Here is a 57,133-nt window from a genome sequence, read left to right as displayed (position 1 = left end):
TCGTGTCCGACAGCAAAGCGCGCTGCAAGTCCTTGTTCAGTGCTTCAGCACCCTCTAGGACGCGTGCCACGTGTTGGTTGTCGACCAAAGCATCGCAACCACCGAGTAGGGCTGCGGCCGCCGTAGCAGCAGAGCCGATGAGAAGGCGCCGACGTGTCGGGCTCACAATCATGGATGCTTCTCCACTTCAATCGCATAGCGGCCCGTAACCATCGAGCGCAGGTTATTCCACACGCCCGAAAGCAGGACCATCGCCACGTGCACAAAGACGAAACCGACGATCAGTGTCGCTGAGATGAAATGGATCGTGCGTGCAGACTGGCGGCCGCCGAACACATCAAGCAACCATGGCCACGCTGCATCCATTGCCGGCGACATTGTCAAACCTGTCGCCACCATGAGGGGCAGCAGAATGAAGATTACACTTAGATAGGCCAACTTTTGCAAAGTGTTGTAGTGGCGTGCTTTATCGCCTTTGGGAAAGCGCAGACGCGCGTGATCGGCGATCTCGTGAGCTAAATGCGAGGGGGCCAGCTCATTGGTGTTCGGCACCAACTTGCGCCGAAAATGGCCAGCGGCAATTCCGTAGATCACGTAGGCGAGCCCATTGAGGACGAACACCCACGCGAAGAAGAAATGCCAGCGCCGTCCCGTGGACAGATCCCGGTAACTCGGGATCGTCAGCCACGAGGGGAAAGCGCGCACGCTTAGTGCACCGTTATATTCAGAGGCGCCCAAAAATCCGGTGGTCGGAATTGCCAGAGAACCGATCCGGGTTTCGCCTCGGATGCTGTTACCGTCTCTATATGCGCGAATATCGATGAAGGCTGGATCCGCATCTGCTCCGTACTTCCCCCAATAAAGAGAAGGATGGGCATTAAATATTTGCAGCCCGCTCAGAAGCAGGATGAAGAGGCACAAGACGTTCATCCAGTGGGTCAGACGCACCAGGAGTGGATGACGAAAGACCAGTTTTTTTTGAGTTGCGCCAGCCACGTCGGATGACGATGGCTTCCCTACCGACCGGGATCTGGGATGAAACATGATTTTTGCTCAAGATTGTCACATGAAAATGGGCCCGGCTCCAGCCGGTTGAGCGCAAGAACCGGGCGCCTCAGTGCCTAGTTCTTCTTCATTGCGTCCGACTTCATGGAGTCTTTTTCCATGCCGTCGTGTTTCTCCATCGCATCCGATTTCATTGAATCAGACTTCATGGAATCCGTTTTCATGGCGTCGGATTTCATTGCATCGGACTTCATGGTGTCTGATGCCATTGCATCTGACTTCATAGAGTCCGTTTTCATCGCGTCTTCGGCCTGGGCGACACCCAGAGACGTCAGCGCTACGGTAGCGATCAAGAGTCCGGCACGTGCAAAAGGTTTAATAGGCGTCATAATAATCTTCCTTGAAAGCGTGCGCTACTTTTAAGCGCGTGGGTGAATGCTAGGCCGATAAGCCCAGCGCGATCCCGAACACCGGAGTTTTGCAAATCCGGCACTCTGGATTTCGGACATGGCGCGTCGTTTCCGCAGGTGGTGCGGACACCGTGCCAAAGTTCTTTTGCTCGGAGGCTGGACTAGAACGGCGATGCCCTGGGCATTGCAAATCTCCCGATCAAATCTTCTCTGTCGACGCGTTGCGCCGGTGTTGAAGGTGAATTCGGGAAGGAGAGCAGGTCGGTTACTATCGTCACGTCCTTGTGATCAGTAACCTGCTCGCTAATGGTGTGTGCGTCAGCTTCGCGCTGTAACTCTTGCGCCTATTGAAACGAATAAGGATTAGGTGGACGTGCAGCCGGTAGAAGAACGGCTACGCAGATTGATGATCGAGGCTTTGGCCGGTGACGAGAAGTCGTACCGCCAGTTGCTGAGTGATGTCGGCGACCGGCTACGTGCGTACTACTCGCGCAGGATGGGGCCCGGGCATGCCTCTACGGAGGATCTCGTGCAGGAGACACTGCTCGCGGTTCATACGCGCCGTTTTACCTACGATAGCGACCGCCCGTTTACTGCGTGGCTGCATGCCATTGCACGGTACAAGTTGATCGACCATTTGCGTGCGAGCCGTGCGCATTTATCGGTGCCGATCGATGACATGAACGACCTGATCTCTGCCGATGACTCCGAAGCGACGGGGGCTCGGCACGACGTGGAGAAACTGCTGGGAGACCTGCCGGAACAGACGCGCGGCTTTATTCGCGCCGTCAAAATCGACGGGCGTTCGATTGCTGAAGTCTCTGCGGCCTCCGGAGCTTCAGAATCCGCGGTCAAGGTCGCCATTCACAGAGGATTGAAACTGCTTGCTCGACGCATGAAAGGAAACGACGCGCCTTGACTACTACGCCAGACCTCATCGACTCCCTCGCGACCGGCCTAAAGCCGGCGCCGCGTGGATTTGTGTCGCGACGATTGGGGCTTGGAATCGGCGCGGGCGTCGTCCTCACGATCGCTGCCGCCACGCTTTTTGCTTTGGGCCTGCGCCCTGATTTGCCCACCGCGTTTACGTCTCCGCCCTTTTGGATCAAGTTCGCCTTCACGGGGCTCTTGATGTTAGCCGGCCTCGTGGCCGTTTGGCGCCTGGCGCGTCCTGAGGGAAAAGTGTCCCGCTCGATGTGGGCCGGAATTGTTGGTGTCCTGCTCGCGATGTCTGCGTTGGCCGCCGTGCAACTCGCAAATGCGCCAGTCGCCGACTATCGCGCGCTTATCATGGGCAAGACGGCGGCCATATGCCCCTGGCTGATTATGCTTTTGTCGCTCCCCATACTCGCCGGAGCGCTGTGGGCCATGCGGTCGATGGCGCCGACACACCCTACGCTCGCGGGCGCCTCTGTTGGGTTGGCCGCGGGGGCGTCTGCCGCGTTTATCTATGCGTTTTCCTGCGACGAGAGCGCGATGCCGTTCGTGCTGATCTGGTACGGGCTCGGTATGGCGGTGCCCACGCTCGTCGGCGCGCTGCTCGGCCGCTACTTGCTGCGCTGGTGACAGTTTCCGGACAGCTTCTTCGTCGCACGAAGGGGTAACCTTCGGCCGCCTAGCTTAATCTTTTTGAGCGTCCTATCTTCGGGACAATGTTAGACAACTGGAACGGAGCGCTGCCCTATGCCTCAACGACTTACCGCAGGTCTTTTGGCCGTTCTCTTAGCGGCCGCATTCCCAGCCGTCGCCCCCGCGACAGAGACAAACGATGCAGAGACACTTAACCGTGCACGCGCTGCCGCGAAGGATCTCGGAGAGCGTTTGAAGGGTGAGCTTGTCGCTGCCATTAAATCCGGTGGACCTGTTACCGCGCTCCAAGTCTGCAACACTGTCGCAGGCGACCTCGCAATTCAGACCTCGAAACAGCATGGTCTGACGGTGGGCCGTACAGCGCTCCGGGTGCGCAATCCGAAGAACGCACCTGATGCTTATGAGCACAAAGTCCTTGAAGAGTTTTTGGAAAAGGCTTCATCCGGAGCTGATCTTGCCAAGCTCGAACACATCGAGGTCGTCTCCGAGAATGGCGAAAAGACCTTTCGCTACATGAAGGCCATACCCATGGCCGCCGAACCCTGTCTCGCGTGTCACGGCACTGAGCTGAAGCCTGAGGTGAAAGCGGAGATTTCCCGGCTTTATCCCGAAGACCAAGCGACCGGATTCAAGCCGGACGAATTAAGGGGTGCGTTCACGATTTCGGGCAAGCTCGACTAGAAATCTGGTGCGTTTCTGCGCTCCCGGATCGGGGAGACATGGTCCCCGACCCAGCGAAGTCAGAAATTCGCGCTAAGCTTCCGCGAACGGATTGGTCAGGTTCTGCTCAACCCATTTGGCGGTTTGCAGAAGATGCTGATCCTCACCGAAGCCTCCTACCAGTTGAATGGCGAGCGGAAGGCCATTGGCCGAACGCGCGACCGGCATCGAAAGCGCCGGCACTCCGAGCAACGTCCACAACGCACAGAAGTGCGTGTCGCCGGTATACGTTAAGCCCTTCGGGGCTTCTCCGGTTGCCGGAACTGTGAGCGCCGCATCAAAGCCACTCAAGTATTTTGGAAGCTGCTCGCGCAGCTCCGTTTGCATACGAAGGGCCGCGATATATTTGGGAGCAGAGATCGCTGCGCCCTGTGCCACAAGGTCCTTCAATTGCGGGCTTGTTTTGTCAGCATAACGTTCAACGTTCTCGGCGTGAATGGCCGCCGCTTCCGCGGCAAGGATCATCTCGCACACCTTCACCCCTTCCCAATAGGACGCAGGAAGATCTATGGGCTCGACGTGTGCGCCTGCTGTGCGCAGTGCCTCTATTGCGTTCTCAAACGCAGCCTTTTGCTCGTCGCTCATATCTCCCGCGAAACTCGGAGTGAGCACGGCGATCTTAGGCCTCACGCCTGTGTCGATACCATTAGCTAAGTCGTCGATTTCCGATGCCTCGACACCCACGTCTGAGAGCAAACCAAATGCATAGGCAGCGTCGTCGATGGAGCGCGTGAAATACCCCACGTGATCCAAGGACTGGGCAAGCGGATGCACCCCACCCAGAGGAATAGAACCGAACGTGGGTTTGAAACCGACCACACCACAAAAGGCGCCTGGTCGAACGACAGATCCGAGCGTTTGCGTTCCCAGCGCCAAGGGGACAATGCCTGCGGCGACGGAGGCCGCCGACCCGCTCGACGAACCACCGGGCGTATGCTCCGGATTCCAAGGATTGACGGTAGGTCCTGGGCTGCGCCAAGCGAATTCGGTAGTCACCGTCTTGGCGAAAATCGTTCCGCCGAGCTTCTTGATCCGGCTGACAACCTCCGCGTCGGTATCAGGGACGTTGTCGGCATAGATTTTCGAGCCGTTGGTTGTCAGTATTCCCGCGGTCGCAATGATATCTTTTACACCAACGGGAATTCCGGCGAGAGGGCCTTCATCCGCGATGCTGAGTTTCTCGCTTGGCACGCGATACGTGAAGGCCTTCAGCCATGGGTCGACTTCGTCAGCGCGCTTTGTGCAAGCGTCGATATATTCTTTCCGGTCAAGCGTGCCGTTGCTGAAAGCACGGGCCGCTTCAAGCAAACCCATCGGTTTGGACATGATTGAAGAGTTCCTGGAAGATGAGAATGGGAACTGGCCCGGGAGTGTGTTCCGCTCCCGAGCCAGGGGAATGTCATTTCGGCAAGGCCATGGCCTTCTTTACGTAGTCGGGGAATACGAAGGTCGCGTAGTCTGGCGCGTCCTTTAGATTACCCAGCGCGATCTGCGTTTTCATTGCCGTTTCAAAGGCGTCGTTCGTTGTCTCGACGCTTGTTGGATAAACGTTTTCCTTCAGCATGCGTTTGACAGCTGCTTCCACGACCTTCTTGTCGAGCGAAGGAAATTCCTTCTGAGCGATGGCAATGGTCTCGTCCGGGTTTGCGTGCATGAACCGGAACGCCATTTCCATTGCATTGACGACGCTCTGTGCCGTTTCAGGATCGACACCCTTCTTTGCAGTCACGGACGAGAACGCATAGGGGCCGTACTCTTCCGGGAACCCTAGGACGACTTTCATGCCTTGGGCCGCGACCTGATCGAGGCCAGGCTCGTAAAGTACGGCAACCTTGGCCTGACCGCCGAGGAACGGACCGGGTTCAGAACCGATCTGGACCTGGAGAATATCGACGTCGGACTTCGGGTCCATACCGTTGTCTTGTAGGAGCTTCATGAACAGAGACGTGCTCGTTGTCGGCATCAGACCGGCAACAACTTTTTCGCCTTTTACATCCTGGATCTTTTCGTACTTGAAGTCCGGCGTGGTCGCGATCCAGACTGCCGCACCGTTGACGACGTTGCTGATGATGTTGACATCGGCGCCTTTGGAGGCCGCGATCGCTGTCCATTCGGGCCCGTGAATTGAGAACTCCGCGCTGTCGGAAAGCACGGCCGCCAAAGCGGCTGTCGGCGAGCCGGCCGTTTCCTTGCTTACGTCGAGGCCCTGATCTTTGAAGTAGCCCTTATTGATTGCGACGTAGAACGGCAGGTACAGCATGGACTGGAAGGCCTGCGAAATCGTGACCTTCTTATCCTGCGCGACGGACGGCACGGACGATATTACCAGCGATGCGATGATCGCAAATATTCCTGCGGCTTTACAGCTAAGTCGCATATCAACTCTCCTTAGATGACAAGTTGGGTAGTTCGCGAAGTGTCAGACTTGGACGTGCGCGCGTCCGGTATCCTGCTTCCAAGGAAGCAAGTTGCGCTCCAGAGCATCGATCCCGTGGTAGAGGACGTAGCCCATGAACATGAGGACGAAGAGGCCCACCCAAACGGTGTTGAGGTCGTAAAGGCTGGACGCGGTGTAGACGATGTGCCCCAAGCCATGCTTGGACGAGATGAATTCGCCGACCACCGCACCGACGAGGCCAAAGCCGATATTGATGCGGAACGTCGCAATGATCGCTGGCAGCGAAGAAGGGATGATGACCCGATAGAAAACCTGGTGTTTGCTGCCGCCCATGGACAGCATCAGCGCCTGCAGATCCTTGTCGGCATCCTTGGCGGCTTGATAAGCAGCGATCAGCGCCACCAATGCGGTCATCGAAATGACAAGCACCACCTTGGACGTGAGACCGGTCCCGAACCAAAGCAGAATGACAGGAGCGAGAGCGATCTTCGGCACACTGTTGAGCGCCACGATGAATGGCTCAACAAGGCGCGCGACAAAAACCGAGTACCACATGGCGAGACCGAGTATCGATCCCACGACCGTACCGATGACAAAGCCAAGAATAGCTTCAAACAGCGTGTAGCCGCTGTCGATCAGCAATGAGCCGTCCGCCATTCGAGTTGCGAAGTTTTCCCAGATACCGGATGGGCGCCCAAACAAGAATTCCGATATCCATCCCATCCAGCAGCCGAATTCCCACAGCAGGAAGAAGATTGCGACGCTGAGTATCTGCAGGGCCGACCGCCCGAGAACGGTGTCGAAGTAATTGCGCGACTTTTTGGTTTTGGCCTTGGGTTTTGCCTCTTTGACATGACCCTCGGCCTCAGCAGACGTCGTCGATACCGATACCATCAGTTCGCCCTCTTCTTGCTGGTTTGGATATCGAGTTCCCCGCAAAGCGTGTGGAAGTATTCCGAGAAGCGCCGGTCACTCCGTGCCTCGATAGGGGTGCTGCGTTCGATTTCGATGGTGTGCACGTTCTTCACGTGCGTCGGCCGGCCGCTCAATGCGACGACGCGCCGGGATAAGGCGACGGCCTCATCAATGTCGTGCGTGACGAGGATCACCGTCTTGTTGAAGGTTTCGACGGCCTCCATCAGGACTCCCTCCAGATAGAGACGTGTCTGATAGTCGAGCGCGGAAAAAGGCTCATCGAGCAGAAGGATGTCGGGGTCCATAATGAGCGTGCGGATCAAAGCCACGCGCTGGCGCATGCCTCCCGACAACGTCTTGGGATATGCTTTTTCAAACCCGGAAAGGCCGAACGTGGACAGATACTCACGCGCCGTATCGATTGCCTCATTGTCCGCGACGCCGCGCACTTTTAAGCCAAGCAGCACATTCTCAAGGACAGTCCGCCAAGGAAAGAGCAGATCCTTTTGCATCATGTAACCGATGCGGCCGCGCAGGCTGTCGACCTCATCTCCTCGATAGACGAGCGCTCCACTATCAGCGTCCAACAATCCAGCGATGACGTTGAAGACCGTCGTCTTACCGCACCCACTGGGGCCAATGATGCTGACGAAATCGCGTTCATAGATATCGAAGGTCAGCCCATCGAGAACGGGGATCGCACCTCCTTTGCCGGGGAAGCTTTTCTTGATGTTGCGGATGCTCAGCTGGACTTGTGGTTCTGCCATACCAGTCTCCTTTTGGTACGACATAGCAAGAGACATGCCAGCATTTTCAGATCACTAGCTGCGCGCCAAGCCGGCAGAAATAACGTAGGCATGCCAGACACTTGAGAGTAGCGCATGCAGAATTCCGCTTGCATCCTCCGCAAAATCCTGACATCTTTGCGCTGCACAATACATTGTGCATTGTGCACAAAAGACTGGCATTCATACGCGCAGCCCGCGACCAATTCAGACCATGAGCATTCCAGACGTCGATATTTTAATTGCACCCAGACGCCGCGAGGTTTCGACTGAGTTTTAAACAAGGAGGAGCCCGAAATGGTTGAAGGGCGGCCCAGGACTATCCGGCAACACGTGCTGAGCACACTAAGAACGGAAATACTCCAAGGCCGATACCCCATCGGGTCCCGATTGCGCCAAGAAGAAGTTGCCCGACGATTAGGCGTCAGCACGACGCCTGTGCGAGAAGCGTTTCGCGATTTGCTTGCGGAAGGCATGATCTCCCTCGACGCGCATCGCGGCGCCGTGGTTCGCGGCCTCACGCTCAGCGAAGTCCAAGAGATCTACCAGATGCGTATCCGGCTCGAGCCACTCCTCGCCGAACGCACGCTCGATGCAATCTCGGACGAAGACATTGCCCGCGCTGAAGCCTGTCATCGGGAAATGTGCAGAACGGAGAACCCTGAACTGTGGGCGAGCTTGAATCAGGAATTTCACGTCACGTTGACCGGAAATTCAAATGATCGGCGGCTTGGAAATATTGTCTACACTCTCGCCCACGCGGCGTCGCCGTACGTTGTCCTGTCGCTGTTTGCGCGCGCGGAGATCCGGGAGATGAACAACCGCGATCACGCAGAGCTCCTGACGTTCTATCAGGCGCGGGATCGCGCAGGCATTGCGCAAAAAACGGAAGATCACCTCGCGCAGACCCTGCGTGCCATAGAGTTGGAGGTCGAGAGCAAATCGGTGTCCGGCCTTCAGGCTGTATTGCTTTCGAAATAGCCCACTGCGCCTAGGTTTCCTTTGCAGCCGCTACCGTCGCGCGACGATATTCGGAATCACGCTCAGCGTTGATACGATCACGCACCGTTTCCCCCGCACATCCGAATTCCTCAAGCGCACGACCGGCGAGTTGCAGGCCAGCTTCCACGGCATCGGGGATGACGAAGTTCGCCCCCGCCTCAAAAAGTTTTCGGGCGTGTTCGGCATCACGGGCGCGCGCTAGCACCGGCGCGTCGGGCCGGACATTTCTCACTGCGCGCACCATCGCCTCCGCATCGTTCGGATCATCGACCGTTACGACGAACATCGCGGCTCCGCCTGCGCCGGCCTGATGCAATATCTCGGGGCGAGCGGCATCCCCAAGATACACTTTCCAGCCCTTCGTCCGTTCGCGTGACACCAGGCTCGCATTGCGATCAAGCGCAACAATATCCGCTCCCTCGACGTCTATAATTCGCGCGATCGTCCGGCCGACGCGCCCGAAGCCTGCGACGACAACATGCCCCGTGAGACTGGAAAAATCCGCAATCGAAAGCGCTTCCTGTGCCGACAATTCGGCAAGGGCCTCCCCGACCTTGCGGCCAACGCGTCCTGCCAGCGGGGTCACCAGCATCGACAAGCCCGCAATCGCCGCAACTACGGTTGCTGCTTGTGCGTCTAGCACGCCGCCCGTTGCTGCGGCGGCAATCACGACGAATGCGAACTCGCCCGCGGGAGCCAATAGGAAGGCCGTCTCCACGGCCACAGACCGCTCGCCTGAAAAAAGACGACAGGCGAACGCAGCGATAATGACTTTGACAATGAGCATTGCCACCAGCCCGCCCACTACGATCGGCAAGAGGCTCCAGACGCTGGCAAGATCGAGCCCCATTCCGACTGTCGTAAAGAATAAGCCGAGAAGAAGCCCCTTAAAGGGTTCCAAGTCGACCTCGGTCTGGTGCTTAAATTCGGTCTCCCCCAACAACAAACCCGCGAGAAACGCACCGAGCGCCAACGAGAGCCCAGCACCTGCCGTGAGTACCGCCGCCCCGACAACGATCAGGAGCGTCAAAGCCATGAGGAAATCTCGCCCGCCCATCTGCGCTGCCAGTCGGAAGGCGCGTCTCAGCACAATCCGGCCAATAACGAAAATGATGACAATGGCGAGCGCGCCCTGAAGCAAGGCATCGAAAATCAAGGTCGAGAGATTCGCTTCGCCACCGCGCGCAAGAAAGCCCAGCAAAATGAGGATGGGCGCGACCAACATGTCCTGGAACAGCAAGACAGCCAAAGCCGTTTGACCGACCGGCCCGGCGACACGGTGCTCTTCACTGAGCATCTGCATCACGATCGCTGTCGAGGACAACGCGAGAGCCAGTCCCACCGCTACGGCCGCCGGGGCTCCCTGCCCCAGCATGAAGGCGGCCCCACCGATCACGAGAGCACTCAATGCAGCCTGTACGCTACCTGCGCCGAAAACCGCACGCCGCAATGACCACAGCTTTTCAAACGATAGCTCAAGGCCCAGGAGGAACAGCAGGAACAAGATGCCCAGTTCGGCGAAAGGTGCTGCTGCCCGCGGATCGGAAATCGTCAGATACGAGAGTGCGGGCCAATCAGCGACGAAGGCCCCGATCCCGTGCGGTCCCAGCGCGACGCCCGCGAGCAGAAACCCCAAAACAGACGGAACGCGGAAAAGACGTAAAACGGGTACGACGATGCCCGCAGCAAAAAGGAATACCAGCGCATCCTTCAACTGGACTTCCTGGCCCTCATGGCCCATGCGCCCCTCCCGCCTAAGACCCCGATAAAATCTACAGCATACTATTATGCGCGCATCGTCACGGCTATGGACGCCTCATGGATGTCCAACCCTAAGCTTCACCGCAAATACGGGTGTTTTACCTATGGGGCAATCGCGGAGATTAACCGATGTACCCAGCTTCGATATGCTTCATGACCTCGGGAATCCCGGCTTTGGTCATATCCTTATCGATCTCGGCGATCACTTTCGCGCGCACATGGTTGCTCAGCGACTTGCGCAGATCACCCAGCATTGCAGGTGGAGCAACGACGATGAGCCGATCAAAGCCTCTCGCTTTCAAACTAGCGCTGAGCATATCAGCGATCTCAGTCGCAAATCTGGTGACCATTTTGCGGCTGGCATCCTGTTTCGGCTCCACCGCATGTCGCCCCGGCCCGAAGCGATCATGCACGCGTGTGGGGCGTTCGCGTGTCAATTCTCGACCGGGCGAACGTTCTTCTTCAAAATTATAAGGTTCTGAAATTGTTGTGTCGGCGCATGCCCCAAACCCTTCGACGACACGCGAAATGATGCGCGCTCTAGCGCCGTCAGCAACAAGGATCCACGTCGTACGCCGCATGGGACTGCCTCGCAATTAGGCCGGGACTTGAGTTTAAGGTATCTCTTTGGAAGGCAAGCGTGTTGATTTACCTCAATTAAGGATAATCGCCTCCTGCTTTAACGGCCCAACTTTGAGAAAGGAACTTACCTTTCAGCCCCCTCAAAAATGCTTTTCAGAAATCCCCGAACGCCACCGGGCTGACGCGCTGCCTCCCCAGTGCGGTCGACGCCAATCAAGAGTGAGGCGACGATCACATCAGGCTCTTCCTTGATAGCCAATACCGTACCGCCGCCTTCTCTCTGTCCGCCTTTGAAGATGCCATCTGTGCCGGATCGAAATAGTACGGACCTTCAACCGCTTGGGGTAGCAGCGTGCAGGCTCCGGGCGGTTGCGCGCTAGGGGCTGTGGAACCGGTTGGCCCAGTCGCCTCCTCAGCGGAGGCCGTCACGGCTAACATCCCCGAGCCTGCTGCCCCAACCGTCACCCCTCCGATAACCTGGCGGCGGAAAGCCGACTATCCATTCCTTACTCTCCTTTTGCGGGTCGCACGCCTTGTTAGGTCGGCTTCGAATAGGCATTTGAGTAAAACGTGGTGACTTTGGATATCCGTCGCCAGCGCATGCCTGCCCCGGCACGGAGGACAAACCATGCTACGCCCAGCGCTGCTGGTTACCGCTTTCGCACTCGTGATGCTGAACATCTCGCCGCCTATTGCGCGTTCGCAGGATTTCACCGGGCTCGATGTCACCTCGGAATCCTTTACCAAGGCAGACATGTCGCGGGACGACGTCATCCAATCCCTTGCCGAGCTTCCGGCTGGCGCTGAGCTTGATCTCACGGGAAAGAGTTTGAACGGTCTCGACCTGTCGGGGCTCGATCTCAGACGGATCAAACTACAAGCTGCGCGCATCAATAAGACGAACTTCAAAGATTCCAATCTCGACGGCGTCACTCTGGATCAAGCCTGGGCTCTCAAGTCTGACTTCTCGGGTGCGTCATTGAAGGGTGCCAGTCTGTTCGCAACTCAACTCTGGGATGCCCGTCTTGATGGTGCGGACTTGAGCAATGCGCGCGTCGCCGCAGATTTCACAAATGCGAGTTTGAAAGACGCCCAATTTGATGGAGCCAACCTATCGGCAGACGAGACAAACCAATCGATGGGTTTGATGCGGGGCGTCCTTAAAAGCGCGAATCTCGATGGAGCGTCATTTCGGAAAGCCAATTTGGCCCGGGTTATGATGGAATTTGCCTCTTTGCGAGATGCGGATCTTACAGACGCAAACCTGAAAAACAGCGAGCTCGCGGCAGCCGACTTCACTGGCGCCAATGTTGCCGGCGCCAACTTTGAAGGCGCCGACCTCAACTCAGCTCATATCGGCGAAATGAAAAATACGGCCAAGGCCAAGAACCTCGACAAAGCCAAAAATCTCGATAAGGCATTTCGGAACTAGGCGCGCAGTTCCTAGCTAGGGCAAAAACTTCAGAACCGTCGGCGGGTCTTCGGCGGGCCCAGGTGTTCAGTGAGATAGTCGAGGACAATCTTTTCATCTTCAGGCGGAAGCTTGGGCATCCCCTGCTTTTCGTTCATCCATACGAGCAAATCCTCCCAGCGATGACGGGGAAGCTTCTGCTGCGAAACCAGACCGAGAGAATGGCAAGCCCCGCAATAGGCCGCGACTTCCTCTCGCCCCTCACCTTCCGGCAGGCCCTGGTACTCATCTTCCTCTTGTTGCTGAGCGCCAACGGTGGGCACTCCCGCAAACACCACACAAATCCCGATAACCAAGGCGGAGAGCCACCTTGGTGCCAAAGCAATGATGCTCATGATGTTTTTCAACCGCATTTTTAATTTGAAATAGTGCGAGGAGCCCTTCGCGCTGGCTCCTCGCCGCCGGAGCGTCAGCTAACGGTAACCGCCACGCGATGCATGGCGTTGTTAAGATAGCCCTTGGGGTTCCAGACGATCATGTGCGGCTGGCTCACGCCCTGGTCGTTCGTCGCGCGGGCCCAGATTTCGTAGTAGCCGGCTTGTGGCAACGTTATCTTTGTCCGCCAGTTCTGCCATGCGAATGGATTGACGGGCTTATCGAGTTCCGCCTTCTGCCATGTCTGACCAAAGTCATAGGAGACCGCAACTTCGACAACCTCGTGTGCGCCGCTCCATGCGTGTCCCCGCACGTCGATCTCTCGACTTGAGGGCGAACTGCGGGTCATCGGCGAGGTGATCAGTGACTTAACGGGCATTTCCCCGATGATCACGTAATCCTTGTCCTCGACCTTTTCACCAGGCTCGACCGGTCGGTTTGGAACGCGGTAGGAGCTACCGGTCATCTTCGCACCGTCGTGGACTTTGTCGCGCACCCAAACGCGCGTCAGCCACTTCTGCGAGCACGATCCCGGATAACCAGAGGCCACCAACCGGACGGGAGCGCCATTATCGATGTGCAATGCCCCGCCATTCTGCTCGAAAGCGATAAGCGTATTTGGGTCCATCGCCTTTTCAATCGGCAGTCCCCGCGACAAGGTTTTCTTTTTCTCGTCGCCCGAAAGATGCGTATCGGCGCCCTCGTGTCCGGTGTAGATCGCGCTCTTTTTAACGCCTGCAGCTTTCAGTACGTCGGCAAGCCTGACGCCTGTCCATTTTGAACACCCAACCGCGCCATAGGTCCACTGCCCGCCGCTCACGGGAGGATCGAAGAAACTTCGGCCGTTCCCGGCGCATTCGATGACCATGGCCTGTTCGACAACGTCGAAGTCTTTCTTCAGGTCAGCAATGGACAGCTTGAGGGGCTTTTCCACCTCACCGTCGATCGTGATCGTCCAGTTCGCGGGATCGGTGTTTTCCGGCGGGTTGCCATTGTTACGGATGAAGTGCCGTGCCGTTGGCGTGATGGCATCGTCGAGCAGGTGCGGCGGCGTCTCTGCGTTCAAGGGTTTGTCATTGACGAGCTGGAGCCCGTCTTTGCCCTCAACCTTTGCGACATCGGCTAGGGCTACTGGAATGAAGCCGCTCGGCATATTGCGATGGAAGGGAATGGATGCCCCGAGCATGGCTCCCATGGACGCCAACCCCGCCCCCTTCAAAAAGCCGCGACGGTCCGCGCCCGTACGGCGGCCAAACACGAGCTCGTCAGCCATTTCTGCGTCCCGTTCGAATAGCTCGAACAGCCCGCGTTCCACGGTCTTCTTTCCCATACGTTTCCTCCCTATTGTTCTCGTCAGACGACGGCTTATTGAGAGAAGACGTTTCAGGGGTCGCGTTTATTCCATGCGCCTTGGAAAAAATTTATGGTGCGTGGGAGAGGGCCGTTCAAGCTTGGCACGGGCGGCTTGCGGCTCGGGCTTGTGCGAGCCGCTGGCGCGTTTTCGCATCAAAGGGCCGTTGGCTACGGATCGCACTTTCGATGACGGTCGCGAGTTCCCGGAAGCGTCGCGGCGCCATTCCCTGAGCCATAAGAAGGAAGCTGTTGCCGCCACTCGTCCAAACCCGCGCGTGCAGTGGTGGGGCAAATGCGTTGGCCGTAATCTCTACTCCCTGTGGAATCTTGAACAAACTCAGGCGGCAACCGCGCGTACCCTCGTAACCAAGCCGATCAAGTATCCTGCCGTCGTACACAAAGCTCTCACGACCCGCGAACGCGAGTTGAGCAGCCGTCAGGTCCAGCATCTCAGGCTGTGACCCAGCATAATCCACGCGCGCTAGCCCCCCTGCCGACGCCGAGCGATCGAAGGTCCAGTCACGATGGTGCGTTTCGAACAGGGCTGTCAATGGCGTTCCCGGCTTCGGATCGAAGTGGCCGGATAGTACGACAGCCAAGATCAACACAGCAGCCAAAGACGCTGCCGCAGCCATCGCTGGCAGGGCAAATGGCCAACGTTTCGGCTTTTCCGGCATCCGCAGCGTAACGGTCGGTGCCAAGTCCGCGATCGCGGCTTTCATCTCGCGCAGGGAGGCGATTTGTGCGGCTATAGCCCGATCCCGCGCCGCTGCGCGCGCAACGTCAGCAGCTTCCGCCGGCGTTAGTTCACCGTCGACGTAAGCACTCAGCGTTTCGATACCGATACGCTGGCTTGTCATTAACTGCTGCCCTTTCTGCCTGCCCTTTGCACGGGTAGAAACTCGATCGTCGTTTCCGCTCTGGTTTTCGCCATTGCTTTGTATAGGGCTGCACGCGCTCGGGAAATGCGGCTCATGATCGTACCTACCGGAACCTGAAGTAGATCCGCCGCTTCGGCATAAGTCAGACCTGATATATCGATGGCACCGATAATCTCCCGGTGCGCGACTGGCAATTCGCCAAAGGCCATACGGACCGCCAATACATTGACTTGCTGGGTTTCGGACCCGAAATCCCACATACCGATGTCTTCCTCGCCAAGGTCCGCGGCCCACTCGATATCGCGCTGACGGCGATGCCGGTCGGTAAAGGCGTTGCGGAGAATGCGAAAAAGCCATGCCCTATACGCGGGCTCATCGCAGGGAACTTCCCTGGCCGCCAGAGCTTTGACTACAGCCTCATGTAAAAGCTCGCGCGCAATGTCAGCGTCGTGCGTGAGGCTGAACGCGTAACCGTATAAGCGACGCAAATAGGGCTCGATCCGCTGCCGCTTGCCTTTCACGACTGCCCTCTGCCCACTGGAATTATCCGTTTCCTACCTCGATGCATCTTAGGCAAAGCAATGGTTTTCTCGCAAGCGGCCCCGACAAAAGGAGGATAATTGCACGGTGCACACTGGCTTGAGCCACCCGCAGCTTGACCCAGATCAACGCGATTTTTCAAACCGCGGAGAGATGATACGATCTCAGTGACCTCGACCTCGGCCGTGGTCGTGCGAAAACGCTAGTTCGGAGTACGCAAAATGAAAGTCAAAGACGTCATGCACTCCGGTGCCCAATGGGTTGGCCCGGATACGCCGTTGTCAGAAATCGCCAAACGCATGAAGGATCTGGACGTTGGGTCCATTCCCGTCGGAGAAAACGATAGACTTATCGGTATGGTAACTGATCGCGATATCGCATGCCGTGCTGTTGCCGATGGCAAGGACTGTTCCCGGCTGACGGCCCGAGACGTGATGAGCGAAGGCATATTTTATTGCCGCGATACGGAAGATCTCGAAGATGCGTTGCGTATCATGGAGCAAAAGCAGGTTCGCCGTTTGCCGGTCATCAACGACGAGAAGCGGATGGTAGGCATCTTGAGCGTGGGAGATATCTCACATGCCGCGTCACATGAGCTGACCGGCGAAGCGATGACCGCCTTATCGGCACATCACGCCTGAACAGACAGAAGAACTAAATTTGGAGACGAGTCGTTCTTGCCGATATGGCGGGAATGAAGGAGGTCGTGAAAATATCGGGGGGCCGAACTCCGCTTACGCTTTCGGAGTATCAGCCATGACGCTACCCGCAACGGTCTCACATACCGTGCAGCAGACCCAAGAGTGGCTTAAAGAGCTGCGCGATAACGCCGACCTTGATGACGAGGCGGCCGCGTTGAGTGTCTTACGTGCGGTCTTGCATCAACTGCGTGACCGTCTGACCCTCGAAGAAGCCATCGAATTTGGCGCGCAATTACCAACACTCCTCCGTGGGATTTATTACGAGGGATGGCGTCCCTCGCGCACGCCGGAACGAATTCGCTCAAAGCAGAAATTTCTCGATGAAGTTTTGATGAAGCTTTTGCCGCGTCCCGTTCCGCCGGAACAAGCGGTCCGTGACGTCTTCGCGCTAATTGCCCATCACTGCGATCCAGGAGAAGTTTCGCAGGTAATTGGCCAACTGCCGGCTGACATAAAGCAACTATGGCCTGAGACAGCGCGTACATATCAGCAACGCATCTAGAACTCCCGCCGCACAGGAGGTGCATATGAGCGATCAACGCCATGCGCCAAGTCAAGACAAGCAGAGTAAGACACTGGATTTCTCGGCCCGCCGGCGAGCGATGGTTCACAATCAGATCGCGGCACGCGGCGTTGAGTCAGAGCACGTGCTCAAAGCGATGGAGCGTGTCCCACGCGAGCAATTCCTCCCTGAGCATATGCAGGAGTTCGCTTATGACGACACGCCGCTTCCCATTGAGGAAGGCCAGACGATTTCGCAGCCCTACATCGTTGCGTTTATGACGGAAGCGTTGAACCTCGAAGGTGGTGAGAAGGTTCTCGAAATCGGGACGGGGTCAGGATATGCCGCCGCTGTACTCTCGGAAATCGCCAGCGATGTCTACACGGTCGAGCGGCTTGGTGAACTCGCGGTGACAGCAGCTGCAAAGCTTTCTGACCTCGGATATCGCAACGTTCACGTACTTCATGCGGACGGGACGCGGGGCTGGCCCGAGCACGCTCCCTACGACGCGATCATCGTTGCAGCTGGCGGCCCGGAGGTCCCAGCTTCCCTGAAGCGCCAACTCAAAATCGGCGGCCGGCTTGTGATCCCCATAGGGACCGATCCCCGCGCTCAGGAACTCGTACGTGTCACCCGCGTGGGTGACGATGCCTTTGAGAGCGAAGACATTGCTGACGTACGGTTTGTTCCGCTCGTGGGGGAAGAAGGCTGGGCTTCGGGGAGGCCGCAATCCTCTCCGCGTCAACGCACTCGTAGATCCGCCGACCCTGACGATTCTGCTATCAGCACCGTACGCGAATTTTCGGAACCGTTTGACAGCATGGAAGATGCTGATCTTGATGCATTGATCGCGCGGATTGGCGATGCACGCGTTGTGCTTCTCGGTGAAGCGACGCATGGCACGTCCGAATTTTACAGAATGCGAGAGCGTCTCTCTCAGGAACTCATCTTAAAGAAGGGCTTTCGCTTCATCGCGATTGAAGGCGACTGGCCGGATGCTGCGCGAGTGGATCACTATGTCCGTCACTTTGAATATCCGGCTTCGGAATGGACGGCTTTCGCCCGCTTTCCCACGTGGATGTGGCGGAACCGAGAGGTGCAATCGTTCGTCGACTGGCTACGCGATTACAACGAAGCAAAGCAACCAGAGCAACGCGTCGCGTTTCATGGCCTTGATCTTTACAGTCTGTATACGTCAATCCGATCCGTTCTTACCTATCTCGACGACGTCGACCCTGAAGCGGCGGAGACAGCACGCGAACGCTACGGCTGCTTAACGCCGTGGCAAAGCGATCCCGCCACCTATGGTCGGGCCGCACTCACGGGTCGGTTTCGGAGTTGCGAAGACCCGGTGGCGCGTATGCTTTCGAGCTTGCTGGAACGGCGACACGCCTATGCGTTACGCAATGGAGATCGCTATTTCGATGCGGTGCAGAACGCCAAGCTCGTCGCCAATGCAGAACGCTATTATCGGATCATGTATTACGGCTCGCGCGCGTCATGGAATTTGCGCGATCGCCACATGTTCGAAACGCTGACGTCTCTTCTCGAATTTTATGGCGCGAACTCGAAGACGATCGTCTGGGCTCACAATTCTCACGTCGGAGACGCGCTCGCGACAGAGATGGCGCTGCGCGGCGAACATAACCTTGGACAACTTTGCCGTGCCGAATTCGGACGGGGTGTCTACACCATCGGGTTTGGAACTGACCATGGCCAGGTCGCCGCAGCATCGAACTGGGACGGGCCGATGGAGATCAAGACAGTTCGGCCCGCCGTCAGCAATAGCTATGAGCGGCTGTTTCACAAGGCCTCCCAAGCTGGCAACAGCTCACGTTTCCTTTTGAACGTTGCTCAGAACGGAAAATCGGACCTTTACAACGTCCTCGGAACGCCGCGGCTCGAGCGTGCGATCGGCGTCATCTACAGTCCAGAAACGGAACTCGCCAGCCACTATTTTCAAGCCATTCTGCCAAAGCAGTTCGACGACTACTTCTGGTTTGACGAGACGTCGGCGATCACTCCGTTAGATACGAAAGAACTGGAGGGCCTCCCTGACACTTACCCCTTCGGGGTCTAGTGTCACTCTAGTTGCATATCTCCCTAAAGCTCCGCGAATCACGGTCAAACTCAACTGTGTTGGATTGCCTGCTTTTGTTGCGGTGCCGTCGTGATGTGTTGTGGTCACACCCGCTTCTAAAACATGCATTCCATACATTCCAAATCCGGTTTCCATTATTGACCAATTTGTGTTCAACGGTTTTCAGTATTACCCGTTAAGTCTTGGAAAAATAAGTAAAATCGGGATTATTTCCCACCATTTTTGGGAATTTTTCCCTTTCGGTCGACCCGCATCAGAGTTGCTGACCGTATCTCGATATCCGGTGGCACGTGTGGTGAGAAAGAGCGTCTCGTGCTCCAGTCCTAGGGGGGGCTAATGATTTTTAATATTTTGAGGCATTGCGCATTCAGTACGGGAATAGCTTTGCTGTTGTGGCCAACCTTGGCTCTAGCCCAAGGCACCGAGCAACAGCCAGCGACAACAGATACACCCGCCACCACTCAGAACGGTCAGGCGCCCGTAAGTGGCGAGCCAACCGGTGCTGACTTGCCAGCGGTCGAGGTCATTCAGGATCAACCCAAGGCCAAAGCGGCGAAGGCGGCTCCGAAACAGAAGCAGAAAGCGACACCTGTAGCTCAACCTGTGGTTTCACCCGAGCCGCTTCCGCCAGAGGCCGTTTCGTCTCCTAGCGCACCCGTTTCTACAGCAGCTGGACGCGCCAACGGTGACCTTGTCCCCATGTCCCCGTCGGGAGGAGAGATTCCGGTTGGGAAATACCCGGGGGGCGTCAGCACGGTTTCGTCTACGATGATCTTGGACAACGGCCGTGTTGAGACGCAGGATGCCCTGCAAAAACATGTGCCTGGTGTCATTCTTATGGATGCCGGCGGCTCGACGTTCCGTACCCAGCTCGATTATCGCGGCTTTGGGGCGGGCTCCATCACCGGTTTCCCCCAGGGCGTCGCTGTCTATCAAAATGGTGTGCGCATCAATGAAGTCTTCGGGGATGTCGTCAATTGGGATCTCATTCCGTCAAATGCCATTAGCGATATAACGATCCTCAGCGGCAACCCGGTTTACGGACTCAATGCTATCGGTGGCGGTGCATCAATTCTTATGAAGGACGGCTTTAGCTTCCAGGGTGTCGAAATCGACGTTATGGGCGGTTCCTTTGGACGCAAGCAAGTATCGACTCAGGTCGGTATGCAGAGCGGTCCGGCAGCAATCTACTTTGCTGGCCAGAAAATCATGGATGATGGCTATCGCGATTTTTCCGATGCTGACCTTGAGCGCATGTATACGGATTTGGGTTTCCGCGGCTCTGCCGTTGAGATGCACTTTAATCTCACCTGGGCAGGCAGCTCGGCAGGTGTCGTTGCGGCGTCTCCAGAAGAGCTCCTGAATCTTGGGTGGGAGCGTACCTTCACCTCCCCGCAAACGACTGACCTTGAACTGCTGATGCCGTCGATCAACGCGTCGGTGAAGGCAACGGACACGCTAACCTTCTCCGGTCTCGCCTACTACCGCCGCTACAGGTCCAACCTCATCGACGGCAACGTTCTGGAGGGTGAAGAGTGCGGTGAAGTTCTCGCCGAAAACCCGGGCGCGACGACGGAAGCCGACTTCAACGCGGATAACGTTTGTTCGGAAGAACTTGAGAACAACGAAATTCAACAGCTTCGTGACCTCGACGGTAATCCGATAGACGGCGACGCTGCCGGTGGCGAACCCTTCGGCGTTATCGACCGGATCAACCAAAAGGCAGAAAGCTGGGGCGGTTCCGTCCAGGCTGTTGAGAAGTCAGATCTGTTTGGCTTCAAAAATCAGTTTTTGTTCGGTGCGAGTTATGATCGCGGCTCGGTTCGGTACGGCACCTCATCGGAGATCGGTACCATTGGCCCGCGTTTCGTTGTGGACGGGTCAGGTATCATCCTCGGCGGACCTGATGACTTTATCGGTCGCGATGTCGATGTTCAGACTGAATATGTCGGTGTCTACTTTACGAACACGCTCGACCTTACCGACCAGCTGGCTGTGACCGTCGGCGGCCGTTACAATTACGCTGCCATAGACATGGTCGACCTCACCGGTGAGTTCGATGGAATTACGCGAGATCACAGTTTCGAGCGTTTCAACCCAAGCGTCGGCGCGACCTACGAATTCATGCCCGGCATTTCACTCTACGCCGGCTATTCGGAAGCAAACCGTGCGCCCACTCCCGCCGAATTGGCCTGCGCAAACCCGGAAAATCCGTGCCCAATCGAGAGCTTCCTGACGGACGATCCTCCGCTGGAACAAGTGGTCTCGGACACGTGGGAAGCTGGTCTGCGGGGACGGATGAAGTCCTTTGACGGCTCGCAGCGTTTCGACTGGGGTGTTGGATTGTTCCGCACTCAGAACACGGACGACATTCTGTTTGTTTCGGCCGCACAGACGGGTCGCGGCTACTTCTTCAACGCAGGCGACACGCTTCGTCAGGGTGTTGAGGCTGGCATGCGCTATTCCAACAGTGTCTGGTCTCTTTATGCAGGCTACAGCTATGTAAGTGCTACATTTGAGACTGCGAATGAGTTCCAGTCACCCGCGCATCCCTTGGGCACACCATGCGTCGGCGATCCTGATACTTCCTGCATCAATGTCTCTCCCGGTGACAATATTCCGGGGATCCCCGCCCATCGCATCAAGGCGGGCTTCGATTACTGGGTGACGGATCGCTGGAAGGTTGGTGCTGACCTTGTTGCTGCTTCAGGACAGTACCACCTCGGCGACGAGGCTAATCTTCTGCAGCAAGTTGGCGGATACACGCGCGTCGACGTGTCGACGTCATATCAGCTGACTGACAACGTTCAGATTTACGGCTTCGTAAATAACATCTTCGACCAACGGTACGGACTGTTTGGTACGTTGTTTGAGGCAGATGAGGCCCCGACGGATCCCGTGGGCCCCGGCTTTGAGTTCACTAACCCCCGGTCGATCGTACCGGCGCCACCGGTTGCGGCGTATGGCGGTGTGAAGGTCACGTTCTGACAATTTACAGGGGAGGGAGACAGTGTCTCCCTCTGCCTCATAACCGACGAATATTCGTCGTGCTTCGATCTCCTCGGCATGTCGTTCTGTCTGGCGTGACGACGATTTCGTTCCACTGCTGGACTCGTGTTTGCGAGCAGAAACGGCATTGTCTCTTTCTTCGATCCAACGCTTTCGTTGAGCGCTTTTTGCCTCGTCAGCCCGGCGGCTGAACCATCGGCGCATTTCCTTTGACCTGTGCGTTCTGATCGCGACTCGCAACAGTTCCGCAGCGCTGGTGACGAGCTTCTTGAGCGCATTCTTGGTGCCCCCTCTCACCTCCGTCTCCCCCCTCCCACACGCAGATCACTGGAGACACCATAACATTAAACTTATTGCCCTTGACTCTAAAAGTTAGCTTAACCTAATTTCCTATTCATCACCTAACTGAATGGGACATTCCGAATGCGCATCAATTTTGTTGGCCTTCTCGTCGGCGCAGGCCTGCTCGTGTTGCCCGTAGGCGGTTCTTTAGAGGCTGTGGCTGGCGACAGCACAAAGCGGCGGTATTCGTTTTTTGCTCCAACACCAGATCACCTGATGCGGGACATGTCGACGGACCGGCCTGATGCAACAGAGAGCCCTTTCACTATCGATGCCGGGCATGCACAGGTTGAGACCAACATCTTTGGGTTTTCGCGATCCACGCGTGACAGTGATGGCTTCAGGACCGACACTTATGAGATCGGCACGACGAACATCCGCATTGGTGTCACGAGTTTTGCCGAGCTGAACCTTGTCTGGCAGCCCTACGGAGTGGTGCAGACGAGCTCACTTCTGTCGGGGCCTGCATCCAGGAGCTCGGGCATCGGCAGCGTCGACATACGCGGCAAGATCAATCTTTGGGGTAATGACTTGTTCGGCGACTTGGGCACGAGCGCGTTTGCTCTACTCCCGTTCGTCACTCTGCCTACAGACCGTAGTAACGATGTCAGTGCGGCAGGGTTTTCGGCAGGTCTTATCGTGCCTTTCGCACTACAGCTGTCGGACAAGATCGGCTTCGGGCTCAACGCCGGATTTGTCTCTACGAAGTCGGAGGAAACATCGAGCTACCGCACTGAATATCTGGTGACAGCAGCCGTGTCATACGAATGGACTGACCGTTTGGGAAGCTATTATGAAGTGGGCGTGGCATTCGAGACGGATGATCCGCGCGGCGATGCCGTCTTTCTTGGAACGGGGCTCACCTATGCCGTCAACAGCAATACACAACTCGATATTGGCCTCAACGTAGGTGTCTCGCCTGCCGCCGACAGGATCAACCCGTTCATCGGTATCTCCCGCCGTTTCTAAAAAATCGCTTTGCGCGGATTATCGAAGGGCGTCGACGTCCTGAGAGGACCGGCCCGGCGCCGCGGGACGTCCGGATTGCATGCCGGCGGCGCGCAACATGAAAAATTCTGCCATGTTTTCCCAGGTCACGTACCCCAGAAGCCGCTTGTCGGCATCTACTATTCCGACAGCTGGGGCAGCCTTTTCCTGGAGAAGTTTAACGACGGCTTCGAGGGGCGCATTGATGGGCCGCTCAGGAACGTCGCGCTTCATGACGTTGAGAACCGGCGTCTTCCCGCCGCTGGCTGCCAGCGCCTCTATGATTGATTGACGCGTCAACAGCCCCCGCAGTCGCCGTGCGCCATCCACCACCGGAAATTCCTGCTGCGTGGTCTTCAGCAGAAGATCTGCAGCGTGGTCGATGTCCGAGTTTGGCTCTAGGCTCTCGAATTCCGTGATCATGACATCTCCCGCATGGCGTCCACGCACGAAGTCGCGCATGTTGGCGCTATATGCTTCAGCGCCCGCCGCCAGGAAGATGAAGATTGCTATAAGCACCAGAAACGGATTGCCCAACAATCCGAGGAAACCGAATACGATCGCGAGAGCCTGCCCAACCCTGGCCGCCACACGGGTCGCCGCCTGGTAGCTCATGGCGAACCCCAACAAAGCTCGCAGAACGCGCCCGCCGTCCATCGGGAAGGCTGGAATAAGATTGAAGATCGCCAAGGCTAAATTAACCGTGACAAGTCGGCTCGCGAGATCCGCTCCAAATTGCGAGGAAATCTGCGGAACGGTCAGATCCACTTTTGCGCCAAAGAGAAGCATCAGAACGCCGGCTATCGCAACGTTAACGGCCGGTCCTGCGAGTGCGACGACGACTTCCTGACCCGGTTTTTCGGGCATACGGTCAAGCGCGGCGAGACCGCCGATGGGAAGCAGTGTGATATCTCGGGTTTTTATTCCGTAATGGCGCGCGGCTACGACATGGCCAAATTCGTGGAGCACGACGCAGGCAAACAGCAACGTTACGAAGACAATGCCATCCAAAGCGGCGACTGGGCCGGCCTGAAGCCAAAAGACTGTTCCCAACCACACAAGCAGCAAGAGAAACGTAAAATGCACCCGAACGCTTGTGCCGCCCACTTCAAACAGCTTGAATGACCACGCCATGGACTGCCTCATTTTCAACGATGCCGCTACGGTGCACCGGCGGCTGTTGCCACATTTGCCGCCACAATCGACATAGTATTTTTACCGGGTTCTCATTGCATCTTAGCAGACAGCCCCAAATCATTATAAATAAGCCATAGATTTTGTTTCTTTCGGTCGCATAACAACCCTGAAAGGACCCATTAATATAAACAAAATGTATGAATTTTGGGTCGATCATACCGAGTGTGGCGCGTTAAACTGGATTATGCAGAAGGTCCTTAGGATGGCCGCGGAATCCTGCAGGAGGGAGTCCTTAGTTACATGGGATTGGATATGAACAAATCCAAGTTGCTTTTCGTTACCGCCGTGCTGGCGCTGGCGGCGCCCGGGTCAGCTTCAGCAGCATCGCTAGATGGCACATGGAGCGGCGGCGGCTTCGTCAAACCCAGTTCTGGAGATAGCGAGAAGGTTCGCTGTCGCGTTAGCTACGATCGACAGACGGACAAAGTTTTCGGCGTGACGGCGACTTGCGCAACTCCTTCCAACAAGATTCATCAAACCGGCACGGTCTTGAAAGTGTCCGAAGATCGCTATGTCGGCGATTTTTATAATGGTCAGTTCGACATCTCCGGCCGCGTTCGGGTGGTCGTGCATGGATCTCGCCAGACCGTGACCTTTTCATCGCCAAAAGGAACCGGGAAGATGGAGTTGCGGCGCCGTTAGAATGGACAGGCTGAGATGATGTCCCCATCTGCATAAAAACGTTGAATTGCGGTCACTGCTCACCTGCCACGATGGTCTGTGCTTCGCTGACGAGCCTTCGCCGTGGCTGACCGCCTATTTTGACCCAAAGCAGATATCGCGACGAGAGAGCTCTCAAAAACTGGAACCCGTTTGTTACCGAACACAGTTCACGATAGATCTGGAAGAACGGGCTCAGAACATGTATGAAGAAGATTAAATTGCCCTAAGAATAGTCATTAATTTCTTGGATGGTGGGGTTTGTCTTCGGGGGATAACTGCAAGGAGTTTCCCATGACGACGAATTTGGTCTCCACTATCACCCAAGTCCTCAACTCTGATGTCGTGGCGCGCATCGCCTCAAGCCTTGGCTTAGACAAGGCAAAGGTCGGAAGAGCGATCCAGGCAGGTGTCCCGGGTCTGCTGGCTGCGCTCACTTCGCTCGTCTCCAAACCGGCAGGTGCCTCAGCATTGCTCAAGACGGTCTCCCAGCAAGATCCTAGTGTGCTTTCGAGCTTAGCCAGCACGCTCGGTGCCTCCGGGAAAACGGCTTTTATTGATCGCGGTGCGAACACCCTGTCATCGCTTCTTGGTAGTACGACGATGTCGGCGCTAACCAACTCGATCGGCCGATATGCCGGTGTCGGCGCAGAATCTTCAAAGAGTCTTATGGGATTGCTTGGGCCTGTCGTGTTGGGCGTTCTGGGACAACAGCAGCGCACACAAGGGCTAGACGCTGCGGCGCTCGGAGGCCTTCTTGCGTCGCAGAAGGACAATATCTCCCGCGCCCTTCCAGCTGGCTTCGCCGAACACCTCAAGGATACTGGTATTCTCGATGGCATCGGCGGCGTTAAAGCGTCAAGCTTCAAACCCGCCTACGCTAAGCCACAACCAACTTCGTCGAATCTCGGGTGGGTGTTGCCTGCGCTCGGTATTCTAGCCGTGGGCGCCCTTGCTTGGTATCTGCTTCGGAACCCGACCAAAGAAGTCGCAACCCTCCCACCGGCCAAAATAGAGTCCCGGACTACAGCTCCCAATCGCGTAACCTTTACTGTCACAGCAGATGAGGCGAAGAACTGGATTGCGAAACCGGTATACAGCAGCGACAACAGGAAGATCGGGGAGATTGTTGAGATCAATCGTGACCCCAACAACAACGTCACTGAAGTGTTCATGGACACGGGTAGTTTCCTAGGCATTGGCGCCACGCGCTACAGGATCACCTCAGACCAAATTCAAGAGGTCAAGCCCGATGCCCTTATGCTGACGATCAAGGAGTCGGAGGTTACGAAGGAGCTCCAAGGGACCAAGAACCAACCGCAATAGGGTATGGTTCATCCCCTCTGCAGGTGAGCAAAGTGGCCCTAGCCGTCGCAGTTCGCTGCGTTTCAGAATAGCGAAATTCAAGATACTAAGACGGCTGCTGCCACCGTTGCAGGCACCATAACGGTGCTTGATGTGGGGGAACGATGGGCGGCGCCAGCCCATGATTTTGCAGAGCGGGCGATCTCCACTCAGCCCGCGCTGCTCCCAGTTCATGGCTGGAGGCGGTCGCGCATCAATTCGTCCAATGGTCAAGCTCTCCGAACAAGCTCAATATGAGCGCGCTTACGAAATTACATGGGGAGCGACCGTGGGCCCTCACTGGACCCCCGGCCGGGTGCTGATTTGCAGAAATCTGTGCGTCCGCCGGAGCCGACGTTTGCCGAGCTCTTTACGCCGAAACTGATCACGGTGCTTCGCGAGGGCTATCACCTCGCGGATTTGCGCAATGATGCTATAGCTGGATTGACCGTCGCCATCGTCGCATTGCCGCTGTCGATGGCAATTGCGATTGCCTGCGGGCTAGATCCGGCTAAGGGGCTGTATACCGCTATCATCGGCGGTTTCATCATATCTGTCTTCGGTGGAAGCCGTTTTCAGATTGGCGGGCCCGCCGGCGCGTTCATTGTCCTTATTGCCACTGTTGTCGAGCGGCACGGCTACGACGGGCTGGTGCTCGCCACGTTGATGGCCGGCCTCCTGATGATGGCGATCGGGTTCCTGCGCCTGGGAACCTACATCAAGTATATTCCGTATCCTGTCACGATCGGCTTCACGGCAGGCATCGCCGTGATCATCCTTTCGAGCCAGCTCAAAGAGTTTCTTGGGCTGGCCGTTGAGAAGGAACCTGCCGCTCTTATTCCCAAACTCGAAGTTCTCGTTAGAGCGCTGCCAACGTGGAATTCGGCTGCCGCTGCCGTCGCCGTTTTATCCATCGCGTTGATCTGGTTTGTTCGAAGAGTGCGGCCAACGTGGCCGGCATTCCTGATCGCGGTCGTGGCTGGTTCTGTACTGGCCTACGTATTCCAGCTTGATATCGCCACGATTGGTACACGGTTCGGTGGGGTACCCTCCACGCTGCCCCAACCCGCGTTGCCCGCCTTTAGTTTTGAAAAGGTGCGCGCCGTCCTTCCTGACGCCATCGCAATTGCTTTGCTCGGCGCTATCGAGTCGCTTCTGTCCGCTGTCGTTGCCGACGGGATGACTGGGCGCCGCCATAGATCGAATTGCGAACTCGTGGCGCAAGGCGGGGCAAATATGGCATCGGTTGTCTTTAGCGGCATGCCCGCAACGGGGACGATTGCGCGTACGGCGACGAATGTGAGGTCTGGAGCCAAGGGCCCGCTCGCCGGGGTGTTCCACTCCGTCTATCTTCTTCTATTCATGGCCGTGGCCGCCCCATTGGCGTCATACATACCCCTCGCGACCTTGAGCGCGGTGCTCGTGGTCGTCGCCTGGAACATGGCCGAGCGAGAGGAGTTCATTGCCCTCATCAAATCCTCGACGGGGGATCGCCTGATCCTTCTTGCCACCTTCCTGTTGACGGTCTTTGAAGACCTCACCATGGCAATAGGTGTCGGCGTTGTCCTAGGAGCCTTCCAGTTCCTGCATCGCATGGCCGAGTCCACTCGGGTCGACAGCGAAATCCCCTTGGTCCCCGAGGATGTCGCCGACGATGTGGGATCCACCCGCACCTCTTACGAACCATCACAGATGGGACGCGACGTGATCGTCTATCGGGTTCGCGGAGCGCTGTTCTTCGGAGCAACAACCGCCGTCAGCAGCGTTCTCGACCGTATCGGATCGACGCCGAAGCTGTTCGTGCTCGATCTTACGGAGGTGCCGCTGGTGGACAGTACGGCAGCGAACGCACTTAAACGCTTTGCCAGCAAACTCCAGGCTGCGGGCGCCACGGTTTATCTGACAGGAGCTTCAAAAAGCGTGCGGCGTTCGCTCTTGCGCGACGGCTTGCGCCGGCCGTTGGTGCGGTACGCAAAGGATGTGGAGACAGCGTTGGCTTATACGCAAACAGAAAATGTGGAGTTGGGCTGACCGCTTCTCGCAATCTGGCGGGAACGAACTATGTCTCAAGACGTTGATTGCTGCCGCATAGCTCGGTTGGTCGTCGGCACGCGTTCCCGAGATCACCAAGCGTCATCGAGAGGCCCGCTGTTGCGTATCCCCATTCTCCTGTCAATATGTGCCACCATCGTTATGGGAACCGGCAACGCTCAAGCCGACGATGAGCCGGAGCTCATCTTCAAAAAGACAACCGTCTGGAAGTTCCTGTCGCCGGACCATAAGCTCGCGACGTATGCGATCGACGACCCAGATGTTCAGGGCGTGACATGCTATTTCACGGTGCCGGAAAAGGGTGGATGGACCGGATGGCTCGGCGTCGCCGAACAACTATCGGATGCCTCCCTTTCCTGCCGTCAGGTGGGCCCTGTCACATTCACCCGGCAACTGGAGCAAGGAGCCGAAGCGTTCCGCCAGCGGCGCTCCCTCTTCTTCAAAAAGATGCGCCTCGTTAGAGGCTGCGACGCGCGAAGAAACGTGTTGGTTTACGTAATTTATACGGACAAATTGATCGAGGGCAGCCCGAAGAACTCCACGTCCTCGGTGCCAATCATGCCCTGGGGCACGTCACAGCCGACGCGTTGCGCCGACTGGATCAAGGACTAAAATCGTCGGGAAGTGCACGACACGCATGAGGACACGGAACCAGTCCTGAAAAGCCGCGTTTCAGGTTAATACAGACCGTTTGTAACGCGTAGGGTTTGAAATGGTTGCGGTCCGCACATTTTGGAAAGGGCACATGCGCCTTGCGCTGGTGACCATCCCCATCAGGCTGGTCAGCGCGATATCGTCCGAAGAAAAGATATCATTCCATCAAGTGGACCGCAAAACGAAGCAGCGGATCCGATACAAAAAGGTAGCCGGAGAGGGTGGGCGCGAAGTCCCCTCACAGGACATCTCCTACGGTTATGAAGTCGAGCCCGGCAACTATGTGTTGTTTGACAACGACGAGCTTGACGCGCTGAAGCTTTCCTCGCGCCATACGATCGAGTTGACGGAGTTCGTGGACGCGTTCTCGATCAATCCGCTCTATTTCGACCGGCCTTATTATATCCTTCCGGACGGCGAGGTGGCGGAAGAGGGTTATTGCGTAATTCGCGACGCGCTTCAGAGCGCAAAAAAATGCGGAATTGGGCAGATCGCCATGCGCGGCAAGGAAAACCTTATCGCTCTCATGCCGGCCGGAAACGGGCTCATGCTCGAGACCCTTCGTTATGACAGCGATGTGCGCGACGCGGATGACATCTTTTCCGGACTCGGAACGCAGAAATTTCGGCCTGGCCTGATTGATATGGCGAAGCAGCTCATTGAAGAGCGGTCGACCGAGTTTGATCCCAGCGCCTACAAAGATCATTACGCCGAAACGGTTCGAGAGTTCGTCAAAGAAAAGCTCGCTGGCGGCGAAACGGTTGCGGTCAGTAGTGGCGAAGAAGCGGCCACCGGTGCGGGTACCGTCATCGACTTCATGGAGGCACTCAAGCGCTCGGTCGAGAAGGCTCCTGCCAAAAAGGGCGGTCGGTCAGAGCCGAAACGCGCGGCGGCAGCCTCGACAAAGCGCGATCCCGTAAAGCGATCCAAAGCACCTGAGAAATCAGCTGGCCGAGGCTCTTCCGGCTCAAAGGGCCGATCCGCAACGACGAAGAAAAAAGCGTGACCTCCCGCACCAAAACCCAAGCCCTGCGGCTCAATACGTATGCGGCCAAGCGCGACTTTAAAAGAACACCGGAGCCGCCTCCGACCCGGGGAACTGCACGAAACAAGTCCCAGTCTCATATCTTCGTTGTCCAGCACCACATCGCCCGCCGCGATCATTTCGATCTGCGCCTCGAGATCGATGGAACGCTCAAAAGCTGGGCGGTCACGCGGGGGCCGAGCGCACTCCCTGGAACACGCCGCCTTGCCGTACGGACGGAAGATCATCCTCTGGATTATGCGAGCTTTGAGGGCGTTATCCCGGAAAAATCCTATGGTGCGGGCACCGTCATGCTGTGGGATCACGGCACTTGGTCAGGTGCTTCCGACAAAGAAATGCTACACAACCTCACGCAAGGCCATCTCAAATTCACCCTGCACGGTGCACGCATCCGCGGACGGTGGGCACTCGTGCGCATGGGGCACGAAGGACAGCGCGAAAACTGGCTGCTCGTCAAAGACCGGGACGCTTATGCGGAAGATGACGACAGCCTTGCCGCGCGCTATTCAACCAGCGTTGTTTCGGGACGGTCGATGGACGAAATCGCGGAGGGGCGAGCCTCCTACCGTCAGGCTTCTTCGAGCAGGAAAACGACATCCCTTCTCAAGTTTATCCCGCCGATGTTGTGCACGTTGGCCGACAAGGTGCCCGAGGGTCGCGACTGGCTCTACGAGATGAAATACGACGGCTACCGTACGGAACTCATCACAGGAAACGGCGCGGCGCGACTGTTCACTCGCAACGGCCATGACTGGACAGATCGATTTCCCGACATCGCCGAAGCAGCCGCGACGATTCCTCCTGCAATCCTGGACGGGGAAGTCGTCGTATTCGACGCGCATGGGCTCTCTGATTTCGGCGCGCTTGCCGCCGCGCTTGGCTCTGGGCCTAAAGCTCCGATGACCTTTATCGCCTTCGACGTTCTGCGAACAGGCAAGCGTGACGTGAGGGGCCAATCTCTGAGTAAACGCAAAGCGCATTTGGACACGCTACTGGCCACCTTCGGAAAGCCGGAACTCATTCGGATCGCACCCACCTTGCAAGGAAGCGGCCCCAAGCTTCTGGAAAGGATCGCGAAATCGGGAGGCGAAGGCATCATCGCGAAACGCGCGGGATCGACCTACCGCTCTGGGCGCTCGAAGTCATGGCTTAAGATCAAAGCAATTGCTCGAGAGGATGCGGTCGTCATTGGCTTCACGCCGTCGAGCGCCGGCCGGCCCTTCGCTTCGCTTGCTGTCGCGCAGTCTGATGGCGACAGGCTGCGTTATTGGGGGCGCGTTGGCACCGGGTTTAGCGCGCGGACGGATAATGAGTTGGGCGCGAAGCTTTCCAGACTCGTACGCCCATCACCGCCAGAGGGCTTGGAAGGTTTGGATCTTGTTCCTAAAAAGGTGCGTTGGGTTGCCCCGGAACTCAGGATCGCTGTTCAGCATCGCGGAAAGACGGTCAACGGATTGTTGCGAGCTGCGCGTTATGTTGGCTTGCGCGAAGATCTTTCCAGCGGCAAATCCCATCGATCTAGCTTGCGAGGGTCGCCCGTGCCAAGTCCGTCACGCCAAACGGTTAGCAGGGATACCAAGGTGCCCTTGACGCATGGCTCTCGCGTCATATTCCCAAAGGTGGGCCTGACCAAACGTGACCTCGCCGACTACTATGCCGAGGCTGCGGATCTCATCCTCCCGCATCTGGAAAACCGACCCATCAGCGTTGTACGCGCGCCGGACGGTATCGATGGTGAAACTTTCTTCCAACGCCATCCCATGAAGGCCATGAAAGCCGGGATCATCAGAGTTCCGGACCCCGCTAAATCACATCCCGACTATATGGCCCTCGACGGCAGTCCCGGTCTTGCGACCGTCGTGCAATTTGGTGGCATCGAACTTCACGGATGGGGGGCGAGGCTTCCCGACCTTAATGCCCCCGACCGCATGGTCTTCGACCTCGATCCGGATGGTGAGGTCTCCTTTGCTACAGTGCGGGACAGCGCCTTTCTCGTGAAGGAGGTGTTGTCCAGCGCCGGGCTCAAGAGCTTTGCAATGGCCACCGGCGGCAAAGGCGTTCACGTCGTCGTCCCGCTCAATCGCACACAGACTTGGGACGATATATCCGGGTTCGCCTCTGGCTTAGCGCGGCGGCTTGCTAAGCTCGAGCCGGGTTCGTTTGTCGCCACGGCGAGCAAGTCGCGACGCAAGGGTCGCATCTTTATCGATTGGCTGCGTAACAAAGCGATGGCGACGGCAATTGTGCCTTATTCGGTTCGAGCGCGAGATGTGGCGTCAATCGCTTGTCCGGTTTCATGGTCAGCGCTGAAGGACCTGGAGAGCGCCAAACCGTACACCGTTGAGACTATCCGCCTTTCAAGCCGTCAGCCGTGGGCTGGATATTTCAATGTGGATCAGGCGATTGCGCCGCGCGCGCTGGAAATGATGACGTCTTGATCCTTTGTGAAGATATAGGCTCCAATACAGTTCATCGGGTCATACTGTTTCATCGCGTCTGTCGTCCTTCTGATCGGCAACGCCTTTCCATAGGGAGCTGCGGATCAATGGCACCAATACTGGAACACGGGCATACGCCTTCCGAAATTCGTCGGCGTCTCGCTTCCGGTGCGCAGGTTAGCTACACGCGTGACTGGGTCTATGGCGGCATTGATGGAACGGTCACGACCTTTGCTGTTGTTGCCGGTGTTTCAGGGGCGGAGCTGTCCAGCCAGATTATTCTGATCCTCGGCACGGCGAACCTTCTGGCCGATGGTTTTTCGATGGCGGCGGCCAACTATAGCGGCACCAAGACGGAGTTGGACGAATACGAGCGCTTCCAACGCATGGAAGAACGCCACATCAAACTTGCTCCAGATGGAGAACGAGAGGAAATTCGGCAAATATTCCAAGCAAAGGGGTTTGAGGGTGCGGATCTCGAACGAGCCGTTGAAATCACCACGGCGACGAAAGAGCGTTGGGTCCAAACTATGTTGACGGAAGAACACGGGCTGCCTCTGGCGAAGCGGTCTCCCCTACGCGCGGCCGTGTATACCTTCTCCGCATTCGTCGTCTGCGGCCTCCTACCTCTCATTCCCTTCATATTCGGTTTTCATGCCGGTCTGTTCATCGCCACGATTTTCAGCGGGCTGGCATTCATATTGATCGGGTCCCTCAAAAGCCTATGGTCCGCCCGCAGTTGGTGGCGCTCAGGGCTGGAAACATTGGTTATCGGCCTCGCCGCAGCGGCCCTATCTTATTTGGTTGGGCATCTCCTCAGAGGTTTGGCTTGACCATATCTGGAACCGAGGCATTGACGCCACCAAAACGCCTTGGCCATCATCCTGGCGTTTCTTTGGTCAGAGGGTGCGATGGAGTTTAAGGACTATTACAAGATCCTTGGGGTTGAGCGTGACGCGTCCCAAGACGAGGTCAAACGGGTTTATCGTAAGCTCGCACGCAAATATCATCCCGACATCAACAAAGAAGCTAACGCGGAAGCGAAGTTCAAAGAGGTCGGGGAAGCTTACGAGGTCCTTGGCGACGCTGAAAAACGCGCCGCCTATGACCAGCTTGGCTCCGGATATACTCCCGGCCAGGACTTCAGACCGCCACCGAACTGGGATACCGGTTTTGAGTATTCCGGACGCAAAGCGGACGGCGCTGACCACGACTTTAGCGACTTTTTCGAAAGCCTGTTTGGCGGCATGCGCGCTCGCCGCAGCGGTTTTTCAACGCGCACCCAATTTCACTCGCGCGGTGAGGACCACCATGCCCGGGTTGTTATCGACCTTCACGACGCGCTTGAGGGGGCAACGCGGACCCTGACACTAAGGGTGCCCCACGTCGACGAAACGGGACATGTTTCCGTTCAGGATCGAACACTCAACGTCAAGATTCCCAAGGGCGTGACGGAGGGCCAACAAATCCGTCTCAAAGGGCAAGGGACGCCTGGAATCGGAGGTGGAACGGCAGGCGATCTTTATCTGACGATCGAATTCGCGCCGGATCGGCTCTACCGCGTCGATGGTCGTGACATCTATCTTGATCTGCCGGTTGCGCCCTGGGAAGCTGCATTGGGCGCTACGGTCAAAACACCAACGCCGGGCGGTCCTGTTAACTTGAAGATTCCGGCGGGTTCCGCGCAGGGGCGTAAACTTCGCGTTAAGGGCCGCGGGATCCCGTCCCACCCGCCTGGGGACTTTTACGCCGTTTTGCGGATCGCCTTACCTCCAGCCGATACGGAGGAGGCCAAGGAAGCCTACCGGGATATGGAACGCCGCTTGAAGTTTGATCCGCGCGCAACATTTGGAGGCTTGTGAACCATGGCCGAAAAGCAAAGTTCCGTTCACACTGCCGAACTCGTCAGTTCGACGACACGCTTGACGATTACCGAGATCTGTCAGTCGTGTAATGTTGATCGGACGTGGATTTCAGAGCTTGTAAGTGAAGGCGTTCTCGAACCCGAAGGACGCTCCGAAGGTGAATGGCGATTTGCGGCCTTTACCGTGAGCCGCGTCGCGACGGCCCGACGCCTCGAACGCGATTTCAATCTCAACATCCCAGGCATCGCTCTGGCGCTCGAACTTCTCGACGAGATTGAGGGATTGCGCGCACGCCTGCGCGCTCTGGAGATACCTTCCGAGGAACCCGAGGACCAGTGATCGCGTCTTTCTCCCACTGTCACCGCAATAACATCGGTTCCCCATGGGCCTGAGCATATGACGATACTGGTGGTCGGCAACTGTGTCGTCGATCGTTCCTACAAAGTGGATCGATTGCCGCGGCCCGGGGAAACAATGATCGCGCGGGAGGCGCGCATTGATTTCGGTGGTAAGGGCCTCAATCAAGCTGTCAGCGCAGCGCGTACGGGCGCGCCTGTCGCGTTTGCAACAGCCGTGGGAGATGATGTTTACGGTCGGGAAATCGTAGACATGCTGCGGCGTGAAACGATCGATGTCGGACCGACACACATCAGACCCGGACCAACGGACGAAGCTGCGATTTTCGTGCTCCCAGATGGAGATAACTCGATCATCGCGTCGACACATTCGGCGCAGCACGCCGGGCCCGATATCGGCCTGAAAGCGATGGATCGGCTAAAGCCTGGCGATTGGCTGGTAATGCAGGGAAACATCGATCGGGCGACAACCGCGGCTACGCTCGAAGCAGCGCGGGCGAAGAATGCTCGCATCGCGGTCAATCCTTCGCCTATCCTTTTCGACTACGAAGGGCTTTGGCCGCTTATAGACTTGGCTTTCGTCAATGCCATTGAGCTGGCGGACCTATCCGGCCTCTCAGAGCCCAACGCAGCTGCAGCGCGATTGATTGAACTCGGATGCGACACGGTTGTCGCGACGCTTGGCTCCGCAGGTGCCCGGCTTTACGCGCGAGGCCGTTCAGAGCCGTGGACCGCGCAGCCACCTGCTGTGAAGGCTATTGATGCCACCGGTGCGGGCGACGCCTTCTGCGGTGTTTTCGTGGGTTCGCTTGCGCGCGGGTTATCCCCCGAAGCTGCCCTCTCCGTTGGGGTCCATTGCGCTTCTTTGAGCGTAACGCGGCAAGGCAGCCTGGCCGCCCTACCGACCCGCGAAGAAATTTCAGCGACGGCGCGCGAGTTCGCCACCACGCCGGGATGACAAACTCACGCTTGAACCCATTCCTCAGGTCAAGGGGGCAGGTGCACCGGGTAAGGGTGTAACGCTCACCTCTTTCGTCTTCGTGTCCGTTCTTGCTGGAGACTCGCAAAATCGTCTCCACCGAGCGGCCCGCGTTTCCACCCTACTCACGATATCCGGGACCTTTAAATCTTCGTCGGTGGCGAGCATCAGTGAAATTGACGGCAACGAACATCGGGATGTCAGCCACGTCACCCACGGGGCCAAGATCAGGCCGAGCACGACAGGCGCCATCCAAGCCAGAAGCCACCACGATACGCTTACCGAAATCGCAGCCAGCACTAAGCCGATCATGACGTGCCGCACGTGAAACCGGATTGCCTCCGCAAGGGTAACGCCATCAGCGTCGCGCCGTTGCGCCGCCCAACCGCTATCCCGACCACGTATGATTTCAACGATAGCTTGTAGATGCGTCATCAAAAGGATCGGTGCCAGCAGAACCGATAGGATGACCTCAACGACGGTTCCGGCAATGGTTTGCAACGCAGACGCCACTGATCTCCGCGTCGTAAGAAGCCAGTTCACAAGGCCCAGCGCCTTAGGAAGGAAGAGCGCGCTGACTGTCATAACAAGAACAGTCACGGCATCGCCTGTTACCAGTTCATCCACGTTGGCCATGTTGGCTTCGTCACCCGTGAGAAACGGGAGGGAGAGCGCCATGCCGACGAGCATCAAGGCAACCCAGAAAGCCGAAACGAGATAGCCATATGCGCCCATGAACAGGTGCACACGGCTGGTCAACGTCAGCCCGCGTACCGTGATCAGGCCCAGATGCTGCAAGTTGCCCTGGACCCAACGCCGGTCGCGGATCGCCATGTCGATCAGCGTGGGCGGACTGGATTCATAGCTGCCGGTGAGCTGAGGCGCCATGTACACGGCCCAGCCAGCCCGGCGCAGCAGAGCTGCTTCAACAAAGTCATGACTTTGGATGTGCCCGCCGAAAGGAGGCGCGCCATCGAGCTTCGGGAGGCCTGCGTATTTGGCGAACGGCCGCGTCCGAATGATAGCGTTGTGCCCCCAGTAGTTTGCCGACTGACCCGACCAAGCTGAAAGCCCCCGCGCCAAGATCGGCCCATAGGCCGCGTTCGCAAACTGCTGCAAACGCGCAAAGGTCGTCGTACTGGAAATGAGCTTGGGCACGGTCTGGATGAGCCCGGCGTGAGGGTTGTGTTCCATTGCTGCCGCGAGCCGAACCAGCGTTTCTGCTGACATGACGCTGTCGGCGTCAAAGATCACAAACTGCTCAAATTCGCCGCCATGCCGCACGATCCAGTCCTGGATGTTGCCGGCCTTCTTGCCGACATTCTCCTCGCGATAGCGATAGAAAACCTCCATCCGGCTGGCGACTATTCTCTTCAAAATCTCAAATGTTTCGACCTCAAGATCGCGATCTTGACCCGGCCGCGTGTCGCTCAGGACGAACACAGAAAACTTGTCGCCATGGCCCCGGTCCGCAAGGTCTTTGGCCAATTCTTCAATAGTCGCCGCGATCCGCGCAGGGCTTTCGTGGTAGATTGGAAAAAGTAGTGCTGTTTTTGTTGCGAGCGGCGTATCCGCAGATGGAATGACCGGTATGGCGGGCGCCGCACCGAAACGCATCAGGATGAAACCAAGCAATGCCGCAGACGTGCCGACACTCACCCACACAAAGCAAGATGTCGCAAGAAAGATGAAAACCCCTTCCCACACGTTGATACCGGACGGCGCCAAGGCGCCATAAAGCCAGTAGGCAAAAAAAGCGGTCATCATCAGCGTCGCGGCAGTCACGGTAAGCCGTGCCGCCCACGTCGTCGCCGGCGAAGTTCCTAGCTTGGGTTCGGTATCACGCTCCGCGCGATCCCAAAGCTCCTGCGGAGGCATGAAAACCCCGGCATCAGGAGGAACTTTTGGAGGCGGTAGAGGAAACAGCCTAGCTGTAATCATTGATGCATGCCTTTCGTCCAACGGTACAGCCAAGTTTCCGATCCGCCTTGCTGGGCTGATAAAGCCACGCGCAATTCGGCGGTCTCGCTTGCTTCGGGATAAAACTTGAACGCAACGCGCAACGTGCCGGCCTCTCGATTCACCTGAACCTGGGCTTTGCTGAGGCGGCCTTCGCTTGTTTGCATGGTTGGCAAAATTTCAACTTGGTCGCTCTCGCCTTCGATGCCGTCATACTCAATGACAAACTGCACAGCGCCTTCGCTGCGATCCGAACCGATGCTACGCCCGGCCATTGTGCGCATGATGCGGACTTTGGGACCAATGTCGCGGAAGGTATCTGGCCACGATAATCTGTAAGCCAGCCGATATGCTTTGCCCGGGGCAAGTGCGTCGTCAGGCCGCCAGAATGCGACGATGTTGTCGTTGGCTTCGGTTTCCGTTGGCAGCTCTACGAGTACGACGCTGCCGCGCCCCCAATCGCTCTTGGGCTCAACCCAAACGCTCGGCCGTAAATGGTATTTGGCTTCGAGATCCTGGTAGGCTGCGAATTTACGTTCGCGCTGCTCAAGACCGAACCCTTTGGGACCATCATCCTGAAACATGCTTACTTCGATTTGTCGCGGATTAGAAAGTGGGCGCCACAGATACTCGCCGCTGCCGTTGTGGATGGTCAGACCATCGGAGTCGTGCACGGATGGGCGAAAGTCACTGACGCGGGTACGATCGCTGCTGGAGACGAGATACATGCTCGTCAGCGGGGCCAATCCGATTTGTGAGATCTCTGTACGAGGAAAAAGTGTCGCCTCGATGTCGATGGCCGTTGTGTCGCCCGGATCAATCTTGAACAGGTAGGCACCCGCCACGGACCTACTCTCTAATAGCGCATGCACCACCAATTTATTGGCATGAGGCTCAGGCCGCTCGATCCAGAACTTTGTAAAACGCGGGAACTCTTCGCCGCCAATAGCGCCGGTACGCAAGGCAAGCCCACGCGCAGAAATGCCATAAACTTGTCCACGCGACAAAGCTCGGAAATAACTCGCGCCCTGGAAAACGATAATTTCATCGCTCACGTCAGGACTATTCAGCGGGCCGTTAATTCGAAACCCTGAAAGGGGAACTCCTTTTGAGAAAGCTGCGACTTTCTTCAATGTTCCCCAATCGAACATATCCGGATCGGCGCGCACGGGGGTTGAAACACCGTTGTCTACAAGAGCCAGCTCAACCTCTTCGTTGTGTATCCACGCGGTGGGCAAAAGTTGCAGCCGGTACTTGCCGACCTTGTCGAGCTGTATCGCTGCTTCAGGACGAAATCTCGCCATTCGATATTCGTCATACGTCCCCGCCAACTCCTTTGCCGGGTCGTGATCGCGCGGCGGGGGTGCGACATATGGTTCGCTGGCGAGCGCTTTGGCTTCTTGGATGACGGCGTCCTGACTGAAGTGGGCAATTGGCCTCTTCAATGCCGGGGGCAGCGCTTCCGCTGCGACCGCGTGCACCTTCACCAAGCCTGCGACAGAAGCGCCCAGGATCAGTAGTAAGCTGCGAATTCCGCTGCCCTTTCTGAAGGTTCTGGACGCAGTCTTTTGACCGTCGAATTTTGCAAAATCGAAGAGTGTCATGATCCACAGATGTTTGTGATTGGCGCGAACTCAACGCAATTCACCGCGTTTGGTTCCTCCGCTGCTGAGTTCAACCCACCAGGTTCTCAGGGGAGGCTTCTCGAGTCTGCGTCATGGAACGCGCACCGGCGCGCTTCCGCCGGTCCGCATCGGACATGCGCCCCGAACGGACATCGCTCGTCTGACGACTCAGAGAGTATGCGCGCATGGTGGCAAAAGCTTGCCGTCGCGACGCAGGTCGGGAACCCCGCCGTCTCACCCGCCATTTTAGAGCTAAGGAAACGCCCGAATCGTTACCTAAGAGCGGGGTACTCACCGTGAAGGCCGCAACTGCTGGAAATATATCGCTTATGCAAAAGAGCCAGGCACCCGTACAAAAACGCGACGTGCGCATCGATTTTTTTCGAGGCCTCGCCTTACTTTTTATTTTCGTCGACCACATTCCCGGGAATTGGCTGGCGGATCTAACTATGCGTAATTTCGGTTTCGCAGATGCTGCAGAAGTTTTTGTATTTCTCGCTGGTTTTTCCGCTCTGCTCGCTTACAGCAAGACCTTCGAAAAGGAGGGCTTCCGCTCCGGGACTTCGCGTGTCGGGCGTCGCATCTTCGACCTATATGTTTGGCACATCGGAACGGTTGTAGTCAGCTTGCTGCTCCTTAGCGCGGCAGCGCTTTTCTTTTCGCAGCCCAACTATCTGAACCACATCGGCCTGCAGTATTTCATCAACTACCCTTCGCATGCGATTCCTCAGGCTGCGGTGCTCTACTATCAGCAAAACATGCTGAACATTCTGCCGCTATACATCCTTCTTCTGGCGTGGTTCCCCGTTATGTATTGGCTGCTGCGCCGTTCGCACGCACTCGTACTCATTATATCCGCTGCGATCTGGCTGGCTGCTTATGCCGGAGGGCTGGGATTGCCGGGGCATCCGGTGTGGGGCTGGTTCTTTAACCCCTTCGCCTGGCAGCTCCTGCTGACTTTGGGTGCAGTGGCTGCAGACCGGGTACGCAGAAATATGCCGCTCTATGAAGCCGTTCTGCTTCCGCCAGCGGCCGCCTATGCGCTCTTTGCGTGCTTAGTTATTGCGCCTTGGACCCGCATTCCCGGGCTGGAAAGCACGCGTCTTCTGCCGGGCGATCTACTTGGCGCGATTGATAAGACGAATTTATCACCTCTTCGCATCTTGCACATTGTCGCGCTCGGGTACATTGTCGCCGCTTGTGTCCCGGCGTCAGCGCGTTGGCTGACGTCACCGGGCGCAGGGGTCATTTCACGTTGCGGTCAACATTCACTAGAAATCTTCTGTCTCGGCACGCTCTTGTCGTTCAGCGGATGGGTGGTGATGCAGGAAGCTGGGACTGACCTCACTACGCAAATTGCTGTGAATACAATAGGTATCTCTGTATTGGGTGTTACCGCATGGTATCTCGCGCAACGCAAGCTGGGGCGCAGTGTCGGGCTCGTTTGGCCCTCCGTTCCGCTTTTCAATCGTGTTTTGCTGCCGCCATCGCGCTGATGGCGGTCGGGTATGTGTCGTCAGCGCATGCTCAAGCAGCCCAAACTGCAACATCTCCTCCAAAGAAAGCCTGTAAGGCACCCAATGAGCTGGTTCATCTGGACTGGCCCATGCCGCGCCTGACCGCCGCTTTTCGGAAGGGAGAAGTCATCCGTATCGTCGCGCTTGGTTCGTCCAGCACACAGGGTGCAGGGGCATCCAGCAAGGCAGCCTCTTACCCGTCGCGCCTTCTGGTCGAGTTGCAACATCGTTTTCCAGAACACAAGTTCGAAGTCGTTAACTTGGGGATCGGGGGACAGCTTGCACGCGATATGCTCGCGCGGATCGCGAGCGCGGTGCTACCGTTGGACCCGGACCTCGTCATCTGGCAAACCGGCGTGAACGATGCGATCCGAGGTGTAAAAATCAGCGAATTTCAATCTACAGTGGATGCTGGTCTAAACCTCATGCAAAAGCATGGGATCGATGTGGTTCTGCTCAATCATCAATACTATCCGGGTGCGGCGCGGCTCCCTAATTTCCCGAGCTATTTGCGCATCATGAAAGCGATTTCCACCGAGCGAAAAATCCCTTTGCTGCGTCGTTACGAAATCATGCAGCACATGGTCACTTCGTCACAATTTTCGGTCGAAGAGCTTCTTGCGCCAGACAAGTTCCACCTGAACGACACGTCATATCGTTGTTTGGGCGAGGTTATGGCTGATGCATTGGCGGAGGAACTAACGACTGTTGCCTCTAGAGCCGGGCTGCGGACTCACGTGAGCGGACCATAGTTGGCAAGCTATTCTGTAGAATCCTGCAGCGAGGGGGCTGCTGTCGTCACCCGAGCCAGGGCCAACATAATGTCGTTGATCGCATCGATACGGCTAATGTAGTGGCTGATTTCGCTGGCGGCGGCAGGACCGCTCGCCAGCAAAGCCTGAAGTTGAGCCCAGCACGCACACCGCTCGTCCTGAAGCGTCGCGAGCGATTGCTCTACGTCGTTCAGTGTCTCCATGTGCGTATGCGTCGGCTTATCTTCATGCATAACGTCGGCCATCCCGATAATGACGGGCTACGGGAAGACGCTTCTCTCGTCGCAACGGAGCGACAGTCGGTTCTGAAGCGTTATCACTCTTATGCGCCACTTTTAGTCGCAAAATTCGTTGGCGTAATTCAGCCAGCGGGTGAAGCGGCTTAGGCCTGTAACCAATATTCATTGGGCATAGCTCCGTTCATCTGTTGGCGATCGTGCCCAGACAAACGTTACTACGTATTCACCGTTCCGGTTGTCATTGTCGCAGGGGCTGGGACATTGACATCAGCTCTAAAGCCGGGACCGGCGCGGATAACAAGCTTTGCCCCATGCGCTCACCGAGCAACCTTTGGCCGGCACCGCAGACCGCTCTATCGATGGAGTGGACAGGCCCACATTCGCCGCCCAGACGGTTGACGGGGCCCATGCTGCCCAAGCAATCGACGCGACAACGCCCAATCCGACCATTGCCGCCAGAACAAAGGCTGGCCTCGGATAAAACGCGTTGTGATACGGCGTCCTTTCGCTCGGCATTTTGCCCTGCGGCGATGTCTGTGCGAAAGAGGACTTTAGGTTTCGCCATAACCGGCGCCGGAGGGAAAAGGGCAATGCGTACAGAAACGGGACTATCAATTTTTCTCGCGGACTTACGGTCTTTTTGCCGACGTTTTCGACCGCAATGCTATTGTCTCGACGAGCGGAGGCGAACGTCAGCTTCCTGAATTTGCGCATCGAAGACTTCGCAAAAAAAGCGAACCGCTTCTTAAAAGTTTCTAGTCGCGAGGACGCCGGCTTCTTGGGTTCGACGACGTATGTCGCGTTGCCTCTGTCCAGGGCTGTCGCAGTCACCTGACGCGGGCGGCTCGGTATGCGCGGCGCCCCGGCGAAAATCGAACGTGCGATGGACATTTGCGCGCGGACTTCATCCAACATGTCTTGGGCATCATCAAAACACCGCACAAAACGTTCTTGCGCCTCGGCATTTGGGTTCCGCTTTATTGTCGCTTTGGATTGGGCATCATGCCGGATGCAAGCGCGCGCCGCTTGAATTTCAGTGATAGCCCCGATTATTGAAGCGTCCAACGCGTTCCAATTCAGCGCCGCTCTCGACGGATCGGCCATTTTCATGCTCCGACTCTAAGAACAAATTACATTCGATTCTTAACCAAGTCTGCGCTGCATATATAAAATAGCCGTTAAGCGTAGACAGAAATCAGATCATTTTTTCAGCTTTTCATTTAAGCTCCGCTTCTCCCCAAAATAAAAACGCGTTTCCTCCTCATATTCTTATTTTGCAAACGCGTCGCTCCGCGCTTGGCTTGTATGTCGTAATAATTTCCGGTTCCCTCCTCGAATAGTTGCCCCAACAATCAAACTGATCGCCCTACAAATATTTACCGGCGAATTGGCGCATGCGCCTGCTGCTGCCTTAAAACAGCTGCGAATCTCCGCAACACCGGCGGACACATGTGCGTGCCTTTGGTGTCCTCGGCTCCTACCGGGGAACCAGATGACGTCACATGAATTTTAAGAGCGTGGCATGTTGCACATCGTTGCCCGCCACTAAACAGGAGGAGATCATTGATGCGCGGATTCTTGCTGACAGCGAGCGCCATTGTAGCTCTATCGCCTGCGTTCTTCGCAGCGCCGGCGATGACTCAAACAGCAACAGATACCGCTAATAGCTCAACGTTAGAGTTTATTTCCGGACCGAGCGCGGATGAGGTCAGAGCCTCTCGCTGGATCGGCGCGCCCGTGAAGAACAATGCGGACGAGAAGATCGGTGATGTCAACGATTTGGTCTTGTCGCCTTCGGGGCAGGTTCAGGCTCTCGTACTTGGCGTCGGTGGATTTGTTGGGCTTGCTGAAAAGTACGTTGCGGTAAAGCTTGCCGATACTGAGTTGCGCAAGGAAAAAGATGGATCACATATCGTAATCGTTGACACGACAAAGGAAGCCTTGCAGGCGGCCCCGGAATTTAAAGTCGCTGGCGAGAAGACCATGCGCGACCGGCTTGATGAGGCTTCAAAGGCTGTTAAGAGCGGATACGAGACCGTGAAGGAAAAGGCCAAAGAGGGCTACGAAAAGGCGAAGGAAGCGATGCAAGGCGATGGTTCCAAGCAGCCCGCACCAGCCGAAAAACAATAAGACAACTTAATTTAATCTCGTACTGAGGGGAGCGGTTATCCGCTCCCCTTTTGTTTGTCTGCACCCTGATATTATTCATATTTTTCTGATACTTATTTCTCAATCTTTGAGAAATAAAAACCGGAACCTCCCCGGCTCATCATCCGTTATTCATGCAAGCCGCTCACGAGCGCAGATTGCTCGTGTGGTCCAATGAAAAATATGCTGCAACCGTTTAAGGAGTTTATCCATGAACTGGGATCAAGTCGAAGGTAACTGGAAGCAATTTAGCGGTAAGGTCCACGAACAGTGGGGCAAGCTGACCGACGATGAACTTGACCAGATCGCCGGCAAACGCGAACAGCTCGAAGGCAAAATTCAAGAACGATATGGCATCGCGAAGTCAGAAGCGAAACGTCAGGTCGAAGAATGGATGCGCCGCTGGTAAGCTGGTTTTGTCCAATACAATGCAAAGCCCCGTATCGCCAGGAAGCGATACGGGGCTTCTTTAGTTTTGGCAGCAATTGCTGTTATCAGGCTGCTTTAGAACCAGCTTTCTGTTCGAAGAACAGCGCCTGACTGATAAGAGCTTTGAGCATGGCGGGCTGGAAAGGCTTGGTCAGAAGGAACGTCGGTTCCGGACGCTGCCCGGTCAGCAACCGCTCCGGGTAAGCCGTAATGAAGATCACCGGAACTTCGATTGAGCCCAGAAGTTCGTTGACGGCATCGATCCCCGAACTTCCATCGGCCAGTTGTATGTCCGCAAGGATCAGGCCTGGTGTCCTCTTTTTAACAAGCTCGACAGCTTCGCGGTGCGTTCTTGCTACGCCGATCGGACGATGACGCAACGACGAAACGATTTCTTCCAGGTCCATCGCGATCAGCGGTTCGTCTTCGATGATAAGCACATCGGTGGCGACCTGCGCAGCAATTTCTGCGCCAGCTTCCTCGACCAGCTCATTCAACTCGTTTTCTGGGACCCCCATAATGGCAGCAGCCTCATCGGGAGAAAATTGTTCAACCGATACAAGCAAGAAGGCTTGGCGAGGTCGCGGTGTAATTGCCTCGAGCTTGCGCTCGATCAGCGTGTCCACGGCTTCGTCGGCCTCACGATTGTGCTGAGAATTAACGTCCAACGACCCCCAAAGTTTGAGGAAGACCTGGAATAGCGCCGCGCGTGGCGGGAGAGTGTCAGGGAAGCTGTCAGGGTCCTCAACAAGTGCCTCGAGCGCTGCTGCGACGTAGGCATCCCCGCTTGTCTGACTTCCCGTAAGCGCGCGCGCAAAGCGCCGCAAATACGGAAGGTGAGGAGCGATAACTGTAGCTAGCGACATAAGATGTTCCTGATTGTGGACGTCTAGTGCGATTTGATTTGGTCATCGGCGATGGAAACCCGCAGGCGAAAAAAAAGTTCCAAACTCCGGAACCATCCCACGCTGCACGCGTTTTCGGCTGGTGGTGGGCACCATGCCGTGCAGGTTTGCCGGACTGGTCTGGTATCCGATAGGATCAGTTGATTTGGGATAGATCAACAAGGAATCCCCCGAGGGAACTGATGGCGAACAAGGACCAGGAGCTGCGGCAGGTGGTGGACCCTACCGACATAGCCCGTAAAGGCGGCGGAGAGGACAAGCATACCGATTGCGGAGAAGAAGAAAAATTGAGGCAAGGTGACATCGACACAATCGCCACCAGTTCGGTGCGCGATAGCAATTCGGAGGTGCGTGATGCCGTCGGTCGACGGGTTCGTGCGTCCTATGGAGAGCTCATACAGCAACCGATTCCAGACAAATTTTTGCAGTTGCTCGACCAGTTGCAAGTATCGGAAGAAGCTGCAAAGAGGCGTAAATCGTGACAGCGGCTCAACAATCCGAAGAGATGAAACGCGCCCTGGTGGCTGCGATCCCCAACCTTCGGGCGTTCGCAATCTCACTTAGCGGCAATGCGGATCGTGCAGACGATCTCGTGCAGGAAGCCTTGGTCAAGGCCTGGGACAAGATCGATACGTTCCAGGAAGGCACCAACCTGAAGGCTTGGCTGTTCACGATCCTGCGCAATGCATATTTCTCTGAGTTTCGGAAACGGCGACGGGAAGTTGCTGATGGCGACGGTGAATATAGTTCGAAGCTTTCCGTCCAACCTGCTCAACACGGTCATCTTGACCTCAACGACCTTGTTTCCGCGCTTGAGCAACTGTCGGAGGATCAACGCGAGGCTATCCTCCTCGTCGCTGCTGAAGGCTTCAGCTACGAAGAAGCCGCTGAAATCTCCGGTTGCGCCGTGGGCACCGTGAAGAGCCGTGTCAACCGAGCCCGTGCACGCCTTGCGGAAATCATGCACATCGAGTCTGCTGAAGATCTCGCACTCGAATACTCAGGCGACGTGACCATTCCTATCAGTGGAACGATCGCCGGACGTAACGGCTGATCCTGCCAAGTCTTTGTCACCCTTCTCCAATTTTATTGAACTTTGCCTTGCCTCAAGCGGGGGAACGATGGACTTGCACAGTGCGTTGCCTCTGCGAGCCGGGACGTCCCCCAGTCCGCGGCCCTACGCGTCGGCCTACGGGTCACGCTGTTTCAAATTCAATTAGAGGCAAACAAACATGGCAAAGACCGCTCTTGCCGCGCAGCCGGCCAACGAAAATCCAAATACCGGGCTCAATCAAAAAAGCAGATCAAAGCTCGCTGAAGATCTCGGGAAGGTCCTCGGCGATACCTACACGCTGCTCGTGAAAACTCATGTCTACCATTGGAACGTCGTTGGGCCTGTCTTCCTTCCGCTCCATGAACTTACAGAACAGCATTACAAAAATCTTTTCCAAGCCGCCGACGATATCGCGGAACGCATTCGGGCGTTGGGCTACCCCACACCGCTGAGCTTTGAGAAGCTAGAGTCTATGACCCAGCTCAATGAAGAAACGAGCAAACGGTCAGCCCAGGAGATGGTCAAACATCTTATCGCGGATCACGAGGAAATGGCCCGGCGCATCCGCAGCATCACTGCAAGCGCGGCTGAAGACGAAGACTTTGTAACGCACGATCTTCTAAACGGGCGCCTCGCGTTCCACGAGAAAGCTATCTGGATGTTGGGTGCAATCGTCGCCTGATTGAATGTCGCGGCGTCGGCCGGCGAAAGGACAAAATCCTCGCGCTCAGCCGACGCACATTTCCTTATGCATGCTTACCGTTCCTTGGCGATCTCTTCACGCACCTGCGCATAGGCGACGACAGCGAACAGCACTGTGCCGCCAAACACATTTCCCGCAAGCGTGGGTAAAAGGAATCCCCCGAAGACATCAGCAAGACCAACGCGTCCCTCAAAGAAGAGATAGAACGCTTCTGCAGATCCTGCGATGACGTGGGTGAAATCCCCCAACGCGATCAAATACGTCATCAGGGTGATGATCCAAAACTCGCTGCCCTCGGCGGACGGCATCATCCAAACCAGCGCAGCAATAAGCCAACCCGCCACAATACCCTTGAGGAACATCTCGCTCGGTGTGTTGGTCATCATATGCTCGCCGATTTCCGTCACGGCACGGGCAACCTCGGGCGGCAACACACCGCTCTGCGAGATGAAGTACGCAAAAATCATGCAGCCGATAAGGTTGGCCGCCAAAACAATTCCCCACAGCCGTAACAAGACCAGCCACCAAACGTGCCCGCCTCTGGAAATAAACGGTAGGACGGCGGTCAGAGTATTCTCGGTGAAGAGCTGTTGACGTCCGAGAATAACGATTAGAAAGCCAACCGAATATCCGAGGTTGTCGACCAACGGTTTCCACGGCTCATCGGGCAAATGAGCCGCAAGAAAAGCCTCTGCGAGCACGGAAAAACCAATTGAGAGGCCCGCGGCAAGGCCGGACCACCACAGTGCGGGGAAGCCCCTCGCCAGCTCACCTTGCCCCTCTCGCCGGATGATCTCGAAAACTGCCGCCGCGCGCAGGCGAGAACGCTCGCGGGCTTTTTCTTCCTCGCCGCGTTCTAGCCGGGAGCTTTTGGTCTCGTCGTTCATTTCCCGAACGGTATCGACGGCGTCTTTCTTTTCCCCGGCTTCATCTTGCATTTCTGCAACCTCGTTTTCGTTCATTGTGTTCCACCGAACAATATTCACCACGCCGCGTTTGCGCGGAGTGTCTTTCATTGTGTTGGCGGTTCAAGATCCAAAATTAGCAAGGTCACTCGAAACTCCTTGTGCTCTATCCTTCTAAGAGATGTCGATAGCGCGCAGGTTGGGACCGCAGATATTGCTTGGGCGCCTTAACGGTCGCACCGAGGTGCGCCGCAGCATGCCAAGGCCAATGCGGCTCGTAGAGTATCGTTCTTGCGAGTGCGACGAAGTCTGCGTCTCCATTCGCGACGATCGCTTCTGCGTGGTCGTAACTGGTGATCAACCCAACCGCGATCGTCGGCAATTTGGTCGCGGCCTTTACGGCGCGGGCGAGCGGCACCTGATAGCCGGGCCCGACCGGGATCTTTTGAGTAGGGACCAGGCCGCCACTCGACACATGGACGGCGCTGCATCCGCGCTTCTCTAAGGCCTTGGCGAAAGCAACCGTCTGCTCGCTGTCCCAGCCTCCTTCCGCCCAATCCGATCCTGATACACGGACACTTACGGGGCGATCAGCCGGAAAGGCCGCGCGTACGACGTCATAGACCTCAAGCGGAAACCGCATCCGGTTTTCCAAACTGCCGCCGTACTCATCGTCTCGCTGGTTGGCAAGAGGTGAAAGAAATTCGTGCAGCAGATATCCGTGCGCCGCGTGAATTTGTATTGCGTCGAGGCCCAAGCGCGCCGCTCGTTTTGCAGCTTCACCGAAGGCTTCGCGGATTATCTCCATTTCGCCGCGATCCAAGGCCACCGGCGGATTGTCGCCTTCGGCAAAAGGTATGGCTGAAGGCGCGTAGGTCTGCCAGCCACGACTTTCATTCGGTTTAATCTGCGCGCCGCCCTCCCAAGGCACGCGCACGGATGCCTTACGTCCGGCGTGTGCCAGCTGAATAGCGATCGGAATGTCCGAGTAACGCCGAACGGCCTGCAACACGCGGCTAAGCGCGGCTTCCGTATCATCAGACCACAGACCTAGGTCATCAGGACTGATCCGTCCTTCTGGCACGACCGCCGTGGCTTCGATCGTGAGCAACCCAGCTCCAGAAAGAGCCAGATTGCCGAGGTGGATCATGTGCCAATCAGTGGCGCAACCTTCTTCGGCTGAATATTGGCACATCGGTGCAATGATAATACGATTACGGAGTTGTACAGATCCCACCTTTGACGGTGTGAATAACAAGCTCATGCTTCATCCCCAATTGATTGGCTTGGGAAATGTCGCTGACGCTTTGCCATCGCGTTGTCAATCCAATTCAGAAGTGCCGTCTCGGGCATGGCGCCGGTGGTGCGCGCCAGTTCTTCACCTTTATGCAGGAGAACGAGGCTCGGAATGCTGCGGATACCAAAACGCGCCGCCAAGTCCTGCTCCTTTTCAGTGTCCACCTTGCCCAGGCGCAAACGCGGTTCGACCTTTTGGGCTGCGGCTGCAAAGCCAGGCGCCATTTGTCGACACGGACCGCACCAACTCGCCCAAAAGTCGATGAGTAGGGGGATGTCGCTCGAAGCGGCGTGCTTTGAGAAGTTTTCAGAGGTCAACTCTATGGGGCTCCCCGCAAATAGCGGATTGTGGCATTTTCCACATGTGCCGTGGTCGCCCAATTTTTCAAAGGGAACACGATTAAGCGTCGCGCATTTTGGACATGTGACAATGAGAGTGTCTGGCTTTGCCATCTCAGCCCCTCGTATTGCGAGCACCTAGCAATTTGCGAATGGGCCCACGGTTGTGCGCAGCGCCAATCTCACGAACCCGACCTGATTGAACGCGTGTGCGATGCACGAGTTCCCTTAGTTGCGGTCGAAGAGCCAACATTCATCGGTTGGCGGCCTACAGCTTTACGGGACGCACGCACGATGCGATTGTTTGGCGCCATATAGATCTTTCACCCGAGCTCAGCCGAAAAAGCAGCATAAGGACAGTTATTATACCGCATGCTTCCGACCTTTCGACGGCTTCTATCCCATATTCCTGATTGGCGAGCAGCAATGCGGCCTACGGTACGGTCCGTAATGATCGTCGCCGTGGTCGGATTGACGGCCACGACGCTAGCTTGGCGCTTTGGCGTTTCCAGCGTCACGGAACAAGCCGAAAAGGTCTTTCAGGGACGCACCGAAGCCCTCATGGCGGAAATTGAGCGTTCTACAACCGCTTACGAGCATATGCTGCGGGGCACACAAGCCCTTTTCGAAACCCTTCCGGCTGTCAGCCGCACTCAATTTCGTCGCTACGTTGAAGCGTTGCGGATTACTGAGAATTTTCCAGGGATCAAAGGCATCGGCTTTGCTGCCGTTTTGACGAGAACCGAAAGGGACGCGCATATCGCTGCCGTCCGGGGCGAGGGCTTCCCAAGTTACGATCTGAAGCCCAAAGAAGATCGAGACATCTATTCTGCGGTCGTCTTTGTCGAACCGTTTGTACAGAACCGGGAGGTTCTCGGCTTCGACATGTGGTCAGAACCTGTCCGCAGAGCCGCGATGATACGCGCGCGCGACACGGGATTACCGGCGGCCAGCGGTTATGTTACTAGCCTTCAAACCAAAGAGGCGAACAGTGACAGTTCGTCTGGCTTTCTACTTTACCTGCCGCTTTATCGCGAAAACATGCCGACCGGTACCGTTGAAGAACGGCGCGCGGCGCTGCGCGGGTTCATCTACAGCCCCTTGCGTGTGAAAGAACTAATGAAAAGTGTGGTCGAGCGCCAATATCCGCGCCCCGACCGCTTCACGAGTATAGCGATCTTCGATGCCACCGGTGGTGCCGATCCGAAACAGCTCTATCAATCCGAAAACCTTACCGATGGTATGAGCGCTGCGCGATCGAAGCCACGGTTCAGTGTTGAAGCTGCACGCGACCTGTACGGAGCAAACTGGCTTCTGCGCTTTGAATCCACACCAGAGTTCGAGCAATCAATTGATTATTCAGGTGCCCACACACTGCTAGCTGCTGGCTTGATGGCGACCGCGCTCCTCTCATTCCTCGTGCTCTCCATCGGGCAACGCCAAGCAATGGCAGATGAAGCTAATGAACGTATGTCTTTGATGACGCGGGAGCTTGCGCACCGGGTCAAGAACACGCTCGCGGTCGTGCAATCTATTGCAACCCGCAGCTTATCGGACGGACGCAATGTCGAAGAGGCGCGCGAAGTCTTTTCAAAGCGCCTTCACGCACTCGCCCGCGCCCATACGCTCCTTCTCGATTCATCCTGGTCCGGCGCTCCTCTACGCGAATTGGTCCAGGCCGAGCTCGAGGCTTTTGGTGCACGCGCTATAGTCAGCGGTCCCGATGTTCAGCTAAGCGCCGGCACCGCGCAAACACTCGCGCTTATCCTGCACGAGCTCGCGACGAACGCAGTAAAATATGGAGCCATGTCCAACTCGACTGGCCGCGTCAGTGTCCGCTGGAACGTCGTCGGACGTGGCCGTAACGCCGTTTGCCGATTTGAGTGGCAGGAAAGTGGTGGGCCTCCCGTCAATGAACCTACGCGCCGCGGCTTCGGGCAGACGCTCTTGCGCCAATCACTCGCGCACGGACCGGATAGTCAGCCCAAAATCACATTCGCCGCCGAGGGCTTACGCTATGAATTTTCAGCCCCCCTTGCCGCCATAAGCGCGGATGAATCTGACGAACTTACGTTGCCCGACTAAGCCGGCACGCTGCGAAATCAAGTTCACCCTGCGATCCGCGACGATAAGGAACTCTTCTTCTGATCTCGCGTTAACCTTGTCCGAGACGCCTCGATGCGTGATCTCGTCTGCAGGGGACTTCTCACGGCCAAGTACTTGCGGAGTGGTAAGGGATGAGGAAGATGTCGTCCCGCATTTTTGTTCCGTGGACTGCCTATGCTCGTCGAGAAATCACTATGCCGGGCAACCCGAATCAGTTGCTCCCGCAATTATATGTACGTGATGTTTACTTTCCGGAGTTCTCAGAGGAACAGGAATAGGGAACCTGCCATGCTAAAGAACGTTTCAAGAATAGGCGGCGTGCACACTTGTCCCTAATTTTCGCTTCGCCTTGACGTCTTCATGTTGGGCGTCCGGATATGGTCCGCTCGCCGTTTTCATCCCAAACTTTTTATATCTAGTCGCAGGTAACGAATTGGAGCCAGAAACCGGCATCGCAATCGCAGCTCAAGCCATGGTGGGCGCAGCGCTTATTGTGATGGCCATTGGAAGCATCCTTCTGATAAAGCGGCTGAGTGAGCTATCTCCCTCGGGGTGGTGGGGTGTGGCGTTGGGGATCGTGTTTGCATTCCTGACTGGCGTTGCGTTGCTGCTCCCTTCGACCTCGCACTGGCTTACGACCTATCTGTCACCCTTGTTTCCCGATGGGCTCGTAGAAAGCGAGATCGCGGAATTTGCGTGGATCAGTGCGGCTATCGTGGCTCCTTTTGCCGCCATTGCTGTGTGCTTGCTGATCAGTGCGGCTATCGAGATGCCGTCCCGCGCCGACCTTGAACATCGCGTTGCCGCACACCGCCGCACGCTCGAAAAACTTCGCGAAACACGGAAGGATTTGGAGGAGAGAGTTGCGGTACGGTCCCGCGAGGTCTACGAAGCGAAAAAACGGCTCGAAATAGCGCTGCGCGATACAAACATCACGGTATCGATGCAGGATCTTAGTCTGCGTTACGTCTGGATACGTAATGCTCCGTCAGGTTTTGACGCTCAGTACATGCTGGGGCGGACCGATGACGAAATCCTGCCAAACAAGACTTCTGAGGAAACGATGTCTCTCAAACAGAGAGTTATCGATACCGGCGAAGAAGAACGCGGTCAGGTCATCGTCCAGAACGGCCATCAGTTGCGCTACTTCGATTTGACCGCGGAGCCCTATCACAATGAGGATGGGTCGATCGCGGGTATCCTTTCCATTGCGGTGGAAGTCACTGAGCAGAAGGAACGCGAAGAGCGTTTACGTAGCGTTTTGCGTGAAATGTCTCACCGGTCCAAAAACACACTTACGATTTTGCTCGGCATCGCGCGACAAACAGCGCAACGGTCAAAGTCTCTAAGCGAATTCTTGGCATCATTCGATGCGCGTCTTCGCGCATTGGTGGGCAGTCAGGACCTCCTCGTGGAGCACGACTGGCGCGCCATTCCCTTGGATGAACTCGTTCGCACACAAATAAAACCCTACCTGGATGGCGCGGAGAGGAGACTCCATCTTGAGGGACCTAGTGTGCGCATAAGAGCAGAACCCGCGCAGAACCTGGGCCTTGCCCTGCACGAACTTGCCCGCAACGCGCAACGATTCGGGGCGCTTTCCGATACCAAGGGGCAAATCAATGTCTTCTGGACACTCGATCCAGCGGATGATCCGAATACGCTCAAAATTACGTGGCAAGAAAAGGATGGACCGGAAGTGTCCCCTCCGACCTCTCCACCCGGTTTCGGGCAGACGATGACTGAGCGGATCCTAGCGCGAGCGCTCGATGGAAATGCTGTCATCAACTATCTACCGGAAGGCGTCGTTTGCAAAATCGATGTGAGCATGGCGCACGTTGAAACATGAGGGAGCCACTGCTCAACCTCTGTGCCGTCTCAAAGTTTCAGGATGTTCTTAGCCTGGAATGAATTTCAGGAATTATTGGATTCAACATAAAAAAAACCGGGCGCATGCGACACGCCCGGCACATTCTTTTCGTCAGACAGCTGGTGGACGTCGCCCACTTATCAGCCCGTATATCAGAGAAATGACGAACAGAACGATAAAAACCCAAAAGACGATTTGCGCGATTTCCACTGATACTGCAGCTACTCCACCAAATCCAAGTGCTGCTGCGACCAGCGCAATCACTAGGAATAGGACGGCCCAACCAAGCATGATCCACTCTCCGTTGTTGCGTAGTCTGTAGATCGGAAACGCGATATCACTACTTCCGTTCCACACACTTTGGCACGCACCACCGGTTAGCGATGGACTAGGACAGGAATTTTTGTGTGCGCCAGAACTTTTTGTGTTTCGCTGCCTAAAAATAACTGGGCTAGTCCGGTGCGGCCATGTGACCCTAACACGAGCAAATCGCAACCATTCTTTTCAGCCGCATCGATGATCGCTTGATAGACTTGATCATTAATGACGTGCATCGTTTCGCACGTCACACCCGCTGCCGCCGCCGCCTCCGTGACCTTCTTCAAATTCTCTTCCGCGAGTTGCTGAATACCTTGCATGTATTCCTCTTCCGGGAATGCCACCATAAGCTCGCCTGGCGCTACGGCCTGCCACGGCCTTGAGACGGTTATGGCCGAGACCTTAGCGCCCAGAAGTTTCGCCAGTTGAAAGCCATCGCGCATCGCGCGCTCGGCCGGCTCCGATCCATCCGTTGCCACCAAAATATGTTTGTACATAGCTGTCTCCTTCTCCACGCCGGCGTCCCGGCGAACATTTCCTCTGCCTTCGACTTGGCGTACACCAATCCGGTCCCAGCGTCGCGACGATCAAATTTTGACGGCGCTCGCCCCCTCCGCAATCAAACTATGCATACGGAGTTTAGATCGTACTCGGAGTCGGATTTTACCAGAGGCTAGTGATCAATCGCCACGGGTATCAAGGCAGACGCAATTTCTGCCTGACGATTTGGCCATATAGAGCATACGGTCGGCACGGTTTATGATGCTTTCGATCGTGTCCTGATCACTTACAAAGGTTGAGACACCAATACTCGCCGTTATCTGTGCACATCCGGAGGCGCAACGGGGCTCTCGCGGCGGTGTTGCTGCCTGTACGCGCGCTCTGATGCGCTCTGCAACGACTGCTGCATTACGCAGGCATGTCGCGGGCAAAAGCAACGCAAACTCTTCCCCACCCCAACGCCCGAAGATGTCGACTTCCCGGATTGTACTGTTGACGGTCGTGACAAAATGTTTGAGCGCCTGATCTCCATAGACGTGACCAAATCGGTCGTTGATGCTCTTGAAACAATCCAGGTCGATCATTGCCAAGGACAGCGGCTCGCCAAAGCGCCTCCAGCGCAAACGTTCCTTCCGAGCTTCCTCCAAGAATGCACGACGATTGCGTGTCCCGGTCAATGGGTCCGTGCTCGCGAGACGCTCAAGGCTCGCCTCAAGCTCTTTCTGTCTGGTGAGGTCGCGGACGAACGCGATGAAACGCACTCCCAATTCATCCTTCGTCTTGAGGATAGAAATCTCGACTGGGAAGGCTTCTCCGCTCGCCCTCAGCGCGTAAAACGTATGATGATGGTCTGAATACAGAAATCTGGATGTGGGAGACGCACTCAGGCGCTCGATCAAGTGTCGACGGTGTCGCCGGTCAGCGCGAGGGATGAGCATATCCAGCGGCTGCCCCACGAGTTCTTCGCGCCTATAACCAAACAATGTTTCGGCCGCCGCGTTGACGTAGCCGATCGTGTGACCCTCATTAGCAACGACGACGGCATCGACACTGCCTTCGACGATCTCATGGAACAGTCGGGGGATGCACCGGGCGGAATAGTCAGCCGCCTGCAATGTAGCCATCGCGTTACCACCATCTGTGTCGGGAACAGTGACGGACGGTAGATGCACCTCGGTTTACAAATTGCTAATTTACGATTACATGTGATCTATATAACATTTTGATTTTTATGTGTTTTGTTTTCAATTTCACGTTGCTGACGTCGCTAGGATTCGCTCATAAGAGTCCCCGTTCGTCAGTGAGAAAAGAGCTCTGTCATAAATGCTGAGGCCTTAAGTCCACTGCCCGTCAGCACGACGACCGTCGTTTCGTCGGGACCGATTTCCCCACGCCGACACAACAAATCAAAGGCGGCCGCGGCCACTGCACTGGTAGGTTCAACATAGAGTCCTTGGGCTGCCAACCCCCGGCACGCCGCGACGATCTGGGCCTCGCTCACGGCGACCGTGTTTCCGCCTGAACGTCGTATCGCTTTAAGTACAGAACCGAGACGCACCGGGTTCTTTATAGACGCGCCCTCAGCGACGGTCGGCGCGAAATGCAACGCATCCATCGCGTGCCTGTCAGCCTGATAGTGTGCATGTATCGGTGCGCAATTTTCTGGCTGAGCTGCGAAAAGTCTCGGCAACGTATGAATTTGGTCCGCTCGCATCAACTCTGTGAACGCTAGGTCGCACCCGAGAACGTTGCTGCCTGCGCCTGTCGGTATGATGATGTTATCTGGCGGATGAAAGCCCAGATCCTCCCAGAGCTCGTAGCCGAGAGTTTTCGTTCCTTGCAAAAAAAAGGGATGCCAGTTGTGACTGGCGTAGAAAACTTCCGAAGACTGGCGGATCGCTTCAGCTTCCGTGGCTTCCCGTGGCCCCTCCACGAGTTGTACTTCAGCTCCGTACGCCTTGATCTGGGCGATCTTGGGGGGTTGGGCATTAGCCGGTGCAAGTATCTTGACGCGCATTCCCGCAGCCGCGCCGTAGGCGGCAATCGCCGCTCCGCCATTTCCCGAGCTATCCTCCAAAATAGCGGCGATGCCTAGCTGCTGCAGGAACGAGACCATCACAGATGCGCCACGGTCCTTGAAGCTCCCGGTCGGGGCGAACCATTCCAGTTTAAAATGGCACTGGCGGCCATTCCATGTACGCTGGATAAGGGGGGTAACACCCTCTCCCAGACAGACGGGGTTTGCGATCGGAATCGGTAAGGCCTTGCGATAGCGCCAAAGACTGCGTTCCGACACGTCGATTTCGGAAGCACGCAAACCGCATAGCTCGATGATCGATAAGGGGTGGCCATCATCCGACCGCCAACGGGGGTCGCCAAGTGCATAGTGGCGTCCCGTGACGGGGTCAGAGTAGCAAGGTTCGCTG

54 protein-coding genes (2 of these 54 only partly in view) are annotated in these 57,133 nt (G+C 56.5%); 29 read left to right on the top strand and 25 right to left on the bottom strand.

Annotation, left to right across the window (positions count from 1 at the left end; all coding sequences use genetic code 11):
- From YBN1229_RS11530 to YBN1229_RS11520, 3 genes are all read right to left on the bottom strand, one after another.
- A protein-coding gene (locus YBN1229_RS11530; protein ID WP_046479175.1) for a molybdopterin-binding protein crosses the window boundary here: on the bottom strand, positions 1-172 show its beginning. 599 nt of this gene lie to the left of the window's left edge; only the first 172 of its 771 coding nucleotides appear in the window; its start codon is at positions 170-172; its stop codon lies beyond the left edge, outside the window.
- Positions 169-1,044, bottom strand: coding sequence for a cytochrome b/b6 domain-containing protein (locus tag YBN1229_RS11525; RefSeq protein WP_046479176.1), 876 nt, complete (start codon positions 1,042-1,044; stop codon positions 169-171). The genes YBN1229_RS11530 and YBN1229_RS11525 overlap by 4 nt, the downstream gene beginning before the upstream one ends.
- A gap of 77 nt (positions 1,045-1,121) precedes the next feature.
- Positions 1,122-1,394 carry a pentapeptide MXKDX repeat protein gene (locus tag YBN1229_RS11520; RefSeq protein ID WP_046479177.1) on the bottom strand — a complete coding sequence of 91 codons (273 nt, stop codon included), beginning with the start codon at positions 1,392-1,394 and terminating at the stop codon, positions 1,122-1,124.
- 394 nt (positions 1,395-1,788) lie between these two features.
- On the opposite strand from YBN1229_RS11520, the gene YBN1229_RS11515 reads away from it, so the two are divergent.
- The 3 genes from YBN1229_RS11515 (at position 1,789) to YBN1229_RS11505 (ending at position 3,686) form a co-directional block, all read left to right on the top strand.
- A complete protein-coding gene (locus YBN1229_RS11515) occupies positions 1,789-2,334 on the top strand; it encodes a sigma-70 family RNA polymerase sigma factor (RefSeq protein WP_152025022.1) in 546 nt (181 codons plus the stop codon).
- Positions 2,331-2,981, top strand: a complete 651-nt coding sequence (locus tag YBN1229_RS11510) for an NrsF family protein (RefSeq protein WP_046479178.1) — start codon at positions 2,331-2,333, stop codon at positions 2,979-2,981. The genes YBN1229_RS11515 and YBN1229_RS11510 overlap by 4 nt, the downstream gene beginning before the upstream one ends.
- A gap of 117 nt (positions 2,982-3,098) precedes the next feature.
- Positions 3,099-3,686: a Tll0287-like domain-containing protein gene (locus YBN1229_RS11505; RefSeq protein WP_046479179.1), complete on the top strand. Its 588-nt coding sequence runs from the start codon at positions 3,099-3,101 to the stop codon at positions 3,684-3,686.
- Between the two features lie 72 nt (positions 3,687-3,758).
- Here YBN1229_RS11505 and YBN1229_RS11500 read toward each other — a convergent pair whose 3' ends face one another.
- From YBN1229_RS11500 to YBN1229_RS11485, 4 genes are all read right to left on the bottom strand, one after another.
- Entirely contained in the window at positions 3,759-5,051 is a 1,293-nt protein-coding gene (locus YBN1229_RS11500; protein WP_046479180.1) for an amidase, read from the bottom strand.
- 73 nt (positions 5,052-5,124) lie between these two features.
- The gene (locus YBN1229_RS11495) at positions 5,125-6,102 is read right to left on the bottom strand and encodes an ABC transporter substrate-binding protein (protein WP_046479181.1); all 978 of its coding nucleotides are present in this window, start codon (positions 6,100-6,102) and stop codon (positions 5,125-5,127) included.
- Positions 6,103-6,144: 42 nt separating this feature from the next.
- Positions 6,145-7,017, bottom strand: a complete 873-nt coding sequence (locus tag YBN1229_RS11490; protein WP_046479182.1) for an ABC transporter permease — start codon at positions 7,015-7,017, stop codon at positions 6,145-6,147.
- Entirely contained in the window at positions 7,017-7,805 is a 789-nt protein-coding gene (locus YBN1229_RS11485) for an ABC transporter ATP-binding protein (RefSeq protein ID WP_046479183.1), read from the bottom strand. Before YBN1229_RS11485 ends, YBN1229_RS11490 begins: the two co-directional genes overlap by 1 nt.
- A gap of 315 nt (positions 7,806-8,120) precedes the next feature.
- Between YBN1229_RS11485 and YBN1229_RS11480 the strand changes: the two genes are divergently transcribed.
- Positions 8,121-8,804 carry a GntR family transcriptional regulator gene (locus YBN1229_RS11480; protein ID WP_046479184.1) on the top strand — a complete coding sequence of 228 codons (684 nt, stop codon included), beginning with the start codon at positions 8,121-8,123 and terminating at the stop codon, positions 8,802-8,804.
- Positions 8,805-8,814: 10 nt separating this feature from the next.
- Here YBN1229_RS11480 and YBN1229_RS11475 read toward each other — a convergent pair whose 3' ends face one another.
- Complete coding sequence (locus YBN1229_RS11475; RefSeq protein ID WP_046479185.1) at positions 8,815-10,566, bottom strand: cation:proton antiporter; 1,752 nt, start codon at positions 10,564-10,566, stop codon at positions 8,815-8,817.
- Positions 10,567-10,708: 142 nt separating this feature from the next.
- Positions 10,709-11,167 carry a host attachment protein gene (locus YBN1229_RS11470; protein ID WP_052743888.1) on the bottom strand — a complete coding sequence of 153 codons (459 nt, stop codon included), beginning with the start codon at positions 11,165-11,167 and terminating at the stop codon, positions 10,709-10,711.
- Between the two features lie 629 nt (positions 11,168-11,796).
- On the opposite strand from YBN1229_RS11470, the gene YBN1229_RS11465 reads away from it, so the two are divergent.
- Positions 11,797-12,600, top strand: a complete 804-nt coding sequence (locus tag YBN1229_RS11465) for a pentapeptide repeat-containing protein (RefSeq protein ID WP_046479186.1) — start codon at positions 11,797-11,799, stop codon at positions 12,598-12,600.
- Positions 12,601-12,629: 29 nt separating this feature from the next.
- Here the strand turns inward: YBN1229_RS11465 and YBN1229_RS11460 are convergent, their stop codons facing one another.
- The 4 genes from YBN1229_RS11460 to YBN1229_RS11445 form a co-directional block, all read right to left on the bottom strand.
- Positions 12,630-12,974 (bottom strand): c-type cytochrome, encoded by a 345-nt coding sequence (locus YBN1229_RS11460; protein WP_052743887.1) that lies wholly within the window; start codon positions 12,972-12,974, stop codon positions 12,630-12,632.
- Between the two features lie 74 nt (positions 12,975-13,048).
- Complete coding sequence (locus YBN1229_RS11455; RefSeq protein WP_046479187.1) at positions 13,049-14,344, bottom strand: sulfite oxidase; 1,296 nt, start codon at positions 14,342-14,344, stop codon at positions 13,049-13,051.
- Positions 14,345-14,459: 115 nt separating this feature from the next.
- Positions 14,460-15,227: a hypothetical protein gene (locus tag YBN1229_RS11450; RefSeq protein ID WP_046479188.1), complete on the bottom strand. Its 768-nt coding sequence runs from the start codon at positions 15,225-15,227 to the stop codon at positions 14,460-14,462.
- Complete coding sequence (locus YBN1229_RS11445) at positions 15,227-15,769, bottom strand: RNA polymerase sigma factor (RefSeq protein WP_046479189.1); 543 nt, start codon at positions 15,767-15,769, stop codon at positions 15,227-15,229. The genes YBN1229_RS11450 and YBN1229_RS11445 overlap by 1 nt, the downstream gene beginning before the upstream one ends.
- A 240-nt stretch (positions 15,770-16,009) precedes the next feature.
- Between YBN1229_RS11445 and YBN1229_RS11440 the strand changes: the two genes are divergently transcribed.
- The 5 genes from YBN1229_RS11440 (at position 16,010) to YBN1229_RS11420 (ending at position 23,412) form a co-directional block, all read left to right on the top strand.
- Positions 16,010-16,429 (top strand): CBS domain-containing protein, encoded by a 420-nt coding sequence (locus YBN1229_RS11440; protein WP_046479190.1) that lies wholly within the window; start codon positions 16,010-16,012, stop codon positions 16,427-16,429.
- A gap of 115 nt (positions 16,430-16,544) precedes the next feature.
- Positions 16,545-16,991, top strand: coding sequence for a DUF2267 domain-containing protein (locus tag YBN1229_RS11435; RefSeq protein WP_046479191.1), 447 nt, complete (start codon positions 16,545-16,547; stop codon positions 16,989-16,991).
- Positions 16,992-17,016: 25 nt separating this feature from the next.
- Complete coding sequence (locus YBN1229_RS11430) at positions 17,017-19,071, top strand: protein-L-isoaspartate(D-aspartate) O-methyltransferase (RefSeq protein WP_046479192.1); 2,055 nt, start codon at positions 17,017-17,019, stop codon at positions 19,069-19,071.
- Positions 19,072-19,428: 357 nt separating this feature from the next.
- A complete protein-coding gene (locus tag YBN1229_RS11425; RefSeq protein ID WP_046479193.1) occupies positions 19,429-22,080 on the top strand; it encodes a TonB-dependent receptor in 2,652 nt (883 codons plus the stop codon).
- Between the two features lie 444 nt (positions 22,081-22,524).
- A complete protein-coding gene (locus YBN1229_RS11420; protein WP_046479194.1) occupies positions 22,525-23,412 on the top strand; it encodes a transporter in 888 nt (295 codons plus the stop codon).
- Between the two features lie 18 nt (positions 23,413-23,430).
- Here YBN1229_RS11420 and YBN1229_RS11415 read toward each other — a convergent pair whose 3' ends face one another.
- Positions 23,431-24,564, bottom strand: a complete 1,134-nt coding sequence (locus YBN1229_RS11415) for a site-2 protease family protein (protein WP_046479195.1) — start codon at positions 24,562-24,564, stop codon at positions 23,431-23,433.
- A 315-nt stretch (positions 24,565-24,879) separates the two neighbouring features.
- Between YBN1229_RS11415 and YBN1229_RS11410 the strand changes: the two genes are divergently transcribed.
- The 10 genes from YBN1229_RS11410 to YBN1229_RS11365 all read left to right on the top strand — a co-directional run bounded on the left by YBN1229_RS11410 (position 24,880) and on the right by YBN1229_RS11365 (position 35,999).
- Positions 24,880-25,269, top strand: a complete 390-nt coding sequence (locus YBN1229_RS11410) for a hypothetical protein (protein ID WP_139165331.1) — start codon at positions 24,880-24,882, stop codon at positions 25,267-25,269.
- 312 nt (positions 25,270-25,581) lie between these two features.
- Positions 25,582-26,613, top strand: coding sequence for a DUF937 domain-containing protein (locus YBN1229_RS11405; RefSeq protein ID WP_052743885.1), 1,032 nt, complete (start codon positions 25,582-25,584; stop codon positions 26,611-26,613).
- A 294-nt stretch (positions 26,614-26,907) separates the two neighbouring features.
- Complete coding sequence (locus tag YBN1229_RS11400) at positions 26,908-28,662, top strand: SulP family inorganic anion transporter (protein ID WP_082101110.1); 1,755 nt, start codon at positions 26,908-26,910, stop codon at positions 28,660-28,662.
- Between the two features lie 162 nt (positions 28,663-28,824).
- Positions 28,825-29,295 carry a CreA family protein gene (locus YBN1229_RS11395; RefSeq protein ID WP_090229385.1) on the top strand — a complete coding sequence of 157 codons (471 nt, stop codon included), beginning with the start codon at positions 28,825-28,827 and terminating at the stop codon, positions 29,293-29,295.
- Between the two features lie 100 nt (positions 29,296-29,395).
- Positions 29,396-30,343, top strand: coding sequence for a Ku protein (locus tag YBN1229_RS11390; protein WP_046479198.1), 948 nt, complete (start codon positions 29,396-29,398; stop codon positions 30,341-30,343).
- A complete protein-coding gene (ligD, locus tag YBN1229_RS11385) occupies positions 30,340-32,820 on the top strand; it encodes a DNA ligase D (RefSeq protein ID WP_052743884.1) in 2,481 nt (826 codons plus the stop codon). The genes YBN1229_RS11390 and ligD overlap by 4 nt, the downstream gene beginning before the upstream one ends.
- Positions 32,821-32,927: 107 nt before the next feature.
- On the top strand, positions 32,928-33,653 hold the full coding sequence (locus YBN1229_RS11380) for a VIT1/CCC1 transporter family protein (protein WP_046479199.1): 726 nt from the start codon (positions 32,928-32,930) through the stop codon (positions 33,651-33,653).
- 78 nt (positions 33,654-33,731) lie between these two features.
- The gene (locus YBN1229_RS11375; protein ID WP_046480665.1) at positions 33,732-34,682 is read left to right on the top strand and encodes a DnaJ C-terminal domain-containing protein; all 951 of its coding nucleotides are present in this window, start codon (positions 33,732-33,734) and stop codon (positions 34,680-34,682) included.
- 3 nt (positions 34,683-34,685) lie between these two features.
- Positions 34,686-35,024: a chaperone modulator CbpM gene (locus YBN1229_RS11370; protein WP_046479200.1), complete on the top strand. Its 339-nt coding sequence runs from the start codon at positions 34,686-34,688 to the stop codon at positions 35,022-35,024.
- A 57-nt stretch (positions 35,025-35,081) separates the two neighbouring features.
- A complete protein-coding gene (locus YBN1229_RS11365; RefSeq protein ID WP_046479201.1) occupies positions 35,082-35,999 on the top strand; it encodes a ribokinase in 918 nt (305 codons plus the stop codon).
- A gap of 24 nt (positions 36,000-36,023) precedes the next feature.
- Here the strand turns inward: YBN1229_RS11365 and mdoH are convergent, their stop codons facing one another.
- Together mdoH and YBN1229_RS11355 are read right to left on the bottom strand one after the other, a co-directional pair.
- Positions 36,024-37,961 carry a glucans biosynthesis glucosyltransferase MdoH gene (mdoH, locus tag YBN1229_RS11360; RefSeq protein ID WP_052743883.1) on the bottom strand — a complete coding sequence of 646 codons (1,938 nt, stop codon included), beginning with the start codon at positions 37,959-37,961 and terminating at the stop codon, positions 36,024-36,026.
- Positions 37,958-39,583, bottom strand: coding sequence for a glucan biosynthesis protein (locus YBN1229_RS11355; RefSeq protein WP_052743882.1), 1,626 nt, complete (start codon positions 39,581-39,583; stop codon positions 37,958-37,960). Before YBN1229_RS11355 ends, mdoH begins: the two co-directional genes overlap by 4 nt.
- A 350-nt stretch (positions 39,584-39,933) precedes the next feature.
- Between YBN1229_RS11355 and YBN1229_RS11350 the strand changes: the two genes are divergently transcribed.
- Entirely contained in the window at positions 39,934-41,100 is a 1,167-nt protein-coding gene (locus YBN1229_RS11350) for an OpgC family protein (protein WP_046479202.1), read from the top strand.
- A 110-nt stretch (positions 41,101-41,210) separates the two neighbouring features.
- Positions 41,211-41,873, top strand: a complete 663-nt coding sequence (locus YBN1229_RS11345) for an SGNH/GDSL hydrolase family protein (RefSeq protein WP_160298705.1) — start codon at positions 41,211-41,213, stop codon at positions 41,871-41,873.
- A gap of 8 nt (positions 41,874-41,881) precedes the next feature.
- On the opposite strand, the gene YBN1229_RS11340 is transcribed toward YBN1229_RS11345, so the two are convergent.
- A complete protein-coding gene (locus YBN1229_RS11340; RefSeq protein WP_152025023.1) occupies positions 41,882-42,127 on the bottom strand; it encodes a hypothetical protein in 246 nt (81 codons plus the stop codon).
- 1,572 nt (positions 42,128-43,699) lie between these two features.
- On the opposite strand from YBN1229_RS11340, the gene YBN1229_RS11330 reads away from it, so the two are divergent.
- Positions 43,700-44,263, top strand: a complete 564-nt coding sequence (locus YBN1229_RS11330; protein ID WP_052743879.1) for a PRC-barrel domain-containing protein — start codon at positions 43,700-43,702, stop codon at positions 44,261-44,263.
- Positions 44,264-44,492: 229 nt separating this feature from the next.
- On the top strand, positions 44,493-44,690 hold the full coding sequence (locus YBN1229_RS11325; protein WP_046479205.1) for a CsbD family protein: 198 nt from the start codon (positions 44,493-44,495) through the stop codon (positions 44,688-44,690).
- 85 nt (positions 44,691-44,775) lie between these two features.
- Here YBN1229_RS11325 and YBN1229_RS11320 read toward each other — a convergent pair whose 3' ends face one another.
- The gene (locus tag YBN1229_RS11320) at positions 44,776-45,576 is read right to left on the bottom strand and encodes a response regulator (RefSeq protein ID WP_046479206.1); all 801 of its coding nucleotides are present in this window, start codon (positions 45,574-45,576) and stop codon (positions 44,776-44,778) included.
- Positions 45,577-45,797: 221 nt separating this feature from the next.
- On the opposite strand from YBN1229_RS11320, the gene YBN1229_RS11315 reads away from it, so the two are divergent.
- The 3 genes from YBN1229_RS11315 (at position 45,798) to YBN1229_RS11305 (ending at position 47,351) form a co-directional block, all read left to right on the top strand.
- Positions 45,798-46,097 carry a NepR family anti-sigma factor gene (locus YBN1229_RS11315; protein WP_046479207.1) on the top strand — a complete coding sequence of 100 codons (300 nt, stop codon included), beginning with the start codon at positions 45,798-45,800 and terminating at the stop codon, positions 46,095-46,097.
- Positions 46,094-46,669 (top strand): sigma-70 family RNA polymerase sigma factor, encoded by a 576-nt coding sequence (locus YBN1229_RS11310; RefSeq protein WP_280136708.1) that lies wholly within the window; start codon positions 46,094-46,096, stop codon positions 46,667-46,669. Before YBN1229_RS11315 ends, YBN1229_RS11310 begins: the two co-directional genes overlap by 4 nt.
- A 178-nt stretch (positions 46,670-46,847) precedes the next feature.
- Positions 46,848-47,351, top strand: a complete 504-nt coding sequence (locus tag YBN1229_RS11305) for a Dps family protein (protein WP_046479208.1) — start codon at positions 46,848-46,850, stop codon at positions 47,349-47,351.
- Positions 47,352-47,425: 74 nt separating this feature from the next.
- Here the strand turns inward: YBN1229_RS11305 and YBN1229_RS11300 are convergent, their stop codons facing one another.
- From YBN1229_RS11300 to trxC, 3 genes are all read right to left on the bottom strand, one after another.
- Entirely contained in the window at positions 47,426-48,334 is a 909-nt protein-coding gene (locus tag YBN1229_RS11300) for a formate/nitrite transporter family protein (protein WP_197540864.1), read from the bottom strand.
- Between the two features lie 109 nt (positions 48,335-48,443).
- The gene (locus tag YBN1229_RS11295; protein ID WP_046479209.1) at positions 48,444-49,541 is read right to left on the bottom strand and encodes an NADH:flavin oxidoreductase/NADH oxidase; all 1,098 of its coding nucleotides are present in this window, start codon (positions 49,539-49,541) and stop codon (positions 48,444-48,446) included.
- A complete protein-coding gene (trxC, locus tag YBN1229_RS11290; RefSeq protein ID WP_046479210.1) occupies positions 49,538-50,026 on the bottom strand; it encodes a thioredoxin TrxC in 489 nt (162 codons plus the stop codon). Before trxC ends, YBN1229_RS11295 begins: the two co-directional genes overlap by 4 nt.
- Before the next feature lie 312 nt (positions 50,027-50,338).
- On the opposite strand from trxC, the gene YBN1229_RS11285 reads away from it, so the two are divergent.
- Complete coding sequence (locus YBN1229_RS11285; protein ID WP_160298704.1) at positions 50,339-51,997, top strand: CHASE domain-containing protein; 1,659 nt, start codon at positions 50,339-50,341, stop codon at positions 51,995-51,997.
- A gap of 454 nt (positions 51,998-52,451) precedes the next feature.
- Positions 52,452-53,867: a sensor histidine kinase gene (locus tag YBN1229_RS11280; protein ID WP_046479212.1), complete on the top strand. Its 1,416-nt coding sequence runs from the start codon at positions 52,452-52,454 to the stop codon at positions 53,865-53,867.
- A 132-nt stretch (positions 53,868-53,999) separates the two neighbouring features.
- On the opposite strand, the gene YBN1229_RS11275 is transcribed toward YBN1229_RS11280, so the two are convergent.
- The 4 genes from YBN1229_RS11275 to YBN1229_RS11260 form a co-directional block, all read right to left on the bottom strand.
- The gene (locus tag YBN1229_RS11275) at positions 54,000-54,179 is read right to left on the bottom strand and encodes a DUF1328 domain-containing protein (protein WP_046479213.1); all 180 of its coding nucleotides are present in this window, start codon (positions 54,177-54,179) and stop codon (positions 54,000-54,002) included.
- An 86-nt stretch (positions 54,180-54,265) separates the two neighbouring features.
- Positions 54,266-54,703 carry a universal stress protein gene (locus tag YBN1229_RS11270; protein ID WP_046479214.1) on the bottom strand — a complete coding sequence of 146 codons (438 nt, stop codon included), beginning with the start codon at positions 54,701-54,703 and terminating at the stop codon, positions 54,266-54,268.
- A 183-nt stretch (positions 54,704-54,886) separates the two neighbouring features.
- A complete protein-coding gene (locus tag YBN1229_RS11265) occupies positions 54,887-55,831 on the bottom strand; it encodes a GGDEF domain-containing protein (RefSeq protein WP_046479215.1) in 945 nt (314 codons plus the stop codon).
- Positions 55,832-56,004: 173 nt separating this feature from the next.
- Positions 56,005-57,133: the 3' portion of a threonine synthase gene (locus YBN1229_RS11260; RefSeq protein ID WP_046479216.1), read on the bottom strand. It continues 14 nt past the right edge of the window; only the last 1,129 of its 1,143 coding nucleotides appear in the window; its start codon lies beyond the right edge, outside the window — the gene reads right to left on this strand; its stop codon occupies positions 56,005-56,007.

This window comes from Candidatus Filomicrobium marinum (assembly GCF_000981545.1).
GTDB classification, from domain to species: Bacteria; Pseudomonadota; Alphaproteobacteria; order Rhizobiales; family Hyphomicrobiaceae; genus Filomicrobium; species Filomicrobium insigne.
The sequence above is the reverse complement of the archived record's forward strand: the minus strand, read 5'-3'. Positions and strand labels throughout refer to the sequence as shown.

Bases quoted from the DNA above. Each gene is read 5' to 3' on its own strand.
- YBN1229_RS11525 (WP_046479176.1), bottom strand. From the start codon at position 1,044: ATGTTTCATCCCAGATCCCGGTCGGTAGGGAAGCCATCGTCATCCGAC.
- YBN1229_RS11520 (WP_046479177.1), bottom strand. From the start codon at position 1,394: ATGACGCCTATTAAACCTTTTGCACGTGCCGGACTCTTGATCGCTACC.
- YBN1229_RS11505 (WP_046479179.1), top strand. From the start codon at position 3,099: ATGCCTCAACGACTTACCGCAGGTCTTTTGGCCGTTCTCTTAGCGGCC.
- YBN1229_RS11500 (WP_046479180.1), bottom strand. From the start codon at position 5,051: ATGTCCAAACCGATGGGTTTGCTTGAAGCGGCCCGTGCTTTCAGCAAC.
- YBN1229_RS11495 (WP_046479181.1), bottom strand. From the start codon at position 6,102: ATGCGACTTAGCTGTAAAGCCGCAGGAATATTTGCGATCATCGCATCG.
- YBN1229_RS11490 (WP_046479182.1), bottom strand. From the start codon at position 7,017: ATGGTATCGGTATCGACGACGTCTGCTGAGGCCGAGGGTCATGTCAAA.
- YBN1229_RS11485 (WP_046479183.1), bottom strand. From the start codon at position 7,805: ATGGCAGAACCACAAGTCCAGCTGAGCATCCGCAACATCAAGAAAAGC.
- YBN1229_RS11480 (WP_046479184.1), top strand. From the start codon at position 8,121: ATGGTTGAAGGGCGGCCCAGGACTATCCGGCAACACGTGCTGAGCACA.
- YBN1229_RS11475 (WP_046479185.1), bottom strand. From the start codon at position 10,566: ATGGGCCATGAGGGCCAGGAAGTCCAGTTGAAGGATGCGCTGGTATTC.
- YBN1229_RS11470 (WP_052743888.1), bottom strand. From the start codon at position 11,167: ATGCGGCGTACGACGTGGATCCTTGTTGCTGACGGCGCTAGAGCGCGC.
- YBN1229_RS11465 (WP_046479186.1), top strand. From the start codon at position 11,797: ATGCTACGCCCAGCGCTGCTGGTTACCGCTTTCGCACTCGTGATGCTG.
- YBN1229_RS11460 (WP_052743887.1), bottom strand. From the start codon at position 12,974: ATGAGCATCATTGCTTTGGCACCAAGGTGGCTCTCCGCCTTGGTTATC.
- YBN1229_RS11455 (WP_046479187.1), bottom strand. From the start codon at position 14,344: ATGGGAAAGAAGACCGTGGAACGCGGGCTGTTCGAGCTATTCGAACGG.
- YBN1229_RS11450 (WP_046479188.1), bottom strand. From the start codon at position 15,227: ATGACAAGCCAGCGTATCGGTATCGAAACGCTGAGTGCTTACGTCGAC.
- YBN1229_RS11440 (WP_046479190.1), top strand. From the start codon at position 16,010: ATGAAAGTCAAAGACGTCATGCACTCCGGTGCCCAATGGGTTGGCCCG.
- YBN1229_RS11435 (WP_046479191.1), top strand. From the start codon at position 16,545: ATGACGCTACCCGCAACGGTCTCACATACCGTGCAGCAGACCCAAGAG.
- YBN1229_RS11430 (WP_046479192.1), top strand. From the start codon at position 17,017: ATGAGCGATCAACGCCATGCGCCAAGTCAAGACAAGCAGAGTAAGACA.
- YBN1229_RS11425 (WP_046479193.1), top strand. From the start codon at position 19,429: ATGATTTTTAATATTTTGAGGCATTGCGCATTCAGTACGGGAATAGCT.
- YBN1229_RS11420 (WP_046479194.1), top strand. From the start codon at position 22,525: ATGCGCATCAATTTTGTTGGCCTTCTCGTCGGCGCAGGCCTGCTCGTG.
- YBN1229_RS11415 (WP_046479195.1), bottom strand. From the start codon at position 24,564: ATGGCGTGGTCATTCAAGCTGTTTGAAGTGGGCGGCACAAGCGTTCGG.
- YBN1229_RS11410 (WP_139165331.1), top strand. From the start codon at position 24,880: ATGAACAAATCCAAGTTGCTTTTCGTTACCGCCGTGCTGGCGCTGGCG.
- YBN1229_RS11405 (WP_052743885.1), top strand. From the start codon at position 25,582: ATGACGACGAATTTGGTCTCCACTATCACCCAAGTCCTCAACTCTGAT.
- YBN1229_RS11400 (WP_082101110.1), top strand. From the start codon at position 26,908: ATGGGGAGCGACCGTGGGCCCTCACTGGACCCCCGGCCGGGTGCTGAT.
- YBN1229_RS11395 (WP_090229385.1), top strand. From the start codon at position 28,825: ATGGGAACCGGCAACGCTCAAGCCGACGATGAGCCGGAGCTCATCTTC.
- YBN1229_RS11390 (WP_046479198.1), top strand. From the start codon at position 29,396: ATGGTTGCGGTCCGCACATTTTGGAAAGGGCACATGCGCCTTGCGCTG.
- YBN1229_RS11380 (WP_046479199.1), top strand. From the start codon at position 32,928: ATGGCACCAATACTGGAACACGGGCATACGCCTTCCGAAATTCGTCGG.
- YBN1229_RS11375 (WP_046480665.1), top strand. From the start codon at position 33,732: ATGGAGTTTAAGGACTATTACAAGATCCTTGGGGTTGAGCGTGACGCG.
- YBN1229_RS11370 (WP_046479200.1), top strand. From the start codon at position 34,686: ATGGCCGAAAAGCAAAGTTCCGTTCACACTGCCGAACTCGTCAGTTCG.
- YBN1229_RS11365 (WP_046479201.1), top strand. From the start codon at position 35,082: ATGACGATACTGGTGGTCGGCAACTGTGTCGTCGATCGTTCCTACAAA.
- mdoH (WP_052743883.1), bottom strand. From the start codon at position 37,961: ATGATTACAGCTAGGCTGTTTCCTCTACCGCCTCCAAAAGTTCCTCCT.
- YBN1229_RS11355 (WP_052743882.1), bottom strand. From the start codon at position 39,583: ATGACACTCTTCGATTTTGCAAAATTCGACGGTCAAAAGACTGCGTCC.
- YBN1229_RS11350 (WP_046479202.1), top strand. From the start codon at position 39,934: ATGCAAAAGAGCCAGGCACCCGTACAAAAACGCGACGTGCGCATCGAT.
- YBN1229_RS11345 (WP_160298705.1), top strand. From the start codon at position 41,211: ATGCCGCGCCTGACCGCCGCTTTTCGGAAGGGAGAAGTCATCCGTATC.
- YBN1229_RS11340 (WP_152025023.1), bottom strand. From the start codon at position 42,127: ATGCATGAAGATAAGCCGACGCATACGCACATGGAGACACTGAACGAC.
- YBN1229_RS11330 (WP_052743879.1), top strand. From the start codon at position 43,700: ATGCGCGGATTCTTGCTGACAGCGAGCGCCATTGTAGCTCTATCGCCT.
- YBN1229_RS11325 (WP_046479205.1), top strand. From the start codon at position 44,493: ATGAACTGGGATCAAGTCGAAGGTAACTGGAAGCAATTTAGCGGTAAG.
- YBN1229_RS11320 (WP_046479206.1), bottom strand. From the start codon at position 45,576: ATGTCGCTAGCTACAGTTATCGCTCCTCACCTTCCGTATTTGCGGCGC.
- YBN1229_RS11315 (WP_046479207.1), top strand. From the start codon at position 45,798: ATGGCGAACAAGGACCAGGAGCTGCGGCAGGTGGTGGACCCTACCGAC.
- YBN1229_RS11305 (WP_046479208.1), top strand. From the start codon at position 46,848: ATGGCAAAGACCGCTCTTGCCGCGCAGCCGGCCAACGAAAATCCAAAT.
- YBN1229_RS11300 (WP_197540864.1), bottom strand. From the start codon at position 48,334: ATGAACGAAAACGAGGTTGCAGAAATGCAAGATGAAGCCGGGGAAAAG.
- YBN1229_RS11295 (WP_046479209.1), bottom strand. From the start codon at position 49,541: ATGAGCTTGTTATTCACACCGTCAAAGGTGGGATCTGTACAACTCCGT.
- trxC (WP_046479210.1), bottom strand. From the start codon at position 50,026: ATGGCAAAGCCAGACACTCTCATTGTCACATGTCCAAAATGCGCGACG.
- YBN1229_RS11285 (WP_160298704.1), top strand. From the start codon at position 50,339: ATGCGGCCTACGGTACGGTCCGTAATGATCGTCGCCGTGGTCGGATTG.
- YBN1229_RS11275 (WP_046479213.1), bottom strand. From the start codon at position 54,179: ATGCTTGGTTGGGCCGTCCTATTCCTAGTGATTGCGCTGGTCGCAGCA.
- YBN1229_RS11270 (WP_046479214.1), bottom strand. From the start codon at position 54,703: ATGTACAAACATATTTTGGTGGCAACGGATGGATCGGAGCCGGCCGAG.
- YBN1229_RS11265 (WP_046479215.1), bottom strand. From the start codon at position 55,831: ATGGCTACATTGCAGGCGGCTGACTATTCCGCCCGGTGCATCCCCCGA.